Genomic DNA, 57671 nt, shown 5'->3' on the forward strand with positions numbered 1-57671 from the left:
AAATTATTGGAATAGAGTTTTATCAAATACAGCCATGTATTTGGCCTTAACAGGCCGCACTAAAGTGCGATAAACTTTGTTCCTGACAAAGTTTTTGCCTGGTGGCAATAGCGCTGTGGAACCACCTGATCCCATTCCGAACTCAGAAGTGAAACGCAGCTGCGACGATGGTAGTGTAGCATTCGCTATGCGAGAGTAGTTCACCGCCAGGCGCCCAAATAAACAAGCCCTTCGTGAAAACGAAGGGTTTTTTTATTTGTATGTTGGCCGGTTATCTGCCCGAGCGGGCGAACGCTATGCGACAAAAATGTCAGGAACATTTTTGGACAGCCAACGGCTGGTCCCGAAGGGATGAGGCGCACGATGCGCCGAGCAATGTAGTTCACCGCCAGGCACCCAATACCAACCCCGCTCTCAGGAGCGGGGTTTTTGTTTTTTTATCTCGGTTAAATTTCACTCTGGCGAAATCGGCTAGTTAGCTGCTGTAAATCAGTTAGTATCAGACAATACCTATAACAAAAATGTCTGGATACCAAGATGAAACTAGCCCATATAACAAGTGCTGTGTGTTTAACCGCTGCGCTGCTGTTAAGTAGCCCGCTACTAGCTGCTAAACCCTTGCAATATGACGATGTGTTTGAGCTGGAGTTTGTCTCTGATCCTCAGCCTGATAGCAGTGGCAAAAACATCGTATTTGTACGTAATTGGATGGATCGAAGTACTGACAGACGCCGCACATCCCTGTGGTTAAGCACTGCCGATGGTAAGTCGCTGCAAGCGTTGACCGACAAAAATACTGATGCCAGTTCGCCGCGGTGGGGGCCTGATAACAATCGCATAGCCTTTATTGCTGACGGACAAATTCATCTTAAGTGGCTCGATAGCGGCCGCACTTCTCAGCTAGGTCAATTGCAGCAGCGCCCGGCTAATTTAAGCTGGTCGCCTGATGGTAACTGGCTGGCTTTCACTATGTTTACTCCCAAGTCGGTTAAGCCGCCGGTAGCCTTACCCGGCAAACCTGAGAAAGCTGACTGGGCTAAAGCGCCGGTTTACATTGATAGTAAGCAGTACCGCGCCGATGGAGCCGGTTACTTAAAAGCTGGCTATCAGCATATATACTTGATGCCTGCCAATGGTGGTTCAGCTATTCAGCTGACTGATGGTGATTTTAATCATGGCGGTGCAGTTAGCTGGGCCCGGGATAGCAAAGCCATTTATTTCTCGGCTAATCGCCATGCTGACTGGCAGGCCAAACCGTTGAACAGTGAAATATTCCAACTGACTCTGGCTGATCGCATCTTAACGCAGCTGACCGACCGTAACGGCCCGGATGCTCAGCCTCAGCTATCGCCCGACGGTAAACTCATTGCTTATGTCGGTTTTGACGATCGTAAACTGGCACATCAGGCGAACCGGCTTTATGTGATGAATGCCGACGGCAGTAATATCCGTAACCTTACGGAAGATCTGGACCGTGCTATTGATGATTTCCAGTGGCAAGCGAATAGCAAAGCACTTTATATTGCCTACGACAACGAGGGTAAAGGTGTGCTGGCGGAGCAGGCTGTCAGCGGTAAGCGTACAGTGCTTGCTGAAGATTTTGGCGGCAGCTCTTACAGCCGGCCTTACAGCGGTGGTCAGTTTGCTGCGGCCGACAATGGCCTGATAGCCTATACCCAGATGCATACACAGCGGCCAGCTGAGTTAGCGGTGATCAACAAGCGTAAAAAGCAAACCCTGACCAGCTTGAACGACGATCTGCTGTTTGCCCGTGATATTGGTGAAGTGGAAGAGTTCTGGTATGGATCATCGGTTGATCAGCGTAAGTTGCAAGGCTGGTTCATTTACCCGCCCAAGTTCGACGCCAGTAAAAAGTATCCGCTGATCTTAGAAATTCATGGTGGCCCGCACACTGCCTACGGCCCGCATTTTGCCATGGAGTTGCAGCTGATGGCCGCTCAAGGCTATGTGGTGCTTTATACCAACCCGCGTGGCAGCACCAGCTATGGCGAAGATTTTGCGAATCTTATTCATCATAATTACCCCAGCCAGGATTTTAACGATCTGATGGATGGCGTCGATGCTGTATTGGCCAGAGGCTTTATTAACGACAAAGAACTGTTTATTACCGGTGGCAGTGGTGGCGGTGTACTTACAACATGGAGCATTGCCCATACTGATCGTTTTGCCGCAGCGGTGGCGGTAAACCCGGTTATAAACTGGTTTAGTTTTGTGTTAAATGCCGATATGTACAGTTACTTTAGCCAATATTGGTTTCCGGCATTGCCGTGGGAGATGCCGGAGCATTATTTAAAGCATTCTCCCATCGCCCATGTTGGCAAAGTTAACACCCCCACCATGCTGTTTACCGGTGAGAGTGATCACCGTACGCCAATATCGGAAACTGAGCAGTATTATCAGGCATTGCAATTGCGTGGCGTGGAAACGGCAATGGTACGGGTGCCTGGCGCATCGCATGCGCTACATACCCGACCTAGTAATTTGATGGCCAAACCGGCTTATATAGTGTACTGGTTTAATAAATACCGGCAGAAAACGACGCCTTAACGTTTTGTTTGCCCGGTAGGCAGACTACCGGGCTTATGTTAGGCTGCACTTATTATCAGGTCGCAATGTTCGTTTTCTATGCAGTTGATTCTAATTTCACAGCTTTTTGCTTTACCTTTAAGTTCGCTTTTGTATAATGGCGCAACCAGCTACAGGGGCATAGTTCCAATTGGTAGAACAGCGGTCTCCAAAACCGATGGTTGGGGGTTCGAATCCCTCTGCCCCTGCCACTTCTATTTATGACAACATTCACTCCTTCTCAGCAGCAGCTGTTAAAAGTACTACAGATAACGCCACTGCAACTAAATGCTGCGTATGAAGACAGTACTGCTGATTGTTCCGGCTTGCACGGACCCGACCTTACACTGCAATTGGCACAAGATATTACCGCCGCTTTGCCGGATAGTTACCGTTGGTTGATTCGGCCTGATGCTGTCAGTTCTGAGTTGCAACAGCAATTGCTATACACTCCATCGCTTAAGTTATTGCAAACCGCGACGCAGAAAAGAGCTCTTTGGGCATTGCTGAGCCATACCGATGAAAATTGAATTACTCAGCCAGCACGATATAACGCGGTTGCTGCAGATTGAGCAGCAGGCAAATCCTTATCCCTGGCAATTAAGTGCTTTTGAAAGTAGTTTTGGGGACAGTTATTTTGGTTACAAATTGCTGGACGATAACGCTGTATTACAAGGCTTCTACATTGCGCAACTCATACTGGAGCAGTTAGAGCTGTTTAATATTTGTGTTGCTCCGGATATGCAGGGTAAAGGCTATGGTAAAGCCTTGCTGCAGCACTTTCTGTGTGAAGGAGCCAGCCGTGGTGCTACTGAAGCTTTCTTAGAAGTGCGCAGCAGCAACGACAGTGCAATAGCGCTGTATGAGAAATGCGGATTTAGCATTAACGGCATTCGCAAAAATTACTATGTGTATGGTGAAAATAAAGCCGATGCGATTCTAATGGCTGTCATTCTGTAACACAAACACCACCATCACCATCACCTTCAACTTATATATCTGTATCTACACAGCTAACATTCAATTAGATTATCTGCAATAACGCTTCCAGAATAAATACTGGCCGCACCTGGCTGATACACAAAGCTTTTGGCTTTTTACTGTTTGTTCCGCACAAATATCATTGCTCAAAACGTTTCTACAACGACAAATTCTTCATAAACAGTTTGCTAATTTTAACGGTTCTAAAAACGCAAAAGCAAACTAACTACAGAGAGGAATTAACCTATGGGAAACGATACAAATAAACAACGTCTTGCAATAGCGGTGCTGCTGGTTTCATTGACATTGGTAGCCTGTAATGTAATTTCTAAAGAGTCTTCTAAAGTTGTGGGACAAATCATTACCGCGACATGGTATGAGATAAATTCGGAAATCATGGATAAGACTCGGCGATACGCTGTGTCGTTACCACGTTCATATCATCAGAACCCAACAAAACACTACCCAGTGCTTTATGTGTTAGACGGGCACGAGATCAGAATCAAGGGAATTGTTGGGATGCTTGAGTCTTTGGCGCACTTCGATCTAAATCAACAATTACCAGAGTTCATCATCGTTGCAATTGCGAGTGACAATCGAAACTATGATATGACACCAACACGCAGTGACCTGGCATTTAAAGGACAAGTTCTGCAAGAGATGAAAGACAATAGTGGCGGTGCCAGTGAGTTCGCAGATTTTATAAGATTGGAGTTGTTTCGCGAAATTGATGCTCAATTTCGTACCAATGACTCAAAAGGCCTTGTAGGAATGTCGCTAGGAGGACTGTTGGCTGCTGATATTTTATTGAAAAAGCCGACGATGTTTAGTCACTATTTAATTGCTGATGCGACCTACATTTGGGACGACAATTACCTGAATAAAACCCTGTTAAAGTCGCAGTCGCTGCTCAGCAAAGTAAAAGGGAATGTTTTTATTGGTCTTGCAAATAACGACCATCTTGGGGAGGTTGGTATAAGTAACCGCAAATGGGGAAATGATTTCATCGCTAATCTAATTGCTGTGAACAACAAGCAACTCAATATTTCATCTAAATACTTCCCCACGGAACAGCATGGTACCGTTATGTATCTGGCCTTTTATTATGGGCTTATCGAGTTGTACTCTGGAAATGATGCATGACGGTGTATCCGAAGGTGCCACTGCGTTGCTCAATAGTTTTGTTGATTGGCGCGCTCCACTGCCGCTAGCAGTTCGTGCAACAGCTTAAACAAGGTAGATTTGTTACCGTCATTCGACATTAAGATGAATACGGTGTCACGGACAAAATCATGATGTTTAACAGTGTGGTGTGACGGGTTGGAGCCATCATGCTGCCATGACAGCAAGTTGCCGCTATCGTCAATGGCGTATTCACCAAAGTCAAAGTAGGCACGATTTGCTTTGCCTGATAGTTTGTCTCCTGGTAAAGCCTGTTTTAGCGCTTCAGCGCTCAGCAAAGTGCCGTTCCACAGGGCTTTTTCAAATTTAAACAGCTCTGACGGGGTGACATAGATAGTTAAACCGGCAATGTTGGTAGGATAGTCACCTGCAGCGATATCGCGGTGAGGCTCGTCGCTTTTAGTTTGATGAAAAGAAGCCGTCATGCCAGCTGCTTTAAAAATCGTAGCGGCGATATAGTCTGCATAACGCTGACCAGTGATACTTTCAACAATTAATGCCCGGATAACAACATTCAGATTAGTGTATTTGTAACCACTGCCGGGCGTGAAAAGTAATGTAGCCTGTTTAATCTGTTGTACAGCATCTTCAGTTGTGATGGCCTTTTTCCACTGTACAGCAGGTAAACCGGAGGTATGCGTAAGGACATGTTCAATGGTGATCTGTTGCGCCCAAGTTGGCAGCCCATCAACATATTTTGTTATTTTATCTTTGTAGTCCAATTGCTTATTGGCAGCCAATTGCATAATCGAAACGGTGGTGAATTCTTTGCCCACAGAACCCGGGCTGAATAAATGTTTAGCGGTGAGGGCTGTTTGCTGCTTGGCATCGGCATAACCGATACTTTTTTCCAGCACGATGCTATCACCTTGAGCGACCACGATAGTGCCGTTAAATCCGCTTTGCTGAACGGTTTGTTCAATACTCTGCCAGTAGGCGTTGTCCCTGGTTTGTGTTGCATTTACAGAAAAACATAAAACCAGAATACTCAACAACGTTACAATCAATTTCATCGTGTTTTCCTTGGTTGGTAAGGCAATGCCTGTTGGCACCTTTAGCCAGTGCCTAATTGTCTGGTCGGCATTTACACTGCTTTAGTGGGACTTTCGCGATTTTGTCGGCTGTCTTTACCGACGTGTTGCATCGCAGCAAAATCAATCGTCAGATAAAACCAGTTGTCGCGGATACAAGAATTTAGCTGCCAATGGTAGCCCTGACAGATCCGGTTAACCAGGTGCAGGCCCTGGCCAATGCCTGAACTGCTGGCGCTTTTTACGCCGGGGCTGAGTAGATCTGTCGGGCTATCAGCTGCAACGGGGTTGGCTATGCACAGGGTGTCGTCTTGGAGACTAATGTTCAGTTGGCTGGCGCTGGCATGGTTTAGCGCATTGTCGATAATGTTGTGCAATAAGATGTGCAGTAAGTTTTTGTTGGCATTGATGCGATACTCCGCGTCCACCTGCAGCTGCAACTGCAGTTCATACTGGCGCATTAATCTTGGGTTATTCACCAGGCAGTGTTCAATTTCTTCCAGCAGACACAACGGCTGCAGTTGCATGGATTCTGCTCTGGCCAGCGCCAGTAACACATGGATAGTATGCTCCATTTGCGAGGCGGCTTGTTTTAATTGCGTCAGTGTTTGCTCATCGGGTGCCTGGTTGGGGCTTAGCCGGCTCAGTACCATTTTTATTACGGTGGCCGGCGTGCGCAGTTCATGGCTGATATCGCGGGTGAAATCTGTTTCACGCGCCAACGCTGCTTGAAATTGGGCAATATTGTGTTGGATGGTCTGGCCCAGATAGCCAATCTCATTGTCCGGTAACACATCAGTTAAATTAAGCTCGGTACCCGGCTGGTGCTGCTTGACCGAGCTGCTGATAGCATGCAGTGGCCGGATAATTTTTAAGCTTAAATAGCGGGATAACGCAAAGGCAAGCGCCAAGATCACCAGCAGTACCAACCCAAAATACGGCAGAAGTTTTGGCAGGTAATCCCGGGTCACTTCAAACGCCGTAACATCGGCGGCCAATACCCATTCCTGATTACCCAGCGTCAGCGCGAGCAGGTGCAGGCTGCCGTTATCACCCTGTGGAAACTCTATTCGCTGCGGTGATTGCTGATGTAGTTGCTGTATTTGGGCGGGCATAGCCTGCCAGCCGGGATACAGTGTCATAAAAGGCTGGCTTGGTGTGATAACTTCCCCTGTTTGCTGATATTGCAGGCTAATATGCTGAGCCTCTGCTGCCACCAAGCGGTTAAACACGTTGTCTTCAACCACCCAGGCATACGCAAGCAGCAGCAGTATTAGTCCCGATGCTAACAGCAGGCTGAACACGGTGATACTGCGTTGTAAGGTGGCTTTTAAACTGGCATGTTTAGCCATGGCTAGTCCTTTGCTTCCAGTTTAAAACCAATGCCATGTAGGGTGGTGAGCATGGCGTGACAAAATGGTTTATCCAGAGCCTGACGCAGGGTGTAAATGTGTGAGCGGATAACGTCGCTGTCTGGGGTATCATCGCCCCAGATCCGGTTAATCAGTTGCTGGCGGCTGACTGCATTGGGGTAGGCCTGCACCAGCATTAGCAAAATGCTAAAGTCGGTACTGCTAAGTTTTATCACCTGCCCCTGTCGTTTAGCCCATTGCTGCTGCTCGTTGATTTGCAGCTCGCCGATACAAATTGTTTGTGACTGGTGTAGCCGGTGCCGTCTTGCCAGCGCCTGACAGCGCAGCAGCAATTCGGTAACGTCGAACGGCTTTGTCAGATAATCATCAGCGCCGGCCTCAAAGCCAAGGCTTTTATCGGCGATGCTGTCGCGTGCTGTCAGCATTAACACTGCCGGCACCGGATCGCAGCTTTGCTTCAGTGTTTTACACACAGCAACGCCATTGATATCGGGTAGCATCACATCCAGCACAATCACATCGTAGTGTTGCTGCTGTGCAAGTGACAACCCCAAAGCACCATTGGCGGCGTAGTCTACCTGCATACCCTGCGCAGTAAGAAAGTCGCACACTTCGCGACCAATCTCCAACGTGTCTTCAATAACTAGTACCGACAATATTGTCATTACGCTTGCTCTCTGTAATCTTTAGGTGGTGTAGGGTCTATTGCAGCTTAGCATGGTTCTCGGCCGTGCCCAGATGGTGTAATACCTGCTGCAAGGTGGTGTCGATGGCGTTTTGTTGATCTTGCAGGTTGTCTGTTACAACCAGATCGGGTATTACTGCACTGACCGCGCTACTGCCATTTGGCCTTACCAGTAAACGGGTTGCGACATAAGCCCTTAGCTGCGAGTGTGGCAAGTTAAACAGGTTGCCCTGAGCAGTTTGATTAGCAAATCCCCCGGTGGCTTTTCCTGCCAGTAGGCCAAACTGGTTATCCTGCACAGTAGTGGCAAACACGATGGCCGCCGAATAGGTTACCGGCCCGATAAGCACCACCACCTTGCCGTCGAAATGCTGTGGCGAGCTGTTTGGTTTAACATAGTCATCCCATGAGGTGCTTATCATGTCGCCAGCCTGACCTTTGTAGCCAAATACGCCACGATTTTCAGCATTCAGCTTCTCTGTCATCTGCGACACCAGACGAAATGGCTTGTCGGCAATATAGCTTGCCAGCTCTGTCGCGGTATCGGTATTGCCGCCGGTGTTATGACGAATATCAATCACTAGTGCGGTTAGGTTATCTTCCGCAATATTACTGAAAGTGGTGTTTAACTGGGTAGAAAATTCATCTGGATCGACATCAAAACTTGTCACGTCTAAATAACCGGTAGTGGCATTTAAACGTCGGTATGACACCTCTGTCTTCTGCGGTTTTGCCGTTGCCTCTGCTACCTGCCAGCTTTGCTGGTTATCGATATGCAGGCGTTGTGTTTTACCCTGATGCCTATATTCGATATCAAATTGATTGATAAAGTCGTATAGCGCCCACAGCAAAAAGGGTAGCCGTTCTGCGACAAACGCCTGGCGTAACGCCTCGGTTTCGCCGCCAACATAGCGATGAGCGTTAGCAAAAATATCTGCCACTGCCACGCCGTTTATCCGCATAAGCTGACTGCCAGCCGGTAACTGTTGCCCGGCATACTGGTATTGTTTTGCAACAAAGACGCCGTTGCTACTTAGCTTAACTAAAAACGGAAAAGGCTTGGCGCCTTGTTCGCGCAGCGCATTTAGCTCCTGATAGGGCCAGATTAAGAAGCTATGGCCATCCTGAAACAGATGCGACAGCTGGCCGATATGACGAAAAAACTCAACACGGGTCATCGGTGCCGTAATCTGCGCTTTAAGCGCTGCCACCTGCTGAAACAGTTTTACTTCATCGGCATAGCCGGCGAAATTCGGATGGCGCATTTTCACACCTGTCACTAAGGCATCAATATCCTCGCGCAATAGTTCAGGCGCAATTTTTTCCTGCATCAGCGCAGGGTTCTCCAGCTCAGGAAAAATATCCAGATGCGCACCTGTGCAACCATTTAACAGCAAAGTCGCACCTAAAACGATACATATAATAGCTTTCATAACATCTACTCCATGGTCGATGTTATTAGCCTATCAAACAGCTTGTGAAGGAATTGTCGGTGAACGATTAAGGTAACAAAAACGTGAGTTTACAGTCGGCATTGTTCGTATAGCCCGCAATGATTTGTTGATAATGAGTATCTTTGTGCATCCGGTTTGAAAGTGTCTTTAGCTCCGGCAGGCGATAATTATCAATCTCAACATTGTGTGCCTGAGTGCGACAAGCCAGGATGGTGGAAAACGCCAGTATCACTCCAACATTGATCTCAATGTCTTTTATATTGTTTGCCAGCTGAGGTAGCAAGTGGTCAAACAGCATATCAACACTACTGCAATAGCGCTGTCGTCCGGCCTCAAACAGCAGCGCACTTTGTTCACCAGCGCCAAACTTGTCTGCCAGCAGGTTTGCCCGAAAGAAAAAGATAATTGCTTTTTCAAAGTCGGCATCCCCCAGCCGGAAAATTTTTGCATCCGTTGTTTGATGCCATTGAAAAGGCAAGATTTGTTGTGCAATTAACAATGAGTCGTAGCTGACAGTATCTTGTTGAATTAGCGTGGGCACTTGTTGTTTCGGGTTACACTGGTGCAATGCCGGATCTGTCTTCAGCGTCTGCCAGGTCAACAGATAATCGTCATGGGCGATGTCATGGCGTAACAACAACCACTTTATCGCCCGTGAGTAGGGGGAGTCGATAACCCAGAATAGTTGCCTCATTGTGTAATCCTTCTTTGCGTTAGCCACAACGCCTGAATATCTTTCATGCTTTTCTTGATGCATAAAACTAATCTACCCAGTGTGAAGATTATGTCAGCGTTAGACGACTTTCTGAGATTTCACAATTTCACGACATTGGCTTTGTTAGCCTGCCGAGACTGCATAACAGGAAATTGTTTATGAAAGTAATAACCTATTTAGCACGAGGCTGTCTGGTATTCGGACTAGCTACTTTCTCTGCTTTCACGTCTGAAAACAATATAGCGGCTGACACTGCGTTGAACGGTAACGTATCGTCAATCATTGATAAAATGATTACAGCCTATGGTGGTGCTGCGCTACTGCAGGCGAATAGCATCAAAGTCGTCGACTACAACAAAGGGCCCTGGCCCGGTGAGGGAGAATCGCCTGATGTGCCTGAATTTTGGCGTATCAATGAAGAGCTAACCATCGACTATAAAAATCAGCGCAAGAGCTTACTATCGTATCGGGTGCCGCGCAGCACGCTGGATTTGGAAAAATGGGTGCAGCAGGGCGATAGCACCATCATGTACGACATTCTGCACGAAAAGTACTCTGAAGAAAGTTGGGCAAACTTTGACCGTCTAGGCGCATCGTTAGAGCGCAGCAGCGATACACTGCAAGCCCGGCGTTTGGCCAGCCTGACGACAGAGCTGGAGTACCTGGGCGATGAGTATTTCCGTGGCCGGGTGCAGCAAAAGTTAATGTTGCAGCATGCATCCGGTGAGCGCTACACCTACTTTATCGATAACACGTCAGGCCTTATCCATAAAATATTGCGCCAGCACCCGCGGGCAGGTGACATGCTGTACGTGTTTTCCAATCATAACACCGCAGCTAAAGTGGCGTTTGCCCGTGATATGAATTTTTTCGTCAATGGCCAGCTGCGGCTAAGCTCAGTGCACCGTGATTTGAGGCTTGAACCGGATTTAACCGCGGCATTTAGCGGTTATACGCATTTTACACCCTGGGGTGAAACGATTGATGGCTCTGCATTTACTGCGAAAAAACTCAGCACTGGCGTTTATCAGGCTGGTAAAGGCCGGGCATTGACGGTCTTTATTGAGCAAGCCGATCATTACATCGCTATGGGCGCGGCAGAGGCGCTGGCTGATAATTTTGCCGAAATTAAAAAGCTGTCGCTGCAGGATAAACCGCTAAAGTACTTCGTGGTAACTCATCATCATAATGCTAACGTGCGTGGGCTGGACAATGCTTTGGCATTGGGGGCAACCCTGGTCGTTGCCAAGCAGCACCAGGCTACCATTTTAAAACATGCCGCGGCGGCACAGCCGGATAACCTGCTGTTAATCCCTGAACGTGCGGCATTCACGCTGGGCGATCTGATGCTGTTTGATATCGCTACCGCCCATGCGCAACATTATTTGCTGGCGTATTTGCCCTCTGCCGGCATGGTGCTGGCAGAAGATCATTATGTTACCGAGTTAAAAACGGCTAAGCCTCGTATTTACCACGATATGGTGCGCTTTGCTCAGGCATTAGATGAGTTAAAACTCGATGTAAATACCCTGGTAGATATCCGCGGCTGGCGCCAGTTCAGCATGAAAGAGTTCAGGCAATGGACGGGCGAATTTACGCCGAAAACCTGTCCGGCGGGTTATGAAATTTGCGTAAATGGCTAACAGTAACCCGCTATGTAAGGGCGGCCATTGTGTCGATAAGGCCAGGTTTTTCTATTGCACTGGCTATTGCTGTGCTAATGCCTGTCGCAGCCTTTGCCCAGTTGCCGCTTACTCGTGACGACGCTGTTACACCGATAGAACCCGTGCTGGTGCCAGTGGTTGCAAACGAACAAACCGTGTCGACCTATATGGGCAAATACGAAGTTACTGTTGCTGAGTTTCAGCGGTTTGTGAATGCCACTGGCTATAAGGTGCCGCAGCACTGTTTGGTGTTTAGTGCAGCACGTTGGCCTTCGCCGGATAACCCGGGTAACTGGAATGACGCTGATGTAGCACAAGACCCTTTTCAGCCTGTGGTTTGCATAGGCGTAAAAGGGGCTATGGCGTATGCCGCCTGGCTTAGTGCAGAAACCGGCAAAACATATCGCTTACCCAGCGCCAGTGAGTGGCGCTATGCCGCAGCAGCTGGACGGAAAGGCCATTATTACTTTGGCGATGACGCTGCAAGCAGCCAAATCTGTAAGTACGAGAATACCGAGGATGAAGCCAGCACTCTAGGCATACAACGAGATCATAATCACCGCTATCGGCATCAGGCTAACTGCAATGACGGCGCAACCTATCACACTGTGGTGGGCATGTATCGGCCTAATGGCTTTGGTTTGCATGATATGTTGGGTAATGTCAGAGAAATCATGCAAAGCTGCGCCACCAAAGCTTCTACCGGTAATGGCTGTCAGCACTATGATATCAGCGGTGGCGCCTGGCACTGGCAAGCGTTGGCTCAGCAGGCAGAGGATACTATTGCTGCGGACTTTTATGGCAGCCTGGAAGGTTTTCGCTTGCTACTTGAACACAAGGGGCCGGTAACGCCATCGGCTGCAACCGTCTCGTTTCAGCGCAGCCTTAAACGCGCTCAGCGTAACGCCCGTCAACAGCATCAGCTAATGCAGGCTACGCCGGTTGCGCCAAAGCAGGTAGTGCTCAGACCGTTACCGGATAACCGTATCGAACTTACCTGGCAGCCGTTGGCTGCTGCTGATATCAGCTATTCGGTTTACCGGCAAATAATTGACCCGACAAACCAGCAAGGCCGGATAACAGAGCTAATCGCCAGCGGTGTTACTGCTAATAGCTATACCGATACCTTATCTGATGCCACTTTGGTGGGGTATCGGGTTGATGCTAATAGTGCCACCGCAGACAGCTTGCCGGGAGCTATGGTTTGGTATGGCCAGCATAAAGTGTACGCTGTGCAGGAGCGTATTCAGGCTGAGCATTACATTGACGCTCAATTCGCTTATAGCAACCAAAAAGGTAACAGCATGCACTTTAGTGCCAATCCTTATCATCTCTACAGCGCACAGTTGCCGTTTCTGCCTGCCTGGCTCAGTTTTGGCTTTAACAGCGCGAGCGATGAGTGTCGTCAGTTAACACTGAAAGTAAGAGGGGAAGCCGGCGCGCAGTTTCACGTCTGGCAAGGCAATCATCTGGTGGCAAGTGTCAACCTGTCAGGCTTCGATGATTTTAGCTTACTTACCGTCGATGCCACGTTAGTTGCCTCAGCACAACGTTTAGAGATTAAAGCGGCTAACCAAAAATGGTTTGAGCTGGACTGGTTTGAGTTTAGTTAACACAGAGTGCTGACAAGTGAATTTCTTCACAGATGCTTGATGTTTAACCTGTTAGGTTACAACTCGGATCTCGTGCATTTTATTGAGGTGTAATTTAATGAAGTTATTTTTAATGGCTATTGCAGTTTGCACTATCGCTACGTCAACGCTTAGCAAAGCAGAATCAGTAACCGGTAAAGAATACCAAGCAGTTGTCGAAACGGCTTATAGTTATTTTAATGGGGCAGCAAAGGGTGATCAAACACTTCTATCCAAAGCATTTGATCAAGAATTTGGTCATGTGAAAATGATTTCGCACAGTAACGAAACTGGAAAAGAAGTCATCAAAACAGTGCCGTTAAAAGAATTCTCAGGTTATTTCAAGCAAGCAACCAAAGATAAATGGGAAGCTAACATATTATCCGTTGATATCGTTGACGATAAAATGGCTATGGTAAAGCTTGATTTTCATACCCCAAAAACGCATTACATCGACTATTTAGTGATGTATAAGCGTCAAAATGAATGGCGTATTATCAATAAAACTTTTATTGCAAAGAACAAGTTGGAGTAAATATAAACGCAACAGAGCGTTAGTGTGTATGTTCAACAACTAAAGGAAATAAAATGGACGATTGTGTTGCGGTAGTTCAGCAGCAACTGGACTTTTACAACCGCAAGGACATTGATGGTTGGTTAAGCACCTATGCCAAAGATGCCAGGCAGTTCAACCTGCATGGTGAGCAGATAGCCTATGGCCACGAAGAAATGCGCCGGCGTATTGCGATTCGCTTTGCCGAGCCGGATTTGCATGCGCAACTGCTTAGCCGCATCGTTATGGGGCATGTTGTGGTTGATCATGAGCTGATCACTCGCAATTTTCCTGAAGGCAAAGGCCAGGTTGAGATGCTGTGTGTCTACGAGATAAAGCAGGGGCTAATAAGTATGGCGTCGTTCTCTGTTGGTAAACCAACGCTATTTGCAGCAGAGCTCGCTAAAGGTTGAAGGGTCGTTTTATGCAAAATCGGCTGATGCTAATCATGATACTTGTTGGGGTCTTGCTATCCGGCAAGATACAAGCGTTTACTGCAGAAGCGCTAACAATAGGTGAGGTGATAACGCTGCAATACCCGTCAGCGGTGTTGCAGCAAAACCGCACCATTAAGGTGTATTTACCACAAGACTATGACAAATCTATACAGACCTATCCGACACTGTATTTATTAGACGGAGAACGGCACCTGGCCCATGCGGTGCTGGCAAGCCGTTTACATCAGGAGCTGGGCAATATTCCCAGGCAGATTATTGTGGCCATTAATAATCTTGAGCAGGACGGTGCCAGAGAAAACGATTTTTACCATCAAAAAGACAAATTTGCTCAGTTTATCGGCACTGAATTGCAGCCGTTTATAGATAAAACCTTTCGTTCCAGCAAAAGCGCTACTTTATATGGCCACTCACTGGCCGCTTATTTTGCCGTTGATTTGCTTGCAAAACAACCGGCGCTATTTGACAGATATATCGCGGCCAGTCCACCGTTGCAGCGTCATGTCAATGAGCTTTACCAGCAGCTTGTCAGTAGTAGAACACCAACTGCAGTAAAGAGGCTGTACATCAGCTTGGCACCGCTAGGCGAGGAAGGCGAAGCGGTATTTTCGGCCTATCAGCAGTTTATCGGGTTGTTATCGGCTAAAACACCGGATAACGTGCGTTGGCACGAACAAGTGATGGCTGAACAGAGTCACATCAGTAACTATTACATCAGCTTCTTCAACGGTATTTCTGCGGTATTTGCGGACTGAAAAAAACTGTTTAAAGCGTCCAGGTTGGAGCTTTATAGTTGGCTTAATCATCACTCGCCAAAGACAGCATTATTAGTGGCAAACTGTTTAGGCGTCAATCCTGTCTTCATTTTGAATGCTTTGTAGAAAGAAGACTTAGCATTAAAGCCTGATTCTAAAGCAACATCTAAGATAGCGAGTTTGTTCTGCTTAATCAGTTGCTTGCTGTGCTCAATCCGATAGCTATTCACATAGTCAAAAAAAGCACTGTTGAGTTTTTGATTCAGCACTTGCGAGACATAGTTAGGTTTTTCTGCTACCTCTGCAGCTAATAGTTTGAGTGATAAATCAGGGTTTAAATACAATGATTTAGCTTTCATTGCCTGTTCTATTTTTTCTGCAATTTTTGCTGAGCGAGCGTCATCAAGCCCGGAGCGGTTATATTTTGCCACCGTGTCTTCCGCTGTTGTTAACGCGGCAATAGCATCAAGATCCTCGTGTTGCAGATAGCGCTCACTAAACCCCGGCTTTTGCCGTAAGCCCCAAAACGACATTAACCAAAGCAGGGCATAGTAAGCCAGCAGCAGCGAGTTAGTTAGTGCATTATTAGCTTCGCCGGAGAAGCTCAATAAAAGTGTGCAGAAAGCCAGCAGCCAGGCAACAGAGATTGCTGAAATAATGAAAAACAACCAGCTCATTTCCCGCTGGTCATTGGAAGCAAACAACTGCTTAAGCTCGCGGCGATAAGCCAGTAAACGTTTTATTATCAGATAAATATAAATTGATGACTGCATTAGCCAAATCAGCATAAAGGCGAAAGTGAACATGGCCAGCAATTCGGTGGTTTGCGAAAGCGGTTGTTTCTGCCCTTGCATAAGTTCAACAAGGTATGGCGAGGGTGTACATAACAGCGCCAAAGCGTATAGCAACGACAACACTGGCAATACGTAGTGTAAATTCCGGTTTTGTTTTATATGCCACAACGTAGGGGAGCACAGGGCTTTGACATAAAGCCACAGCCACAATGGCAGACAAATGTAACTGGGAATAACGATGGCGAGACTATAAAGTTCAAGACTTGGGAAAGCTTGGATAAACATCGGTAAGGCATTTGCTACTGATGTGAATATCAGAAATAGCGCTAACATCACATAGGCCTGGCTGACTTCTCTTCTGGCCATCAGCATAGGGACGACAAGGCTAACCAGTCCGAGGCTGCCAGCCAATACGTAGTTTGCAAAATCGGTTTGCATCTAGGGTTTACCCTGGTAATTGACTGGTCAAAAGAGTCCTAGCCGTCACGCCCGGTCGATAGAAAGACAAAAACACGCCATTGTTCTGTCTTGCACCACTTAATGTTAAAGGAAGAGTTAATAAAAATGAAGTCAGCTAATCGTGTTACTGGAATAGCAGCGTTAGTGCTGTCGTTGATTTATATCAGTGCATTCGTGTACTACGGCGCGTTTTGGCGCTTCCCCATTGACGGTGATGCTCAAACCAAGATGACGTTTATTGCCGAGCATCAAACTATTACCGCGGTGTTTTTGTTTATTACCTACATACTGTTTGGTTTGGTGTTATCGATACTCGTCGCCGGTACATCGCGCTTACTGGGCAATGCCAGCGAGCAGCTAAAGTCGGTTACAAACGCTTTTGGCTATCTTTGGGTCGGGTTGGTGATCGCCAGCGGTATGATAGCCATTGGTGGCGTCAGCTATGCCATAGGTATAGCCCAGACGGATGCGCAAAAAGCATTAGATGCCTGGACTCTGCTAATGACTATTGCACAAAGTATTGGCGGCGATAACGAAATTGTTGGCGCGGTATGGGTCATTCTGGTCAGCGTCCTCGCGCTAAAAGCAGATGTTCTTTCTAAAAAGCTGAATTACTTGGGTATCGCAGTGGGTTTGGCTGGCGTCGCCACTATTACTTCTGTTGTTATTTTTAAAGAGCTGTTCGGCGTGTTACAAATTATTTGGTTTTTCTGGCTGGGACTTTGCTTTATGCGGCTGCCTTCAAATGAAGCGAAGGTGTAATTGCAAGCTCATGGCAGATAAGTTCAGCTGCTTGCGCTAGCCATGTTACGGCTAAATGCTGAGACTCAAACGATAAAGGCGGAAAAATTGAGTCTCAGCCTTCATGCACGGACGAAAATACCCGCTGACTCTGCAAAAGTTGACGCACTTTAACCAAGTCAGTTAAAACATGCGCAGTCTTATTATTCCACTATCCGTTTTGCTCTCCCCACTTGCAGTGGCTGAGGGCACACTTGTCCATGCAGATGATAAACAGCGTGTAAGTTTAAAGCTCGATTACGACATTCACCTTACAAACGGCAGCGCTAACGTCAATCTCAAGCAGTATGTCACTGTAACTCGAGCTGGTCTGAAGTTAAAGCTCAGCAAGACTGACTTTAACCTGTTGATGATTTTAGCAAACGCCTGTCCAAACGCGGTAAGCCGCCAGCAGTTAGCAAATAAAATTTGGTGCGCTATGCAGTGTGACAGTGATGTTATTCGCTCGCATATTTACACCTTGCGCCAGGCATTAGATAAGCCTTTTGCGACGCCAATGCTTAGAACATTACATAAGCAAGGTTACCGGCTCGAAGCAACCTCTTCACATTTTAACGACAACTACGTTGCTAATTTGCCGTTGGCAAAGTAGCGCATTAATGAATGATAACGCGATGACATCTCCGCACTGTCCGCTGGATAAGGCGCAACGAATTAAGCGCTAAAGCCAGTAAAACGTTTGTAAGCACTACCAACCGGTTGCTCGTCTTTTTTTGACGGGCGTTAAACAAAAGGTACCGACATCTTGGAAACGACTCGAAATCATATAGTTTCAGCTTTCGCCGTAACATTTCTGTTTAGTCATCATTGTGTTGTGGCTAAAGACGCGGGCAAGGATTACCTGGACCAGCAAATCAGCAAAGTTGCTCTCGCAGAAATCAACAGCACTGCTACGCCGTCAATCCAGATAGCTATTGGGTTGGGTGATAAAGTTATCTATGAAAGTGCATTTGGCATGGCAGATGTTGAAAACAACGTGGCTGCGACTTCTGCTTCAAAATACCGGACAGCATCCGTAGCGAAATGGTTTACTGCCACTGCTGCCATGAAGCTGGCTAATAATAACATTTTGAATTTGGACGAGCCTATCCAAACTTACTGTCCGCAATACCCGAAGAAGCAATGGGATATCACCGTCAGGCAGCTGATAACGCATACATCAGGCATTCGGCATTACCGTGATTATGACAAAGAACTCGCGGAATTAAGCAATCCTGAAGACAAGCGGAACCTTAAAATCAAGGCATTAGAAGAGTCTGTAAGCTCTTATACCCGCTACAGTGATGTCATATCACCGCTTCAAACCTTCAGGGAAGATGATTTGTTGTTTAAACCCGGCACCGATTGGCAGTACTCATCCTATGGCTATCGTGTTCTGGCCTGTGTATTACAGGGTGCCTTGGGAAAAAGCTACGTGGACACAATGAAAAGTGTTGTATTTGAACCTGCAAACATGAGTCATACGCTGCCAGATGATGCATGGGCAATCATTCCTGACCGGGTTAGCGGATATCAAATTAATAAAGGTGAGCTGCGAAGAGCCGATTTGCGGGATGTCAGTGAAAACCTGCCTGCCGGAGGCTATCTGTCGACAGCCTCTGATCTTGTAAGGTTTGCTATGGCGTTTGATACGAATATGTTACCTGAAGCGACAAAGCAGCTTATGACATCGACTGTTTTGGTGGAATTGGATGACGATAGCGAACCTTCATGGCGAGACGCTATGCCGCAACAGGATAAATACGGCTATGGCGTGATGTTATTGTCGAAATATGCCAATGGCATGATCGGTCACAGCGGCCGTCAGGCTGGTGGCTCAGCGCTTTTGGTGTTGTTTCCGCAAGAAGACCTCTCGATCGCGGTAATGAGCAACGCGAAGGGATGGAACGGATACCTGAACTTTGTCATGAAGATAAAAGCAATCACAGATCAGAAAATCCAAGCAGCTAAATCGTCTCATGCACAATAACGTTATGACAACTGTGTTGTGCGTAGTTTACCTGTCGTCATTGCCGCTGGCACTGCGCCAGCAGCAAATCCGGATAAAAACGTTTTGGAGCCATATATGAACTTAACGCCGCTTCTGGTTGGCTCAGTATTTTTGCTACTGGGTGTCTACATGCTGTGTGACTACTTCTGGTATTTGCACAATGCTGAAAAAACACAAGGCAGGATAAGCCGGGTCGATGAATATCAGCGCAAAGACAGCCAACGTAGAGTAAGAACCCTGTACCGGCCCTACTTTGAATTTAGCGTGCACAACGTGTGTTACGAGGTGAAATCCAACACCTCTTATTACCGCAAAATAATGAAAGAAGGTGACCAGGTGGACATATTGTTTATACCGGGAAATGAGGATAAAGCCAGGCTGGCAAAAGCGAATAACCCTGTGATGGCTTGTATGTTTATTGTTCTGGGGCTACCAGCACTGTATTTGGGAGTAGCGTCATGAGTGTTAAATGTATACCCGCAATAGTCGTGGTGATGTTGTTGTGTCTGGCAACCGGCTATTTTTATCTGCAAGAGTCCTCTTTTACTCAAGGCTTAACCCTAACGCCTGCCACTGTGGTCGGCTTTGGTAGTAAGGCCCGTTTAAGTACCTCCGTTAATGGTCAGGCGTCATCAACTGATTTGCAGCCGGTAGCCGAGTTTCAGTATGCGAGCACCAGCTATAGGGTAGAAGGCCGGGCCCTCGGCTATCCGCGTTGGCAGCTTGGTGAGGTTGTTGAAGTGTACTTCGCCGAGCAAAACCCGCATCAGGCCAGAATAAAGCGTTGGGATGAGTTGTACTTTTACACCCTGCTCAGTGGTGCATTTCTTATTCTGACGCTGCTTTGCCCGCTGCTAAATATTTTTATAAGAAAACTAATAAAGACAAAGGCTTAAATCGCTAAGGTTGACTAGCCGCTTTGTCGATGTGTCGCAGTTAATAATCAGAAAAGGTAATTTTTATATGACGCTAACGTCTGGTATTTTCAACACGCCCACTGTCTTACTGGTGTCACTTGGTGCCAGTTTTATTACGGTAGCGGCAGAGCATATCGTGCCGCCGATGGTCAATATTCCTGCCGGCGACTTCATCATGGGCACCACAGGCGGAGAAAAGCAGGCACAGCCGGCACACAAGGTCAGCCTGAGCGCCTTTCAGCTGGGAAAATACGCGGTAACCGTGGCGGAGTTTAGCAAATTTGCCGCTGCGACCGGCTACAGCCCTGATAGTAGCTGTAACGACTTTATTGATGCAGAAGGTTTGCGCGGCCCGGAGCACAAAGGCAGTGGGCGCTGGGATAAGCACCGTTTCAGCTATAGTGAGTACCAGCCGGTGACCTGTATCTCCTGGCAAGATGCTAATAACTATGCTGCCTGGTTGTCTGAACAAACCGGCCAACAGTACCGCTTACCCACTGAGCAGGAATGGGAGTATGCCACCAAAGCCAATACCACCAGCCGCTATTTCTGGGGTGATGATCTACTGCAAACGCAAGCCTGTCAGTATGGTAACTTTGCTGATCTTAGCGGTGAGCAAGTCAACAACCAGCTGTATGGTTACAGCAACAAAGGCTTTATTGAGCATCTTAATTGTGATGATGGCGAGGCCTACAATGCCATAGTGGGTTTATACCGGCCTAATCCGTTTGGTTTGTATGACATGGTAGGCAATGTCAGCCAGTATCTGAATAGCTGTTTTAACCCGCAGGGCTATGTGTCTGACGCTGCCGCGGATACGGCTTCGTGCGACTTTATCGCTACCCGCGGCGGCAATTGGCATTATCCGGCTCAGCCGCACAGCAACCGTGGCCGCTTTAAGCGTGAAGGTTGGAATGTCGCGGCCGGTATCGGTTTTCGTCTGGCGATGGATGGGCACTCAGATGCAGTGTTGCCTGCCAGTCAAAAGTTTGAACTGCAATTGCACCAAGCGCAACAAGCCCATCTGGCAACGCGGGCACCTTTGCTGGCTGCCGTGGAAAAGCCGAGACTGACAGAGCGCGCTAATGGCAAGTTGCTGCTTAGCTGGTTGCCATCAGCGGATAAACGGGTAACCGGCTATGACATTTATCGCTCAAGGATAAAGCTGGCGCACTTGCTGGGTGGTTATTACCAGAAGCACTATGAAAAAGCTTATACAATTGGCGCAGATAGCACAGAGCTGGAAGTAAGTTTGCCGGATAGCGGTGGCAGTTTTATTGTGGTTGCCCGCTCAGGTCAGCTGTCGGGGCTGCCATCAGAAAAGGCGGTGAAGCTTGCGCCTGCTGCAGTGGCAGCTATTCCGGGACGTATCGAAATGCAACAGCTGGCGCATTTGCATAATGCGCCTTTGTATTACTTCGCTGCCAGCGAAGATAAACCTGAGCGCTACCTGGTGTTTAAAACCAATAAAGCCACAGAGCAGAATAGGGTGACGCTGCGGTTTGACACCGAAGTGGCAAAAACTGGCTGGTACCGGCTGAATTACAAAGGCAGCAGCTTCCAAAACGGTGAGTTTTTTCAGCTCTGGCAGGGCAGAAAGCTTGCTGGCAGTATTAGCTATCAGCGCGGCATCGATGACTCGGTATCAAACCGGCACAAAGTGTACTTAGAGGCGGGGCGTCATGCATTAGAGCTGACGATACTGCGGGAAGATTTTGACCGCTGGGGCTTAAGCTGGCTGGAGCTGACAGCAGCAGATAGTTAGCCATTGGCTGTTAACCTGTGGTGGCGCAGTGGCTTCACAATATCGCGACGAGCGCTTTGCTACTCTGCTGCTGTTATTTAACAGGAGCAGAAGAATGAAGTGGTTAAGTTATGTATTTGGCGGCGTGTTATTGATAAGCCAGGCCGTGTTGGCGGATGAGAAACGGGTGCTAATGTTGATTTCAAGCAACGGCACTCCGGCTAATCCAGAGCTGAGTTACGATTTGGAGGAGCTGGCCCAGTCATATCTGGTGCTGCATGATAACGGCGTAAAACTGGATATAGCCAGCCCGAAAGGCGGTGCTGTACTGGTCAAAAACAATAAAGATTCTCTGGAATATATTCAGCGTTTTAAAGCGCTGGCGTCCAAGCAATTAGCAGACACACTGGCGACAAAAGATACTGATATCAGCCAGTATGATGGTGTCTTTGTTGTCGGCGGTGCTGGTGCCATGCTGGATTTACCTGCAGATCAGGCAACACAGAGCTTACTAACCAAAGCTGCAGTAAAAGACAAAGTGATAACTGCTGTATGTCACGGCCCGGCGGCGATAGCCGATATTAAATTGCCAGATGGCCGCTACTTTGTGGCGGGTAAAAGGGTAAACGGTTTTACCAATATTGAAGAGCAGGCGTTTAGCAGCGAGCACATAGCGATGTTTCCGTTTTTACTGCAAGATCGGTTAGTAAAAAACGGTGCTCAGTTTGTCCATAATGCGCCAATGCTGCCTTATGTTGCTGTTGACGGTAATCTGATCACGGCACAAAACCCGGGTTCAGTCGCCAAAGCAGCTGAAGCTATGGTGTTAGCTCTGGGTTTGCCAGTTAAAGCCAGGCAGCCATTTAGCGATGAAAACACAATGCAACTATTGTCACAAGCGCGCCAGAATGGCCCTGTAGTGATTGACCTTGCGTTGCAAAACAGCAATCACAATATCGATATCAACTACCTGGCGTTATATGGCTTTTACGCTTACCGTTTGGCAGATGAAGCAGATAAAGCCCGTGAGCTGGCGATTATGCACACGATAAGCAAGCACTTTTCGCATCCGGAATTTGATGCGCAGCTTATTGTTCAGTCGTCAGAGCAAGGTCTTACTGCACAGGCTAAAATGGCGTATCAGGAGTTTGTAAAACGCTACCCTGAGCATAAATATGTGGCTGAGCTAAAAGCAAAGCTATCGTTGTAAGCCGAAATTCGGCACGTCAGTTGGCAGCTGACGTGCATATCCGATATTGTAATACATCCACTCTGTGCCCTTGTCTTCCAAGCTGCTATAATCGCGCGCATTATTATTTACTCCCGGGTTTTAAGCCCGACACCGCAGCCGGATGCCTGCGGTAACAGACTATTGGATATTATGAACACAGACAACTTTTTAGCCGAAGTAAACAACCACACTTTATGAATATTACTTATGTGCCATTAGCGGACACTCAATCTTGACACCAAGTGATCAAAAACCAATCGAATACGTTGTGGTACTGGACCACGTTGAGGGCGATAAATATATAAATCCCAAGGCACAGGCTCGATCTCTTCTAACACTCTCACCAGTTTCTCTTGGCGTAATAAGTCTTGGGCCGAAAAGTCAGGAATTTGAGCAAACCCCAGTCCATTTTGTACACCCATTAATTCAGCTTCGGCGTCGGCACTTCGAAAACGTGTTATGGATGGCGTCCACTGTCTGTCCATGGAAAAAACCCATGGCCAAAGCTTTCCCGTATTGCGATCGACTAACCCTGTAACCGGCAAGTGGTTTAGATCTTCAATAGACGCAGGCCTTCCCACTCTATTTATTAAGTCAGGCGAAGCCACGACATGCATATTAATTTTGGTGAGCTGGCGGGCAATAAATCGACTATCCCTCATGAAGCCGATACGAATCCCAATATCTATTTTTTCGTCAACTACATCAACGCGCTCGTCACTAAGTGTCAGGTCTATATCCAGTTGAGGATGTCTTGTTGAGAGTTCCAGTAATACTGGCATTAAGCATTTGTGACCAAAACCAACAGGCGCTGCGATACGAACCCGCCCTTGTAATTCATTACCCGAGTTAGGGGCGCTTGTTTGAAACAATTCATCTACAGCGCGCAGGCGTTCTTTTGCTATCAAAGCAAATTTTTCTCCAACTAAGGTCACTTGTATGTGTCGAGTATTTCGATGAAATAAAAGCTCCCCTTGCAATTGCTCTAACTCCTTCACTGCTCGTGTCACTGCCTGAGGAGAAATTCCTAGACGGTTAGCCGCTTCTTTAAAGCTGCGAGACTCAGCAGCAGTACAAAATATCCGGAGCATTTCCAATCTGTTAAGCATCACAGTCACATTCAGGTTTGATATGAATACATAAATATTATTCCAAATTATGGAATTGTGAAATTAAAACATTTCCATTTATCGGTTTTTGAAGATAAGAGATACTTTGCTTGTTATTTATACAACGTCATTCAACTTATTTGAGGATATTAACTATGAGCAGTGTTTTAGCAAATAACATCAGCGGTAAGGTCGTTGTTATCACTGGTGGTAGCAGCGGTTTAGGCGAGACCACGGCAAGACATTTAGCCAGCCTTGGCGCATCTGTTGTTTTAGGTGCCCGACGCATCGACAAGCTTGAAGCTATTGCTGCTGACATACGCACAGCGGGCGGAGAAGTTGCGGTTCAAGCGACAGATGTGACTCGCCCGGACGAAGTGAAGGCCCTTGTAAATCTTGCACAAGAGCGCTTCGGTAAAGTTGATGTGGTTATCAATAATGCAGGGTTAATGGCGATTGCACCGTTAGCTGAGACTCGAGTTGACGAATGGGATCGCATGATTGACATCAACATTAAAGGTTTGCTGTATGGCGTAGCCGCAGCGCTTCCGATCTTTCAGGCTCAGGGAACAGGCCACTTTATCAATATTTCTTCCGTAGCGGGTATCAAAGTATTCAGTCCCGGCGGCACGGTTTATAGCGGAACCAAATTCGCTGTTCGCGCTATTGCCGAAGGCTTACGCCATGAAGTTGGGGGTAAAATTCGTTCAACAATCATTTCACCGGGGGCAATCGAATCTGAATTAAAACATGGAAGTTCAGATACTCAGGGTGCAGCCTTTGTAAAAGATTTTTATCAGCAAAATGAAATTCCATCTGAATCTGTTGCTCGTGCTATCGCATACGCAATTGAGCAGCCTGCGGATGTGGATATCAACGAGATTGTTCTGCGCCCAACTGTTCAAGAGTTTTAATTCGTTTAATAAAAGACCTATTAGGGCCTGTTGATCTTTTCTGTATGAATTTTGTTCTAATTAAACGCTTTTTAATCGAGGCGCAGCGTTGAAGGCCTAATGGATTAAGTCGAAATGCTGCAACAATGAGTAAAAAGCGTTTAAGACGAATCCGAAGGACAGCGTTTGTGCGGCATTTCTACTGCCTCAGCACTCTTTCATGTAGAGCAACTACACTACAATCGTGCTTCATTGTATAAATACCGCACAACTCGCTGCAAAAGCATACAGCAAAGATCAACAGGCCCTAACCAGCGGGTGATTTAACCACCCGCTGAATATTCAGTTTGTGAGGTTATTGATGACAGCGTTAAACAGACAAATGCGTGCTTTGGTATTAGATAGCTATGAAGAGGGTACAGTATTCCGGGATGCCCTGATTAACTTACCCTCTCCATCAGCAGGTCAGGTGCAAGTAAAAATATTTGCAAGTGGCGTCAATCCTATTGATTACAAGATCCGCCGCGGTATCGCGCCTTATGCCATGCCGGAATTACCCGCAGTACTTGGCACCGATTTAGCTGGAGAAATTGTTGCTATCGGCGACGGCGTCACCGACTTTGCAGTAGGCGATGCAGTTTATGGTCTGACTGGCGGAGTGCGAGGATTGCAAGGATCATTGGCTGAATATGCCAACGTAGATGCTGAGTTACTTGCTCTCAAACCGAAAAATTTGTCCATGCGTGAAGCTGCGGCTTTACCTCTGGTTACACTTACCGCTTGGGAAGGTTTGGTTGACAAGGCGAATGTTAAAGCGGGCCAGAAAGTCCTTATCCAAGGTGGAGCTGGCGGAGTTGGGCATGTAGCTGTGCAAATTGCTAAGGCCTTAGGTGCCGACGTTTATGCCACTGCATCGACTGGAAAACAACAACTGCTCAAGGCGCTTGGTGCCACGCCGATTGATTATCACACTACAAGCCCTGCTGACTACATGGACGCATACACCCAAGGCAAAGGATTCGATATCATTTACGACACTGTCGGTGGCTCTGTACTCGATGCCTCATTAGATATCATTGCACATTATGGACATATTTTAAGTTGTGCTGCATTCAGCTCACATAACTTGGCACCGTCGTCATTACGCTCTGCAACATTGTCAGCGATTTTTGTGTTACACCCACAGCTCAGCGGAGAGGGGCGCAAACATCATGGTGACATTCTGCGGAAAATTACGGCTCTAGTTGAAGCTGAACAAATTAAGCCAATACTCGATCCGTTACGCTTCTCCCTTAACACGGCAATGGATGCACATAATGCTGTAGAGTTGGGGTCCATGGGTAAAGTAGTTATTGATGTAATTGCTTAAAAAATCATTGTTGTAATTACTTAAAAAGTCATAGTTGAGGATGCATATGAGCCCAAGAAAACTAATTCGAACTGTTCGTTTCCATGAACTAGGTGGCCCCGAGGTATTAACTATTGACTCGCTGGCGAGTCCAAGTTTGCAGGCCACTGATGTACGTATTGCGGTCAAAGTTGTTGGGCTCAATCGTGCTGATGCCATGTTTAGGCGAGGCAGCTATATAGAAAAGGCTGACTTCCCTTCACGAATCGGCTATGAAGCATCCGGGATAGTTATTGAAGTCGGGGAAGAGGTAAATCATTTACGCCTTGGAGACGAGGTTTGTATTGTCCCTCAGATGGGGCTTTCTCAGAATGGCTGCTACGCAGAAGAGATTGTCGTACCAAGTGAATATGTGGCACTTAAACCAGCAGGGCTAACCTTTGCTGAAGGTGCAGCAGCTTGGATGCAGTACCTGACAGCTTATGGCGCTTTGGTCGAAATTGCTAAGGTGCAAAAAGGCGATGCAGTACTGATAACCGCCGCATCGAGCAGTGTTGGATTGGCTGCGATTCAAATTGTGAATGCTCTAGGGGGTATCCCTATCGTTACAACTCAAACACGAGCTAAAAAGGCTGCTGTGCTCAAGGCTGGCGCGGCCCATGTGATTGCAACCCAAGAAGAACCGCTGCTGGATAGCTTGATAAGCATCTTGGGAGCAAACAATTTAAAAGTCGCATTTGATGCTGTCGGTGGGCCGCAGATAGCTGAAATTGCTGAAGCAATGAGCCCTGAAGGAACAATAATAGTACACGGAGCATTAAGTCCCGAAACAACTCCTTTTCCCTTAAAAATAGCACTTCGTAAAAGCCTGACAGTTAGGGGGTATGTGTTTACTGAAGTTGTAAAAGACATCGAGCGTTTTCGCAGAGCAAAGCAATTTATCCACTCGGGTTTATCCAAGGGAACACTCAAGCCTGTCATTGATCGAAGCTTTAAATTTGAAGAGATAGTAGCAGCGCATCATTATCTGGAGTCAAATCAGCAGATTGGTAAAATAGTGGTCGAACTTGATTAACAGTTCGTAGCTTCCGCTAGTCTCTGGCCGGCGCATAATTCACCGCCAGAACAATAAGAAAAAGGGGTAGTGTATGGTAATTAGCGATCTTCTCTGGCGGCGACCACGCCATTACATGGATGTTGATGAAACCCACGATCACGTGCACTGGGTTGAACTTTTCTTCGATCTGGTCCATGTAGTGACAATTTTCATTCTGGGGAATTACCTGTCCCATCATCTGGGGTGGCAAGGATTCTGGGTGTTTACGGGACTGTTCCTGGCAATTTTCTATGCCTGGGCAGACAGTTCGGTCTATAACTCACTGTATATTTCCACGGACATGCCGCATCGCCTGGTGATGGCACTTAAGATTGTCACGATGATGACCATCGCGGCGGCGATTCCCGACGTGGGCGGTGAAGGCTGGACGTATTTCGCGCTGAGCTATGCGTTGAATCGGGCGCTGACGGCCTATCTTTACTGGCGGGCGCGCTGTACCGACAACGCGGCCAATAGGCTGGCGCAGGAACAGGGGCGGAATTTTTTCGTGTTGGCCGGGTTGTTTGCACTGTCGGCTTTTTTGCCCACACCGGTCGCCTACTGGGTCTTTGCCGCCGGCGTGGCAGCAATCCAACTGCAGTACATGCTGCCGCGCGTGGGCACGCTCCGCTTCGAACGCTTTGTGCCTCAACTCGGACACATCTCGGAGCGCTTCGGCCTTCTGATGTTGATCTTGCTGGGTGAAGGCTTCTTTAAGCTGGTGGTCACGCTGGCCGACAAGGGCGTCTACAAAGTCAGCGCGGGTACGCTGTTCAATGTGACCATGGGTGGCTTGTCCCTCTTCGCGCTGGCCTGGACTTATTTCGACTGCGCCGGCAATGAAAAACCGAAGAGCCGCACCAGTGCCGTGCTGCTGAGATACTGGTTTGCTCACATCGTGATTTTGTGGAGTGCGGTGACGATTGGCGTTGCGCTGGCCGGAGAAGTCTACGTCGGCCTGTGGGAGCCTTATCCGCCCGGCTACGCCGCGCTTGGCTCGGTCGGCCTTGCGGTGTTTTTAGCTTCGCTATGGGCGCTGCGTCGAACCGTGGCTGATGCCACCGACATCTACCATAGCACCGGTCTGAGGCTGTTCGGCATTGTCATGGCGCTGGTTGTGCTAGCCGTTCATCCCCTCGTACCGTCGATTGTCAGCAACGGCCTTTGGGCCCTGGCGCTGTTCTCGCAGATTGGTGTGCCGATTTTTCTGGCACTAAGAGATGGGCGCCGGTCTGATAAAATGCTGTGATGGAACATGGCTACGCCCATGGTGGTGAGGGCATCGCCATCTAAATAAGGGTTAAAAAACACTTCATAAGTATCATCAAGCTTGTCTTTTAGATGGTTTATCAGGCTCCACTCCCCAGGGGTTGAATGGAGGCGAAGCCACAATCAAAAGTCCGTCCGGCGGCCATCGGCCGCTCTGAGCGCAGCATTTCCATAAAAGGGCTTTGAGGCATGAGCAAACATCCGCTGTTATTGGCGACTTAAACGACTATAGATCAAAATCATAATAATTTTATGCTCAATTTGTTGCGTAATCGCGCATATTATCTGTTTGCTAATCGTCCTTAAGTAGGCTAAATTTGAACCATTAAACATAAAACGAGCGACAATAAAGTCGCTACCATAAGAATATTTAACAACAGGAGACATTCCATGGTCAAAGTAGCCTTGTTCGTTCGCCTTGAAGCGAAACCCGGAAAAGAGAAAGAGGTTGAGAGCTTCCTTATGAGTGGCCTTCCCATCGTCAATGAGGAGCCTGCCACCACTGCGTGGTTTGGCATTCGCCTTGGACCAAGCACTTTCGGAATCTTTGATGCTTTTCCAGATGAAGCGGGTCGGCAGGCCCATCTCTCCGGTAAGGTCGCAGCCGCGTTGATGGCAAAGGCAGGTGAGTTGTTATCCGAGCCCCCGTCCATCGAAAACGTTGATGTACTTGCGGCAAAGCTACCTGGCTAGCAAGCCTAAACCCTTATGTCATCAATCTTTTTGATTATCACGGCCTTTGCATGGCCGCGTGTCAGCGGAAATGAGATTAACTGCACCTTTGGTCGCAACGGCAGAGGAGAAGCGTTTCACGCTTGCAGTTTCTGGGCTCATTTATCGCTAAATGTGGTTGCTAAAAGGGCGCGCATGGTTTGCGCATTCAATGCTGGTGGTTTTGATGCTGTAACGATATTGGGTATACGTCAAACTATTACATAACTTGCCTTCATCAAGACATCCCCCGACCTTCCGCGCCTTCACAGCTTCAGGCTTGTGCAGGGCGGGTGATACCCCCTGTCTGGATTGATGCCACGCAGGACATCGATGACATTCAAGAACAAATTAACCATATGCTAGCCAGCAGCCCATAAGAGGATGCCGAAGAGCTGACCGATGGAGCCACACAGACCCCTGAGCATTTAGCCTTTTATATCGATTATGAAAAAATGGGGCGTGATATGGAGCTTGGCGTTGATGTATTCACCATCGAAACAGGTTATCAGGAAGTGCATATTTTCTGGAATCATTAAGCTACAGCTTGAGCCCTTGCCGTTAGGCGAGGGCCTAAATTCCGGCGCGCTTTTGTGGCTCAGCGGCCTTGCGGCCTAAATCACTCATGCTTCGCTTGTCTTGTCTCCTCTGTCGTCAAGCTGAGCCCCAAAAGTTTAAATAATGCTGGCTATCGGTATTGTTAATACCGATAGTGCCTTCTTTTAAACCCTGCGGTTTAAGAATGTGGTTGTTTACGGCGGTTAGCGCCGTAAAACGCAAAGTAGTTAAACCTGACCCTAATGCTAGGTTTATCTATTAAAACATATCAAGCGCTTTACTTTGATGTGTTAAAACGTATCAATCTTTAGTCTTTTGGTGGTTTATGATATAGTTTTATAGATATTAGTATCTTATTGATATAGAAAGGTGTATCAAATATGAGTTATATAACCGATCAAATATTGAAAAGCTTGCGAGAGGCGCGTGCGCGTAAGGGCTTTAGCCAACGGGAGTTAAGCGCCCGTTCTGGCGTGCCGCAAAGCCATATCTCTAAAATTGAGTCAGGCAACGTTGACCTGCGGGTATCCAGTTTGATCGCTTTGGCGCGTGTGCTTGATTTAGAGCTATTTGTTGCGCCTAAAAAGTCAGTGCCAGCCATCAAGTCTATTATTCGTAGCGCCCAAGGGCATGATGAAGATGGAGAGCAGGTCGCACCAGCCTACAGCTTAGATGCCGATTACATGGAGGATAGCGCCGATGAATAACGTTTCTACACTCAATGTGCTGCTCTATGGCGAACCTATTGCGACCATCACCAATGTCGGCAATGACAGAACGCTTTTTGCCTTTATGGATTCGTACATTCATGCCGAATCGCGTCCTGTATTAGGACTTGGATTTAAAGATTCGCTAGGAGGCTTGCTGACTAGCTTCAAACCGACCCAATCTAAGTTAACCCCGTTTTTCTCTAACCTTTTGCCAGAAGAAACCATGCGAAATTACCTGGCAGAGCGTGCCGGTGTTAATCCATCGCGGGAATTTTTTCTATTGTGGGTACTGGGACAGGATTTGGCAGGCGCGATCACGGTTGAGCCAGCAGATGGTGAAGCCTTACCACCTAATGTGCATCAAGACAGAGAAGATGAAACGAAAACAGATGGGCCAATGCGTTTTTCATTAGCGGGAGTGCAGTTGAAATTTTCAGCTGTGCGGCAGGCAAATGGCGGTTTGACTATCCCAGCAACCGGTCAAGGTGGCTCTTGGATTGTAAAATTACCGTCGTCTCGGTTTGAAGCTGTGCCAGAAAATGAATATTCGATGATGGAGCTGGCTCGAATGTTGGGAATGGACGTGCCAGAAACGCAGCTACTGCCTATTAATCGGATTGCTAATATCCCCAATGGCATTGGCAAATTTGGTGCCTCTTTTAAAAATGCTCAGGCTTTTGCGATTAAACGCTTTGACCGTGCAGATGGTCAAGCTGTTCACATTGAGGACTTTGCGCAAGTGTTTGGTGTTTATCCTCAAGATAAATACAAAAAAGCCAGTATGCGAAATATTGCTCAGGTTATCGGTATTGAAGGTCAAGACGAAGACATTGCTGAATTTACTCGCCGATTGGTGTTCAATACGCTAATTGGCAATGCAGATATGCATTTGAAGAATTGGTCTGTGATCTATAAGGATAAGCTCACAGCATCGATAGCACCTGCTTATGACTTTGTCTCGACCATTCCTTATATCCCCGATGATAGTGCTTCGTTGAAGGTGAGCCGTAGCAAGAAATTCAGTGATTTCACGCTAGATGAGTTATCACACCTAGCAGCCAAAGCCATGTTGCCAGAGAAGCTGGTGCTGGATACAGCTAAGCAAACCGTAGCAGGCTTCCATGAGGTATGGGCGAAAGAAAAAACGCATTTACCCCTTACAAAGTCAGTGATTGAAGCCATTGAAACGCACTTACGAAGCATACCGCTACGTTGAATTAATAGTAGCTAAAGCGTACTGGTAAGGCCTGAGATTTCCCGATACCCTTGCGGACATCCTCATTGAGCGAGGATTGGCCACTAAATCCGCCTCAAATGAGCGATATGAAAGCCTTGCCCCAGAAGTGCTGATCAAAGACGGCAAGCCAATCTGGCTACCCATGCTGCATAGTCAACAGTTAAAATTGTTGAATGGCTACAGTTTTATTTGTAGAATACGGGCTTATGAAAACTTTATCCGAACGACTAAACCATGCCTTGCAGCTTACTGGGGTGACCCAGTCTGAGTTGGCTCGTCGCATTGGTATTAAACAGCAGTCGATCAGCCAGATTTGCTCTGGTAAATCGGCTAGGTCTCGTTACACCATGCAGATCGCGGAGGCGCTTCGCGTGAATGCTCATTGGCTCGCCACTGGTGATGGCGAGATTGGCTTGGGGGTCGGTAATGTAGAAGTTGGGCCTGACATTAAGGGAAGAATTCCTCTCATTAACTGGGTTCAGGCCAGTGATTGGCCTGAAATAGCGGAGGGATTTGCCCATGAAGATGCTGAAGAGTGGCGTGAAGTCACTGGGAAAGCACATGAGGGTTGTTTCGCACTTCGCGTAAAAGGCGACAGTATGGAAAATCCAAGAGGGAAAAAATCCATACCTGAGGAGGCAGTGATCGTTGTTGATCCTGAAGTACCTTACTCTTCAGGTTCATTGGTTGTTGCGCGTTTGGATGATTCGAAAGAAGCAATCTTTAAGCAGTTGGTTATTGATGGTGAACAGAAGTACCTAAAACCTTTGAACCCCCAATACCCTGCAATACCGATCAACGGCAACTGCACCATCATTGGTGTAGTACGACAAGCTATCATCGATTTTTGGTAGCGAAGGAATTTGTGGTTTAGCCACAGTTGTTCATGAGCTGAAGAAGCAACGATTGCAAACAGCTACAACTGAGCATTGGCGCACGCTGAGAGTAAATGGTAACCAATTAAATAACCATTGATTGTTTATAAACTCAAGATCAGCGAAAATAGCGGCCAATTACGATTAACACGACGGATTTGACAAGCGAAGAACTGAAAGAAGGTACTTCCAAAAGTGTGTACAAATCCGTGTACAAACTAAAAGAATTTATTAATGGCAAACCAAAACTTTCTCCAGGAAATCAATAAGCGAAGAACCTTTGCTATCATTTCTCACCCTGATGCGGGTAAAACAACCATAACTGAAAAAGTCTTATTGTTTGGGCACTTATTACAAAAAGCCGGTACGGTTAAAGGTAAAAAGTCAGGTCAGTTTGCCACGTCAGACTGGATGCAAATGGAAAAAGAGCGGGGGATTTCTGTAACGACCTCTGTGATGCAGTTTCCTTACGATGATTGTTTAGTTAACCTACTTGATACCCCAGGCCATGCGGATTTCTCTGAAGATACTTATCGTACTTTAACCGCCGTTGACTCTTGTTTAATGGTTATCGATGGCGCTAAGGGTGTTGAAGAAAGAACCATTAAGTTAATGGAAGTCGCCCGTTTACGTGACACGCCCATTTTAACCTTTATGAATAAAATGGACCGCGACATACGTGATCCTATCGACTTATTAGACGAAGTAGAAAGCGTACTAAATATTGCCTGTGCCCCTATTTCTTGGCCTATCGGCTCAGGTAAAGGCTTTAAAGGTGTGTATCATATTCTGCGCGACGAAGTGATCTTATATAAATCGGGCTTTGGCCACACTATTCAAGATGTCGATATTATTAAAGGTATTGATAACCCTGAACTAGATAAACGTATAGGCAGTTATGCCGAACAACTACGTGAAGAAATGGAGCTAGTGCAAGGTGCTAGCCATGAATTTGATCACGAGTTGTTTTTAAAAGGTGAATTGACCCCTGTATTCTTTGGTACCGCCTTAGGTAACTTTGGTGTCGACCATATGCTAGATGGCTTAGTACAGTGGGCTCCTGTGCCGCAGTCTCGTGAAACTGAATCTGGTGCCATCACCGCGGATAATACTAATTTTAGTGGTTTTGTTTTTAAAATTCAGGCCAATATGGATCCCAAACACCGTGACCGCGTGGCCTTTTTACGTATTGTTTCTGGTAAGTATGAAAAAGGCATGAAGGTGCGTCATGTCCGGCTCGGCAAAGATATTCTAATCTCACAAGCCTTAACTTTTGTTGCCGGTGATCGTGAGCACTTAGACGTTGCTTACCCTGGCGATATTATTGGCCTGCATAACCATGGCACCATTAAAATTGGTGATACTTTTAGTCAAGGCGATGCTATTCAATTTACGGGTATCCCCAACTTTGCTCCTGAATTATTCCGTCGTATTCGTTTACGTGATCCGTTAAAGCAAAAGCAACTACTCAAAGGCTTAGTGCAACTTTCAGAAGAAGGGGCAGTGCAAGTATTCCGTCCGCTTGATAATAACGATCTTATTGTTGGGGCTGTGGGGGTGCTGCAGTTCGACGTTGTAGTAAGCCGATTAAAATTTGAATACAACGTAGACGCGCTTTATGAAAACGTCAATGTGGCTACCGCGCGTTGGGTATACTCAAATGATGGCAAAGCCTTAGATGAATTTACCAATAAAGCCAGTCAAAACTTAGCCTTAGATGGCGGTGATAACTTAACTTATATTGCCCCAACTATGGTTAACCTTAATTTAGCCATGGAGCGTTATCCGAAAATTCAGTTCCATAAGACACGTGAACATTAATAGGCAACGAACATGAATATTAAACAAATCTTAACTGAAAAAACTCAAGCTGCCTTTGTTGCCTTAGGTTTACCTGCCGATACCAATGCCGCTGTTGCTATAAGCAGCAAAGCCGCATTTGGTGATTACCAAATTAATGGTGCTATGGCGGCAGCAAAAATAGTAAAAACTAATCCTCGCCAATTAGCACAGCAGCTATTAAACCATTTGCAGCTAGATGATATGGCGGAAAAAGTTGAAATAGCAGGTCCAGGCTTTATTAATGTTACCTTAGCTAAAGCGTGGTTAGCTAAACAATTACAGGCTGCATCGACGGACCCGCGTTTGGGCGTAAACACTAACCCCGCACCGCAAACGGTAGTTGTTGATTATTCCGCGCCCAACCTTGCCAAAGAAATGCATGTTGGTCATTTACGTTCAACTATTATTGGTGATGCCGTTGTTCGCAGCCTAGAGTTTTGGGGAGATAAGGTTATCCGACAAAACCATATGGGCGATTGGGGCACCCAATTTGGTATGCTGATTGCTCATTTAGAAGATAAGCTTGAAGCCGGAACAGACTTAGCCCAAGTGGCTTTAGCCGACTTAGAAGACTTTTATCGTCAAGCTAAAAAGCGTTTTGACGACGAAGAGGGCTTTGCTGACAAATCACGTGATTATGTGGTTAAACTACAATCTGGCGATAGCCATTGCCTAACTTTATGGCAGCTGTTTATTGATACCTCAGTTAAACACAGCCGCGATGTTTACGAAACGCTTAATGTTACCCTAACCGATGCAGATATTAAGCCAGAAAGTGCTTATAACAGTATGTTACAAGGCATCGTTGATGACTTAAAAGCTCAACAACTAGCCGTGTCTGATCAAGGCGCTGAAGTCGTATTTTTACAAGAGCTAGCAGATAAAGAAGGTAATCCATCGCCCTTTATTGTGCAAAAAACCGGTGGTGGCTTTTTATACGCCACAACAGATTTAGCCGCTTGCCAATACCGCAGCCACGACTTAGGCGCAGATAGAGTCATTATTTTCACTGATGCCCGGCAAAGCTTACACTTTAAACAAGTAGAGCTAGTTGCTCGCAAGGCGGGCTACTTACGCCAAGAAACGGCGTATCAGCATTGTCCATTTGGCACTATGATGGGGGAAGATGGTAAACCATTTAAAACCCGTACTGGTGGCACGGTTAAGTTAGCAGAGTTATTAGATGAAGCCGTAGTTAGAGCTAAAGCGGTTGTTGCTGAAAAATCTACCGAGTTAAGCGCAGATGAAGTAGCTGAAATTGCCCGTAAAGTGGGTATTGGCGCGGTGAAATTTGCCGACTTATCAAAAAACCGGACGAGCGATTATATCTTTAGCTGGGACGCGATGCTTAGCTTTGAAGGCGCAACGGCACCTTATTTACAATATGCCTACACTCGCGTGCGTAGCATTTTACGTCGCGCCGAGATTGACGATAGCTTTAATGCCGAACTAAGCTTAGTTGAAGAGCAAGAAAAACAGCTAGCGGTGAAGCTTCTGCGTTTTGAAGAAACCCTTCAACAAGTGATGAAAGACGCTCAGCCTAATTTACTGTGTAATTATTTATACGAATTAGCTAGCCTATATATGACCTTCTATGAAGCCTGTGCCATCTTAAAGCCAGGTATAGAGCCAGCCTTGCGCGACAGCCGTTTAATGCTGAGCATTTTAGCTTCTAGAATGTTAAAGCAAGGTTTGTCATTGCTAGGTATTGAGGTAATGGAGCGCATGTAATGAAAGTAGACGCTATTCGTCGTAGTTACAGTCTAAATAAGTTAGATTATGATCAACTAGATAAAAATCCTATTATCCAGTTTGAGCATTGGTTAAAAGACGCTATTGCCGCTGAATTAACCGATCCTACGGCGATGTGTGTCGCCAGTGTTGATGAGCACGGTCAGCCATCGCAGCGTATTGTTTTATTAAAAGACGTAAATGCAGACGGCTTTGTGTTCTACACCAATTTAGGTAGCCGTAAAGCAACTGAGCTTATGGCTAACCCTAAAGTGTGTTTACACTTTCCGTGGCATCCGCTAGAGCGGCAAGTGATTGTTTATGGTGTTGCCGAGCGGGTTTCATCCGCGCAAGTGGCTAAATATTTTTTATCACGGCCTAAAGAAAGCCAGTTAGCAGCTTGGGCATCAGAGCAAAGTCGGCCTATTTCAACTCGGCAAGCATTAATGCAAAAATTTGCCGAAGTAAAACATAAGTTTCAGCAAGGTGAAGTGCCATTACCTTCATTTTGGGGCGGATTTTTAGTTCGGCCAACTAAAATTGAATTTTGGCAAGGCGGTGATTATCGTTTACATGATCGCTTTATGTATTCGTTACAGCCAAGCGGCGACTGGCAAATTGAACGGTTATGTCCATAACGGCCTCTACAGCGAAGAAAGCTTCTAACTTATATAATTTATTTGATACCCATTGTCATTTAAATCTGCCTGAACTTGCCGGTACTGAGCCTAACCAAAAGCAGTTACAGCAGCACTGGCAAGATGCCCAGCAAGTCGGGGTAACACAGTTGCTTATTCCAGCAACCGAGCCCGCAGCATGGCCAACTTTACTCAAGTTACAGCAACAACAAGCAGCTTGTTGGCATATCGCCTTAGGTGTTCATCCTTGGTGGGCTAAAACTAGTCCATTAGCGGCTATTGAGCAACTAAGTGCGCTGTATCAATCGCATAGCAAACAAATTGTCGCAGTAGGCGAGATAGGCTTAGACTTTGCGTTAGCTAGCGATACTTTTTTGGCACAACAAGCGTGGTTTGAGCAGCAATTAGCCTTAGCCAAGCAATTAGCAAAGCCTGTGATCTTGCATCATCGCAAAAGTCAGCCACAATTGCTGGAGGAAATTAAACGGCAACACTTTACTGCAGGCGGCATTCTGCATGCCTTTTCTGGCAGTGTGCAACAAGCACAATCCTTTATTGAACAAGGGTTTAAGTTAGGTATAGGCGGCACTATAACTTATCAGCGCGCTGCTAAAACACATAAAGTGGTACAGCAGTTGCCATTATCTAGTTTTGTGCTTGAAACCGACGCGCCGTCGATGCCGTTAGCGGGATATCAAGGCCAAATAAATACACCTGCAAGGTTAGCCGAGGTTTTTGCTTGTTTTTGTCAGTTAAGATCAGAGCCTGCTGCAGAAATAGCGCACGCCTTGTGGCAAAATAGCATTGATATTTTAGGCTTGGGGCGGCTTTAAGCGCATCGACTGCCGAGAAAAGCGCGAAAAACCTCGACGTAATAAGAAACCAATAGCGCCGGCGAAAAGTAGCATTAATAAGATCCGCTGCATTAAGTTTTGCCAAGGTTCGGCAATAGGGCTTAAAGCCGCATCTAAACGCAAACTAAACTTAATATAGCCTAACAACTGTTGTTGTTTAGTAATCGGCTGGATCATCGGTTTTAGCTGCTCAGTATAATCGGGTTTATATAGCTGAAAAGCCGGTGCGCTATTATCAGAGCTGCTCATCCGTACGCCATTAGCATCATAAACCGTCACTTCATATAAATAGTTACTTGAAGCCACGTTTTGGGTTAGTTGCTCTAAGCCGTCGAGTTGATCATTTTCAATTAAATAAGCCGCAGTATCCGCTAGCGTAACTAAGGTTTCACGCATCAATTGGCTACTTTGCTGCTGGAATAAGTACTGGCCTTGCTGTTGAATCATCACCCAAGCTTGCAATAATAACCAAACACCCAGTACCGCAAAAGCGACTTGGATAAGCTTGATATAACTTGATGTTGTACGTGCAGTTACGCTATGGTTCGGCATATTCCTCACAGACTAAATGCTATGTTTATTTAATAGGGCATAATGATGTAGCATGCCACGTCATGGTTTTTAAGTATAGGTAACCGAGTGTCCTTTTTATATCAAATAACCGCTCAATCCCAAGCCGAAAATACAGCACCACCTTTGCAGTTTGTGCTTCAGCCTGGCCAGTATTATCGCTTAAGCTGGCAAGATAACCAATTATTATTACAAAGCCAAACAGTGTTAACTAATTTAACTGCTGTGCAGCAGGGGCCAGAGTTAACGGCTAACCAGCCTAACACTAAGCTCAATAATACTCCTAACAGCAGTATCAATGGCAATAATACGGCAATTACCCTTGTTTTGTTTGGCGATAACTTAAGCTGGCAGCTGTTGCAACAAGTATTAAGGTTAGTGGCTCAACCAGGCCAGTTTTTAGCTATGCGCTGTTCTCAGCCCCATGCCGATTTAGCGCTAGGGTTAGAACTAAGCTTAAGCGAACAGTTAGCAAATAGGGTGCAACAGCAGATTGCAAAATTAGCTGACTTATATGCAATAGAGCGATTATATCTGCCCAGCCGGCCTAGTTTAAGTCAGCCGGGGTTGTTAGTAATGGATATGGACTCAACCGCCATTGAAATAGAATGCATTGATGAGATTGCACGGTTAGCAGGGGTAGGCGAGCAGGTTGCTAAAGTAACAGCACAAGCTATGAATGGTGAGTTAGATTTTAGCCAAAGTTTAGTCGCTCGAGTAGCTGCATTACAAGGGGCCGATAATTCGATACTAGAGCAGGTTCTAGTAACGATGCCAATTATGCCCGGGCTAGAAGCACTTGTTCGTTACCTTAAACAACATCAATGGCATATTGCTATAGCATCTGGAGGTTTTACTTATTTTACTCAAGCCCTACAGCAACGCTTTGGCTTAACGGCTACTTTTGCTAATCAACTAGACATTGTTAATGGAAAATTAACCGGCGCGGTGCTAGGTGATATTGTTGATGCTCAAGCTAAAGCTGAAGTGGTACAAAACTTAGCTAAGCAATATCAAGTCGCAAGTGAGCAAACGGTGGCTATTGGTGATGGCGCTAATGATATTCCAATGCTAAATAAAGCCCATTATGGGGTCGCTTTTCATGCTAAAGCCGCAGTGCAAGCGCAAGCTAAATATGCAATTAAACAAGGCTCTTTGTTGCAGTTGCTATACTTATTCAGCAGTTAAAAAAGCCAGCTTAGCTTTATCAATTGTCGCTGCGTTGGCGTTAATAGCATAACGCAGCAAAATTTCTTCAGAAATATCTACTACATCTATAATGCCCACTATGCTCCAAAGCTCTTCTTCAAGCTGCTTTGCCTTATGAATGGCATAAGCACTTATATAAGTTAACTCCTGCTCAAAATAGTCAATATCAGGTCTATTAGTGCGCATTAAGCTTAAGCGATAACAAAACAGCAAACCTTGCTGCAACGCTTTTAGAATATACTCTTTTATCGCTTGCTCATTAGCAAAATCATAATGGTATTTAAATTCAATATCACTGCTGCTTTTCGCTTTATGACTTACATAGGCGAATAGTAGGTACTCACTCCCTAGCTCAAACCGTTTCATTTTCTTTAACTGTTGGGAAAACTGAATGCAAGCTGCGCCATTATTAACCACTTGATTAACATCGAGTTGAGTAAGGCTGTTGTCTTGACGCTCAGTTTTACTCGCGGCTTTGTTATAACGCATCAAGTAATGCAGGGTATGCAAAGCCTTACCTTTAGCAACCGTATTTATTTCATAACGGATCCCTTGACGCTGAACAAAGAGTTGTAAGTTATTTTGTGACTGTAAATACATATTTCTTAGCGCGGCAGAAAGTCCAGGATAACGAGGTGTTTCTTGCGCTTGAGTCAATTTGCTGCGGTTATTCTGGATCAGTTGACTAAAAAACTGCTGACCAATATGCTTTTCATCATTACCCGCTACTTTTAAATTAATAATAGTGCGGCTTTTACTTACAGCCATCACTTCATAAGGTAAGGCGGACAATAGGTGCTTTTGGCTAATCTTTTGTAATTCTGGCAAGTCTAGCAAAACAATATCGCCTTTAACAAAATCAACCGGCTGTAATACTTCAACCTGTAAGCCTTTGGCTGAAAAATCACGGCTAAAGCCAATAAGGTTTTCTTGTTCGTCCCCTTGTTGGATCTCAATAGCTGTTTTGTATAAATAGCGTGATTCAGAGCGTAAATTAACATAATGAACGGGTACAGCTTCGCATGGCGGGGTTTCAGCCCGCTTTTTATGGCCAAATTGTGCCAGTTGCTTAAGTTGGCTTTGTTGGTAGCTATAACTTTGATAGCTATCCGTACTGTGATCAGAGGTGATATCCGTTAAGCTAATCATAAAGCGGATATCTTGGATAAAACCTTTAACTAAAGCTGATACTGATTCTGTATTGTCTTGTTGCGCCTTCGGGATAATGGAAACCGATTCAGCAAGTTGAGCCGAGGTGGCCGCAAAACTTAAATGAAACACACGCCAGCTTGGTTTGGAGGCACCAAAGCCAAAGAAGACACTGCGTATATCTGGGCTATTCGCGAGTTCTTCATTAGTTGCAGAGTAAAAAAACAATTTGCCTTTAACGGCATGAGTAAAACAATACAAAATACAGCTATTAGTTGGCGCTTTATTATCAATACGGGCCTTAATGCGCTTGGCATTTAAAATGCTAATTAGCACCGACTTATATTGTTCATCTAAGAAATATTGCCAGCAGCCTTTATTATGATCTGTGGTTAATACACTCACTGGAATGGCAATATTGTCACGTACTGAAATAAAAATAGGTAAAGCGGTAATTTTAGGTAGGTGAAACTGCTCATAGCCTTTAGTCAGTAAGCAAGCACTCACATTGTCTAGGTTTACTTTATAACGACGCTTATTGCCATTAATAAAATTTTGCAAAAACTGGCTAAACTTCTTCTCATCTTCTGCTGGTTGGCGCTTCATTCGCCAGTAATTATTTTGATTATGCTGTTCAATATCAACAATAGTATATGGCACGCCGTTAGATAGCTCTAAAACAAATTCTTGCTCTAGTTGGGTAAAAAACAAGCTAACTTCATCACCAATTTTAGCAGTTTGTTGCTTACGCACTTTTAATTTACAGCCAGATACCGATAAATCCGAGGTACTAGCCTTAAAGCGATGGGTCGCCGTGCGAACTTCAACATCAATACTGAAGTTCATTCGCTCATCGCGGCGGCGAATGTAGTTACCAAATTCAATAACTTGTGGCTGTTCAGAGCTTTCTATGGCTTCAGCGCTTAATGCGGGATCGGTTTCACCGCTAGCAACCCGAGTGAGTGTTTCACGCACCCGCTTTTCGGTTTCTTTTCGATGCATAACCCTAAAGTTATTTTCAGTGTTGCGCACCTCTTCATACAAACCAACGGTATAAGCGCCATATTGTTCTAAACCTTTTTCAAACACTTCTATGGCGTTATCATCCATATAATGGGTTTTGCCCTGATAAGGGTAAGGTTTCACTTCACCATCGACTAAGCCCCGTAAATCAATAAAAAACTGACAGCGCTGATTTAAGCGTTTTAGCTCCATTTTTAAAATAAATTGCTTTGACTTAGGCAGGTCAGCAGTTAGCAGACTAAACATTTGTTCAAAGTTGCTAGTATTTAAGCTACTTTTTAATTGTTCAATGATGCCAATATAGGCTTGTAGGTCTGGTGCTGTCATAATTCGTCTATGTGTGAGCCAAAAAGTCGGCGCAATAACATGTTAATATGTAGTACGCTACGTGGTTATAAATTGAAAAGCAATATCTATGCCTTTCATTTGGTTCAGGAAAAAAAATGGCAAAAGTAAAAACAGCTTATGTATGTACAGACTGTGGCGCAGATTTTATGCGTTGGCAAGGCCAGTGTACAGCATGTGGAGCTTGGAACACGATAAGTGAAGTGCGTTTAGGATCTACAACGACAAAGTCTAACCGTAGTTCTGGCTATGCAGGTGCTACAGTTGCAAAGGTTATTCCGTTAGATCAAGTAGACTTACAAGCCGTGCCGCGCTTTAGCAGCGGCTTTGCCGAGTTTGACCGTGTATTAGGTGGCGGCATTGTACCAGGCTCCGCCATACTTATTGGTGGCCATCCAGGGGCGGGTAAAAGTACCTTACTACTGCAAATGGTCTGTGGCTTAGCCAGTGGTGGCGGTGTCTTGTATGTTACGGGTGAAGAATCGTTGCAACAAGTTGCCATGCGAGCACAACGGCTGAATTTGCCTACGGCGAATGTCAAAATGTTGGCTGAAACCAATATAGAAACTATTTGCCATTTAGCCGAGCAAGAAAAACCACGCATTATGATTATCGACTCTATTCAGGTAATGCAATTAGCTGATATTCAGTCAGCACCAGGCAGTGTGTCTCAGGTACGCGAAAGCGCTGCATATTTAACCCGTTTTGCTAAACAAAATAATATCGCTATTATTTTAGTGGGCCATGTTACCAAAGACGGCTCGTTAGCCGGACCTAAAGTATTAGAGCACTGTATCGACTGCTCGGTTATGTTAGATGGCGACAGCGATAACCGCTATCGTACTTTACGTGGTCATAAAAACCGCTTTGGCGCTATTAATGAACTCGGTGTCTTTGCTATGACAGAGCAAGGCATGAAAGAAGTGAAAAATCCTTCTGCTATCTTCCTAACCCGAGGTAAAGAAGACCAGTCGGGGAGTATCGTTATGGTGCTATGGGAAGGCACTCGGCCATTATTAGTTGAGATCCAAGGTTTAGTCGATCACTCGCCATTAAATAACCCGCGTCGAGTTACCCTAGGCATGGAGCAAAATAGGATCTCCATGTTATTAGCGGTTATGCATCGTCATGCGGGCATTCAAATGGCCGATCAAGATGTGTTTGTCAACGTAGTTGGTGGCGTTAAAGTAAATGAAACCAGTGCTGATTTAGCCACTTTGCTGGCGCTTGTTTCTAGTTTTAGAGACAAACCGCTACCTAATGATTTAGTGGTATTTGGAGAAGTGGGCTTAGCAGGCGAAATTAGGCCAGTACCCAGTGGTCAAGAGCGCTTACGCGAAGCGGCGAAACATGGTTTTAAGCGAGCTATAGTGCCTTTTGCTAATAAGCCAAAAGACGGCATACCCGGCATGGAAGTCATAGCCGTAACTAAATTATCTGAAGCCTTAGAAGCGATATAGGTAGCGCAGAAAGTGAGAGAAGAGCAGTGGTGAGTTATGAATTGTGAGTTATGAGTGTTGAGTTGTGAGTGACTAGTTCGTATAACGAACAGTGACTCGCTGGCAGGGCCAGCGGTAACTCGTCACTGCTCACGAAGTGAGCTAGTCACCGCTTCCGCAGGAAGCTCGTCACCGCGGCAAAGCCGCAACTAAACACTCAACACTAAAAATTCACCACTCACCACTAAACATTCATGTTTACCGTGTTGTGTTCTCTGGGAAGTTTAACTTCAACACCGCTAATGTATCTTGCTTCAGTTTAGTTAAACCTAACTTACCGTAGGCTTCAACCATCACTTCTAGAGCTTGTTCCACTAAAGGTGAATCGCGGTAATATTCTACAATGTATTTACCCCGGTTAGCGGCGGCTAAAAATGCACCACGGCGCATATAGTAATCAGCAATTAATAGCTCATGCTGCGCTAAAGTGCTTTTTATCGTTAACATACGATTTTTGGCTTCTGCTGCATACTGGCTGTCAGGGAAATTAGTAACTAATAGTTTAAAGTCATCAAAAGCTTGGCGAGTGCTGGCTAAATCGCGATCTGAACGATCAACACCTAACATACTATGTAAAGCGTTTTCATCCGCTTTCAAATTACTTAAGCCACGCATATAGTAAGCGTAATCTAACTCAGTATGGTTAGGGTTTAAGCGAATAAAACGGTCAATAGTGGCTATTGCTTTATCTACATTACCCGCCTTGTAATACGCGTAGATTAAATCTAATTGTACTTGACGCGCTAAAGGGCCAAAAGGGTAACGTGAATCTAAAGCCTGTAATAATTCAATTGCTCGGTTATATAAACCATTATCAAGCACTGTTTTGGCTTCTTGATATAAAGTTTGTGGTGTTGCCGTGCTGGCTACATCTGGCTCTTTAGGCTTGCTAGAACAAGCGCTAAGGGTAAGCGCTAGCAGAGAAATCAGTAAAATTTTTGCTTTCATTTAAAAAATCCGTAACTACTTAAGCTAAATGGCTGTCTAGTATGGTGTATAATCGTTAAAATACTATGTATTGCGATAATACTCCAGACTCGCTGGGGTTGCACACAGGATAACTGCTTCCGTTATGACAAAACAGCTAAAACTTTCAGAAATTGTGCCTGATCATTTATTTGGTAACCGCTTAGATCAGGTTTTGGCCGAAATGTTCCCCGATTATTCACGTTCTCGGATAAAAGAATGGATCCTAGCCGGCGCCGTCAAGGTGAATGGCGAAGTCCAAACTAAACCTAAAGAAAAAGTGTTCGGTGAAGAACAAATTGATATTTTGGCAGAAATTCCACAAGAAGTGGAATATGTTGCCGAAGCTATCGAATTAAATATTGTGTATGAAGACGACCATATTCTGGTTATCAATAAACCTGCCGGTTTAGTGGTACACCCAGGAGCGGGTAATGCTAGAGGCACCTTGCTTAACGCCTTATTACATCATATTCCGTCTATAAATGAAGTGCCACGTGCGGGTATTGTGCACCGCTTAGACAAAGATACCACAGGCCTAATGGTGGTAGCCAAAACCTTAGAAGCGCAAATTCAGCTTGTAGAGGCGATGAAAGCCCGTGAAGTAGTGCGTGAATATGAAGCGGTTTGTCATGGCACTATGACCAGCGGCGGCACTATTGATGAGCCTATTGGTCGTCATCCTACTAAGCGCACCCATATGGCGGTAACACAGTCAGGAAAGCCAGCCACTACCCATTTTAGAGTAATGGAAAAATATCGTGCCCATACTCGGTTACGTTTACGCTTAGAAACCGGCCGTACTCACCAAATTCGGGTGCATTTAAGTTTTAATAACTATCCACTTGTTGGTGATCCAGTTTATGCCGGCAGACCAAGGCCACCTCGCAAAGCTAGTGAAGAGTTACTTACCGTCTTGCGTACCTTTAAACGTCAAGCATTACACGCAGTAATGTTACGTTTAGCTCATCCTATTACCAGTGAAATTTTAGAGTGGCAAGTGCCTATCCCTGACGACATGGTAAAATTAAACCAAGTGTTACGAGCCGATACGCTTGAACATGGTTTAGACTTTGCTTAAATTAAAAGCACAAAGATTAAAAATGTCATGCTAATTTACCCCGACTGGCCAGCCCCCGCTAATGTTCATGCTGTTAGTAGCAGCCGACTGGGTGGGGTATCTAGCACAATATATGACAGTCTAAACCTAGGACTGCATGTGAATGATAATCCTGAGCTAGTGGCTAAAAACAGGCTTATCTATCAACAGATGGCGCAGATGCCCGCTGTGCCTACCTGGTTAAATCAAGTTCATGGCACTCATGTAGCGGTGCTGCCATTAACTAGCAATAAGATAATTAGTAATAAGGTAACTAGCCAAGAGCCCATTACTGCCGATGCCAGCTTTAGCCAAACTAGGCAACAAATTTGTACTGTAATGACAGCCGACTGTTTACCTTTACTTATTTGCGACAGCGAAGGTCAGCAAGTTGCAGCCGTTCATGCCGGTTGGCGTGGCCTTTGTGCCGGTATTATTGAGAAAACCATTGCTCATTTTAGCCAGCCGCAGCAGGTTTTAGTCTGGTTAGGGCCTGCCATTAGCCAAGCTAAGTTTGAAGTAGGCCCAGAAGTGCGGGCTCAGTTTATGCAACATAACTCTAATGCTGCACAAGCCTTTGTATTACATAGGAATGGTAAATATCTTGCTGATATCTATCAATTAGCGCGTCAACGTTTACAAGCACTGGGTGTCAGCGCTATCTATGGCGGTGACTATTGCACCTATCAGCAGGCAGAATTATTTTATTCTTATCGTCGTGATGGCCAAACCGGCCGTATGGCTAGCGCAATCTGGCTAGACTAAAGCCTGCCAAAGTGTACAGGCTAAATATTTGTCAAATATTTGACGTCTCTACTTGAAATTCCAACAGCCATACCCAATCTATAGTACATATCAATTGTCGTTATTAATTCTAGCTTTTAAGACTAATACCAACCAAGCTTAAGTTTGTATTAGCATGCTTTAAGGCTATTAGGAGCACATATGCGCTTAGATAAATTTACCAGTAAATTTCAAGAAGCTATTGCTGATGCACAGTCATTAGCCATAGGCCGTGATCAACAATATATAGAGCCAAGTCACTTAATGTTTGCCTTATTAAATCAAGAAGGGGGCACAGTACGTGACTTATTAAATAAGTTAGCTATTAACTTTAACGAGTTAAGAGCTAAAGTCAGTAAAACAATCGATAACTTTCCGCGAGTAGAAGGCGAGAATGCTAACCTACAACTTGCTTCTGCTACTGCACATTTATTACAGCAGTGCGATAAGCTGGCGCAAAAACGCAAAGATCAGTTTATCTCAAGCGAGTTATTTGTCTTAGCAGCAACTGAAGATAAATCAGAGCTAGGTAAAACACTGCGTTCACTAGGTATCGAAAAAGACAAAGTAGAGCAAGCCATTGAACAAATGCGCGGGGGCCAAAAAGTCGAAGATGCCAATGCCGAAGACACGCGCCAAGCATTAACTAAATACACTATAGACTTAACCGCACGGGCCGAGTCGGGCAAGTTAGATCCCGTTATTGGCCGCGATGAGGAAATTCGTCGTTGTATTCAAGTGTTACAGCGCAGAACTAAAAATAACCCAGTGTTAATTGGTGAGCCAGGTGTGGGTAAAACCGCTATTGTGGAAGGCTTAGCACTGCGCATTATTAATAAAGAAGTACCAGAAGGTTTAAAAAATAAGCGGGTACTTTCACTAGATTTAGGCTCGCTATTAGCTGGCGCTAAATACCGTGGTGAATTTGAAGAGCGCTTAAAAGCGGTGCTAAGTGAACTGGCCAAAGAAGAAGGCCAAGTTATTTTATTTATTGATGAAATTCATACCATGGTCGGCGCGGGTAAAGCTGAAGGCGCTATGGATGCCGGTAATATGTTAAAGCCTGCCTTAGCAAGGGGCGAGCTACACTGCTTAGGCGCAACAACGCTAGACGAATACCGCCAATATATTGAAAAAGATGCAGCCCTAGAGCGCCGATTCCAAAAAGTTTTAGTAGAAGAGCCCAGCGTTGAAGACACTATTGCCATATTACGTGGCTTAAAAGAGCGCTACGAAATTCACCATGCAGTAGAAATTACCGATCCGGCAATTATCGCAGCGGCCACCTTATCGCACCGTTATGTTGCCGATCGCCAGCTACCGGATAAAGCCATCGACTTAATCGACGAGGCAGCATCTAGCATACGGATGCAAATGGACTCTAAGCCCGAGCAATTAGATCGGCTAGAGCGGCGTATTATTCAATTAAAATTAGAAGATAACGCCTTAGCCAAAGAATCAGACGACAGCAGTAAAAAGCATCGGGACATTATTCAGCAAGAAATTGCCGAATTAGATAAAAACTATCAAGAACTTGATGAAATTTGGTCGTCAGAAAAAGCAGCACTACAAGGCACTCAAAATATTAAAACCGAGCTTGAACAAGCCAGGCTAGATCTTGAAGTTGCCCGCCGTGCCAGCGACTTACAACGGATGTCAGAGTTGCAATATGGCCGAATTCCCGAACTAGAGAAAAAGCTCGACTTAGCCAGCCAAGCCGATATGAACGACAATACGCTATTACGTAATAAAGTAACCGAACACGAAATAGCCGATGTATTATCAAAAGCAACGGGGATCCCGGTTAGCAAAATGCTTGAAGGCGAACGCGATAAATTATTGCAAATGGAATCTGCCTTACACAGCACCGTTATTGGTCAAGGCGAAGCGGTTACGGCTATCTCGCATGCCATTCGTCGCTCAAGAGCCGGTTTATCTGATCCGAATAAACCAATAGGATCATTCCTATTCTTAGGGCCAACAGGTGTGGGTAAAACTGAACTGACAAAATCTTTAGCGCGGTTCTTATTCGACAGCCCAGATGCCATGGTGCGTATTGATATGTCCGAGTTTATGGAAAAACATGCTGTATCGCGCTTAGTGGGTGCACCACCGGGATATGTAGGCTATGAAGAAGGCGGTTACTTAACTGAAGCGGTGCGCCGTAAGCCGTACTCAGTCATTTTGCTTGACGAAGTAGAAAAAGCCCATCCAGATGTGTTTAATATTCTACTGCAAGTATTAGACGATGGCCGCTTAACAGATGGTCAAGGCCGCACAGTAGACTTTAAAAATACCGTTATAATTATGACCTCAAACCTAGGCTCTGATCTGATTCAAGAGCACTATAAAGAGCATAGCTATCAGCAAATGAAAGATATGCTAATGGGCGTATTAGTGCAGCAGTTTAGACCGGAATTTTTAAACAGGTTAGACGAAACCGTGGTGTTCCATCCATTAGATACCACGCAAATTCGTAGTATTGCTAAAATTCAATTAGCTCGCCTAGAGCAACGGTTACATGAAAGGCAATATAAGTTTGCCATTACCGACGCCGCACTAGATAAGCTCGCTGAAGTCGGTTTTGACCCCTTATACGGTGCAAGGCCATTAAAACGGGCTATACAGCAACACTTAGAAAATCCATTGGCACAAGCGTTAATACAAGGTGACGTCTTGCCAGGAAGCACAGTAACGCTAGATCACAATGGGGAAAAATTTATTGTCACTAGTGAATAACTGAAAAAAAGTGCAATACTTAGACTAAATAAGCCTATTTAGCCTTATTAAAGAAGTGACTGCAGTGCAGTCACTTCTGCATTTTAGCTATTCGTGTTATGTTAGCTGCATTATAATGAGTAATCAGTCTTTAGTAGAAATTTTATATGACCGAGTCAAATATGAGTGACACTAGCCCGCGTAAGGGAATTTATTTACTGCCAAACCTATTAACAACAGGTGGCTTGTTTTCAGGTTTTTACGCCATTGTATCTTCAATGAATGGCCATTTTGAAGCCGCAGCTGTCGCTATTTTTATCGCGATGATCTTTGACGGCTTAGATGGCAGGGTGGCCAGATTAACTAATACCCAAAGTGAGTTTGGCGCCCAATACGATAGTATGGCCGATATGATCTCCTTTGGTGTAGCACCAGCGTTAGTTGCCTATAACTGGGGGTTATCTGACTTAGGTAAATTTGGCTGGTTAGCCGCCTTTGTGTTTGTGGCTTGTGCTGCACTTCGTTTAGCTCGCTTCAATGCCAACCTCAGCGTAACTGATGGTCGTTTCTTCCAAGGCTTAGCCAGTCCAGCTGCAGCAGCTTTAGTGGCCGGAATGGTTTGGACCGGGACTAATTATGAAATTGATGGTCAGAATATTGGTTATATCGTAGGTATTATTACCATTATATCTGGCTTATTAATGGTGAGTAATTTCCGTTATAACTCTTTTAAAGACGTTAATTGGCGTGACCGAGTCTCCTTCTTAACTATCTTATTAGTGGTATTTATCTTTGTTGTTATTGCTGCGCGCCCAGCTGAAATGTTATTTGGTATCTTTTTAATCTATGCCTGCTCAGGCCCAGTAACCACTTTTCGTAGTGTGCGAGAATTAAAGCTAGAGCACGTAGTGGGTGACTCAGATGATGCCGACTTTGCTGACGACATAAGTGAATCAGCAGCAAACGCAGATAAAAAACACGCTAACAGCGAAACGCCTAAAGCGGATAGTTAACCTGCTAAGTTACAACAGCACTAATAATGGCTAACAAAAACGGTGTGCTAAAAGTGCACCGTTTTTTTACTTTAAGTTTAAGGTTAAAAGTATAAAATGTCAGAGCGATGGCTTAGCGGTTAATCGCAGTTGCTAGTGAATTTAGCAAAAATATTTGTTCTTAAGTGATTTGCCAGCTAAATTGGTGGTGATACTTGAGTTTATATAGCACTATCCCCAAATTTAGCTAGATGCTTACCGATTAAGGAAATAACTTGTCTACACAAATCCAACAACGTCTCGATGCACTCAATACCAGCAAATTTAAGCAAGCAGTAACCGGTATTAAACGCGGTATCGAGCGTGAGTCTTTGCGCGTCTGCCCAGACGGAAAGTTAGCATTAACACCTCATCAGCAAGCTCTAGGTTCTGCCTTAACACATCCATTAATTACAACCGATTTTTCTGAATCACTACTAGAATTTATTACGCCTGCAACAGATAACATAGACACTACCTTAGCCCAGCTAAGCGATATTCATCATTTTGTTAGTAAGCAAATTGGCCAAGAGCAGTTTTGGCCAGCCAGTATGCCTTGTTTTATTAGTGATCAAGATACTATCCCGCTGGCGCAATATGGCAGCTCTAATGTTGGTAAAATGAAAACCTTGTATCGCAAAGGCTTACATAACCGTTATGGCAGCATGATGCAGGCCATTAGTGGCGTTCATTTTAATTTTTCTTTCTCACAAAGCTTTTGGCAAGAATACCAACAATTAAAAGGCGATAAAGGTGACTTACAGGCCTTTATTTCTGCAGAATATTTAGGGCTAATTCGTAACTACAAACGCTATGTTTGGTTAATGGTGTATTTATTCGGCGCCTCACCGGCCATGTGTAAATCCTTTATTGCTGGGCGCGAAACCAAGTACGACTTTAAACCCTTAGGTAAAGGCAGCTTATATTTACCTTATGCCACTTCATTACGCATGAGTGATCTAGGCTATACCAGCAGCGCACAATCAAGCTTAAATATCAGCTACAACAGCTTACCCGAATATGTTTTAGGCCTGCAAGACGCCATTAGCAAGCCATCAGAGCAATACAGTAAAATTGGCGTTAAGTTCGATAATCAATATCAGCAACTTAACACCCATGTTTTACAAATAGAAAACGAGTTTTACTCAACTATCCGGCCAAAGCGCACTGCCGAATCAGGCGAGCGGCCAACCTGTGCCTTAGCTAAGCGTGGTGTTGAATACGTTGAAGTACGGGCGCTAGATGTAAACCCATTTAGCCCGATAGGCATAAATAGCGAGCAAATGCATTTCTTAGATATTTTTATGCTGTACTGCCTATTGCAAGACAGCCCAGAAATGTCGATAGCCGAACAAAATATCGCTGATGCCAACTTAAGAAAAGTAGTAACAGAAGGCCGGCGGTTAAACCTAGACTTACAAGACGGCCAGCACCCGCGCTTAATGCAAGACTGGGCAGAGCAACTATTTGCAGAAATGATGCCCGTAGCCAAATACCTAGATAGTGCCTATAACAAACAGCAATACCAAAGCGTGTTAACCCAGTTTTATAAGGCGCTGCTAAACCCAAGCCTAACCTATTCAGGCCAAATACTCGATAAGCTATTACCACAACAGCAAGACAACGGCAGCTTTATGCTACAGCTCGCCGCAGAGTATAAGCAGCACTTCTTACAGCAGCCATACCAAGTGTATTCAGAGCAACTGTTTTTAGACAAAGCGCTAGAATCACAGCAGCAACAAAAACTAATAGAGCAACAAGATGATATTAGTTTTAGCGAATACCTTAAGCAGTATTACGCAGAAATGCCTGATTGTGATGAGGCCTAATAGCTATTGACTAGCAGCTAATGCTAAAAATAATGTTAAACCGGCTAAAAAGGTCGAATTTTTAGCAAAAAAATGGGCTACCAAGGGTAGCCCTAATAATAATCCAGGGAGAATTGGAATTTAAACCTTGTAGCATTGCTACACCTTGTTAGAATCACACTAATGAGAAAAGTTCATAAAAAAATTCAAAAGCGAAATGTAGCGCAATCAGCCAATACAAACGGCAAGCTAAATTTTCGTCTTTTACGATCTACAATACAGCTTGTAATAGCCGCAACACTGGTTGCTAGCCTTACAAGTTGCAGCACAGCCCCGCCTAAAAATAGCGCTAATATCTGTGATATTTTTAACGAACACCGCAACTGGTATGACGAAGCCGTAAAAGTACGCGATAAATGGGGCGTGCCTATTCATATTCCCATGAGCATTATGTACCAAGAAAGCAGCTTCAAACATAATGCTAGGCCACCCATGCGCTGGTTCCTAGGCTTTATACCTTACGGCCGAGCCAGCTCCGCCTATGGTTACTCCCAAGCCAAAACCATCACCTGGAACGACTACGTAAAAGAAACCAACAGATTTTGGGTAAGCAGAGACAACTTTGGCGACGCCATCGACTTTATGGGCTGGTATATCAGCAAAAGCCACCGCATCAACAAAGTATCCAAATGGGACGGCTACAACCAATACCTAAACTACCACGAAGGCTGGGGCGGCTATCAACGCGGCACCTACAAGAAAAAAGCCTGGCTAATAAACACCGCCAAAAAAGTAGACAGCAGAGCCAAAACCTACGCCAGTCAACTAAACAAATGCGAAGACGACCTAAACCGCAGCTGGCTATGGCGCCTATTTTGGGGCTAAAACAATATGGGGTCGGAGTACATTAATTTTTTGTTAATGTAATCTGAGTACCTTACTCATCAACTTAGTTAACATTTTATTAATTAGCTCCGACCCCATATTCAGATGCTCAAGTTTCTGTCGTAGAGGGTAATATCTACGCCATCTTTTAGCTTATATAGCTGTGCTTGTCTGCCGCCTGAGGCAATTTTTTGCTCTGTTAGCGTAAACATATCACTGGCTTCAATTCGGCGCATAAGGCTTTTGCGTTGGATTTCTTTACCTATAATGGTTTCTATTACGCTTTTAAGTTGGCTAACGGTAAAGGCATTAGGTAGGCAAAATACTGGCAACATACTGTATAGCGCTTTTTGTTTTAACCGCTGATAGGCTTTATCAATAATTTGTTTATGATCAAAAGCTAAATCAATATTAGCTAAGTCGGCAAGGGGCCACCAGCGGGCTTGTTCAACAGTATTTATATGGCTTGCTACTTGTTCAAAGGCCACTAAAGCAAAAAATGCCAAGCTAATGCTATAACCTCTAGGATCACGATCTTTACCAGAAAACACTTCTAGCTGCTCTAAATAACTTGGTGTAAGGCCAGTTTTTTGTTGTAACTTGCGCATGGCGGCTGCTTGCACATTGCTATCTAATTTCACATCAATAAAGCCACCAGGTAAACTCCAGCAGCCATTAAAAGGCGGGGCTGCTCGCTTAACTAATAGTACATTTAAAATATTATCTTCTACCGTAAATAAAACATTATCTATAGTAAACATGGGTTTAGATATATCAGCTAAGGGGGTATCAACTAAGCCCATAGTTATATTTGACGCTGCCATAAAGTTACTCTTCTTTTAGTGTCACTAAGACACTATATGCCATTTTAAACACTAACTCAAAGTCGTTATGTTTTTTTAATCTAAATAATAAACTTGCCTTTAATGTCTTAAGGACCTAATCTGTATGTGTCGTTAAGACATTAACTGAGATATGCATTAAATGTTACTAGTATGTATGTTTAAGTGATATTATCCGCCGCGATTTAGGAGAGCCAATGAAAAATAATGACAGTACAACTAACAGCTATAAATCCGACTTTTACCAACTGCCTGCAGTTGAAAACTGCGGTTATAAGTTATTCTGCTTTGGTGGCGGTGAGAATCATATTTGTTTAACAACAGAGCCTAAGCAACAGGTTCGGGTATTGTTTCATTATCAAGGTGATGAATCACTAATCCAATTATTGCTATTAACCGACGCCTTAAAACGCGCTGGGGCAACTTGCATTGAATTGCTAGTGCCTTATTTCCCAGGGGCCAGACAAGACAGAGTATGCAACCCAGGTGAAGCGCTCTCGGTTAAAGTGTATGCCAGCTTAATTAATAGCCAAAACTATTCTAGCGTTAGCGTATTCGACCCGCACAGTGATGTAACCGCAGCCTTACTTAACCAAGTTAAGGTGGTTAAAAACCATGCATTTATTCAGCAAGTGCTTACTAATCAATTACAAAATAACCCACTATTAAATAATCAAAGTGGCGATATTACTTTAGTGTCACCAGATGCGGGCGCAAATAAAAAAATATTCGAGTTATCAGCAACACTCGGTGGTTTGCCTATTATCCGCGCCGACAAAGTACGTGATGTCACTAACGGCAAAATAATTGCGACAGAAGTCTATGCCGACGACCTAAGCGGTAAAACCTGCGTCATTGTGGATGATATCTGTGCCGGTGGCCGCACCTTTATCGAACTAGCTAAAAAACTAAAAGCTAAAGGGGCAGAAAGAATAGTGCTTATCGTATCGCATTACGAAGGTAAAGCCGATGAAACCTTATTGCAGCAAAGTGGTATAGATCAACTGTACTGCACCGACAGCTTACTGCCTAAGGGCTCCAGCTTTGTCACAGTTAGCCCCGTTGCCAGCTATTTATTATCACAAGGAGAGTTAAAATGAGATTAAACCCAATTATTGCTATTGATGGTTATAAAGTGGATCACCGCCGTCAATACCCAGATAACACGCAAATTATTTTTAGTAATCTAACAGCACGCTCAACCCGTCGTGCTTATACCGACAAAATGGTTTTCTTTGGCTTACAGTACTTTATAAAAGATATTTTAATCGATAACTGGAATAAAGACTTTTTTGAACAACCTAAAGAGCAAGTAATTCGCGCCTTTGAACGACGTATTAATAATTACCTAGGCCCAAATAATGTTGGCACCGAACACATTAGCCAATTACACGATTTAGGTTATTTACCTATTAAAATTAAAGCTTTACCAGAAGGTACCTTATACCCAATCAAAGTGCCGTGCTTAGTTATCTATAACACCGACGAGCGCTTCTTTTGGTTAACGAATTACCTAGAAACCATATTATCTGCCAATGTGTGGGGCATGTGTACCAGTGCCACTACAGCACATCAGTATAAAAAAATACTCACACAATACGCCCTTGAAACAGACGGCAGCACTGACTTTGTTAACTGGCAGGGCCACGACTTTAGCTTCCGCGGCATGTACGGAGTGCAAGCAGCATTAATGAGCGGTGCCGCTCACCTATTAAGCTTTACCGGTACCGACACAATTCCAGCCATCGACTTTTTAGAGCAATACTATGAAGCCAATAGCGATAACGAACTCGTCGGCGGCAGTGTTGCAGCGACAGAGCACTCAGTAATGTGTGCTGGCGGCATGGAAAACGAATTAGAAACCTTCCGCCGCTTAATTGAAGATATCTACCCAACCGGCATAGTTAGCATAGTGTCAGACTCTTGGGATTTCTGGCAGGTGATGACCGACTTCACCGTGAAACTAAAAGATAAAATTTTAGCTCGCGACGGTAAAGTCGTGTTTCGTCCAGATACCGGCTGCCCAGTAAAAGTGATCTGCGGTGATCCAGAAGCCGAACCAGGCAGCCCAGAATACCAAGGTGCCATTGAATGTTTATGGCAAGTATTTGGCGGCAACACAACTAGCCAAGGCTACAAACTGCTTGATCCACGCGTTGGCCTTATCTATGGCGACTCAATCACCATCGAACGCGCAGAAGCAATATGCGCAGGCCTTAAAGCCAAAGGCTTCGCCTCAACCAACGTCGTATTTGGCATAGGCAGCTACACCTATCAATATGTCACCCGCGACACAGACGGCTTTGCCGTTAAAGCAACCTTTGCCAAAGTAGCCGGTGTAGACAGAGAAATCTTTAAAGCACCAAAAACCGACGACGGCACCAAACGCTCCGCAAAAGGCTTAGTCGCCGTATTTAAAGATGAAAACAACAACTACTATCTAAAAGACCAAGCCAGCTGGAACGACGTAGAAAACTGTGAATTCAACACCGTATTCGAAAACGGCAAACTAGTTAACACGCAAAGCCTAGCTCAAATAAGAGCCCGCCTAGCAAGCCACCTATAACAACAATATGGGGTCGTAGCACATTAATTTTTTGTTAATGCAATCTGACCCCTTACTCTTTAATTCAGTTAACATTTTATTAATTAGCTCCGACCCCATATTAAGCTAGCTGATACAAATCCAACAAAAAGTCGATACTAATGCTCTTGGCTTGCTTGGCAAATTGATGCTTCTGCTCTGGTGTAAACTTCCATGCTAATGGCACCATTTGAATTAAAGCTAGCACATCAGACGCTTGTTCGAAGTTCAAATTAAAGCTTAAGCTTTGTCTTTTTATATGCTTAAAGCCAGCAATGGCTTCAATGGCATCATCATGTAATCTAGGATTGGCATAAACAGCTTGTTTAATTTCAAATAAATGCTGAGGGCCGGGTGTTACTGTTAACAAATAACCGTCTTGTTGCAATACTCTGGCTAGTTCAGTCGCTTCAGACGGGGCGTAGATACGCACTATGCTATCAAATGCATTATCAATAAAAGGCAGCTTATAAGCACTGGCTACGCAAAAGGAAATCTGCTTATTGGCTTTAGCGGCAAATTTAATTGCCGTTTTAGATATATCAAGGCCATGCAGTTGGCAATCGGGCAGGGCTTGCTGAATGCGGCCACTGTAATAGCCTTCGCCACAGCCTAAGTCTAATAACTGCTTAACATTATACTGCTGCAATAGCTTAGCTACGGCATCTGCTAAGGGCTGATACCAACCCGCATGCAAAAAGTCACGTCTGGCCTGCATCATTTCTTTATTATCACCCGGCGCCTTAGAGTTTTTCTGTTGCACCGGCAAAAGATTAACATAGCCCTCTTTGGCAATATCAAAACAATGATTTTGCGCACAGCGATAAAGCTTATTATCAAGAACAAGAGGGTTTTGGCACAGCGGACATTGGTACATAATACAATCTAAGCAGAATAAATAGCTGTTAAGTGTATCAGCAGCGCAGTGTTTTAAGCAAAGCCTTGCTATACTCTGCAGCCAAAATAGCGCTATAAAAACACCGATTTATTGCCACAGTGGAGCCACAATGCAAGATCTAGAACTTTGGACCTTAGACGAACTATGCGATCACGCCTTTGATATCTTCGAAGAGCTAGCCGCAGAAAACTTATCGGCAATCGACTATTCCATGTACCAACAACATGCAGATACCCGCGGTTTTGTAGATCTAGTACCGCCAACAGAAGACTGGGTAGAAATAATGATGCAAGACCTAGAGCCAGAGCTACAACTAGAAGCCAGAATAGGTCTAACCGGCATCGATGGCGAGGCAGATGTAGTGCTAGCGCGCATTTTACTTAGCAAAGA

The 57671-nt window shown here is 45.2% G+C and carries 52 protein-coding genes, 1 tRNA gene and 1 rRNA gene (1 of these 54 running past the window's edge); 42 read left to right on the forward strand and 12 right to left on the reverse strand.

All coding sequences use genetic code 11. The features are described from left to right. Positions 1–97: 97 nt before the first annotated feature. The 6 genes from rrf to ACRCA4_RS03835 all read left to right on the forward strand — a co-directional run bounded on the left by rrf (position 98) and on the right by ACRCA4_RS03835 (position 4710). Positions 98–212: ribosomal RNA gene (gene rrf / locus ACRCA4_RS03810) — 5S ribosomal RNA — on the forward strand. A gap of 325 nt (positions 213–537) precedes the next feature. Beyond that, positions 538–2568, forward strand: a complete 2031-nt coding sequence (locus tag ACRCA4_RS03815; RefSeq protein ID WP_433184412.1) for a S9 family peptidase — start codon at positions 538–540, stop codon at positions 2566–2568. A 153-nt stretch (positions 2569–2721) separates the two neighbouring features. Then, positions 2722–2798 (forward strand) — tRNA-Trp (locus ACRCA4_RS03820). Between the two features lie 9 nt (positions 2799–2807). Further along, positions 2808–3116 carry a hypothetical protein gene (locus ACRCA4_RS03825; RefSeq protein ID WP_433184415.1) on the forward strand — a complete coding sequence of 103 codons (309 nt, stop codon included), beginning with the start codon at positions 2808–2810 and terminating at the stop codon, positions 3114–3116. Further along, positions 3106–3546 (forward strand): ribosomal protein S18-alanine N-acetyltransferase, encoded by a 441-nt coding sequence (gene rimI / locus ACRCA4_RS03830; RefSeq protein WP_433184418.1) that lies wholly within the window; start codon positions 3106–3108, stop codon positions 3544–3546. The genes ACRCA4_RS03825 and rimI overlap by 11 nt, the downstream gene beginning before the upstream one ends. Positions 3547–3813: 267 nt before the next feature. Then, a complete protein-coding gene (locus ACRCA4_RS03835) occupies positions 3814–4710 on the forward strand; it encodes an alpha/beta hydrolase (protein ID WP_433184421.1) in 897 nt (298 codons plus the stop codon). A gap of 29 nt (positions 4711–4739) precedes the next feature. On the opposite strand, the gene ACRCA4_RS03840 is transcribed toward ACRCA4_RS03835, so the two are convergent. From ACRCA4_RS03840 to ACRCA4_RS03860, 5 genes are all read right to left on the reverse strand, one after another. After that, the gene (locus ACRCA4_RS03840; protein ID WP_433184424.1) at positions 4740–5762 is read right to left on the reverse strand and encodes a serine hydrolase domain-containing protein; all 1023 of its coding nucleotides are present in this window, start codon (positions 5760–5762) and stop codon (positions 4740–4742) included. 71 nt (positions 5763–5833) lie between these two features. Next, positions 5834–7132 (reverse strand): sensor histidine kinase, encoded by a 1299-nt coding sequence (locus ACRCA4_RS03845; protein ID WP_433184427.1) that lies wholly within the window; start codon positions 7130–7132, stop codon positions 5834–5836. Positions 7133–7134: 2 nt separating this feature from the next. Beyond that, the gene (locus tag ACRCA4_RS03850; protein ID WP_433184429.1) at positions 7135–7818 is read right to left on the reverse strand and encodes a response regulator transcription factor; all 684 of its coding nucleotides are present in this window, start codon (positions 7816–7818) and stop codon (positions 7135–7137) included. Positions 7819–7855: 37 nt separating this feature from the next. Beyond that, positions 7856–9271, reverse strand: coding sequence for a S41 family peptidase (locus ACRCA4_RS03855; protein ID WP_433184432.1), 1416 nt, complete (start codon positions 9269–9271; stop codon positions 7856–7858). Between the two features lie 67 nt (positions 9272–9338). After that, positions 9339–10049 carry a glutathione S-transferase N-terminal domain-containing protein gene (locus tag ACRCA4_RS03860; protein ID WP_433184435.1) on the reverse strand — a complete coding sequence of 237 codons (711 nt, stop codon included), beginning with the start codon at positions 10047–10049 and terminating at the stop codon, positions 9339–9341. Positions 10050–10165: 116 nt separating this feature from the next. Here ACRCA4_RS03860 and ACRCA4_RS03865 point away from each other — a divergent pair, with 116 nt between their 5' ends. The 5 genes from ACRCA4_RS03865 (at position 10166) to ACRCA4_RS03885 (ending at position 15065) form a co-directional block, all read left to right on the forward strand. Beyond that, positions 10166–11650 (forward strand): hypothetical protein, encoded by a 1485-nt coding sequence (locus ACRCA4_RS03865; RefSeq protein WP_433184437.1) that lies wholly within the window; start codon positions 10166–10168, stop codon positions 11648–11650. Continuing rightward, positions 11635–13284 (forward strand): SUMF1/EgtB/PvdO family nonheme iron enzyme, encoded by a 1650-nt coding sequence (locus tag ACRCA4_RS03870; protein ID WP_433184440.1) that lies wholly within the window; start codon positions 11635–11637, stop codon positions 13282–13284. The genes ACRCA4_RS03865 and ACRCA4_RS03870 overlap by 16 nt, the downstream gene beginning before the upstream one ends. A 97-nt stretch (positions 13285–13381) precedes the next feature. Continuing rightward, positions 13382–13837, forward strand: a complete 456-nt coding sequence (locus ACRCA4_RS03875) for a nuclear transport factor 2 family protein (protein WP_433184442.1) — start codon at positions 13382–13384, stop codon at positions 13835–13837. A gap of 53 nt (positions 13838–13890) precedes the next feature. Further along, positions 13891–14268 carry a nuclear transport factor 2 family protein gene (locus tag ACRCA4_RS03880; protein WP_433184445.1) on the forward strand — a complete coding sequence of 126 codons (378 nt, stop codon included), beginning with the start codon at positions 13891–13893 and terminating at the stop codon, positions 14266–14268. An 11-nt stretch (positions 14269–14279) separates the two neighbouring features. Further along, positions 14280–15065, forward strand: a complete 786-nt coding sequence (locus tag ACRCA4_RS03885) for an alpha/beta hydrolase (RefSeq protein WP_433184447.1) — start codon at positions 14280–14282, stop codon at positions 15063–15065. Between the two features lie 50 nt (positions 15066–15115). Here ACRCA4_RS03885 and ACRCA4_RS03890 read toward each other — a convergent pair whose 3' ends face one another. After that, on the reverse strand, positions 15116–16297 hold the full coding sequence (locus tag ACRCA4_RS03890; RefSeq protein WP_433184450.1) for a helix-turn-helix domain-containing protein: 1182 nt from the start codon (positions 16295–16297) through the stop codon (positions 15116–15118). Between the two features lie 126 nt (positions 16298–16423). On the opposite strand from ACRCA4_RS03890, the gene ACRCA4_RS03895 reads away from it, so the two are divergent. The 7 genes from ACRCA4_RS03895 (at position 16424) to ACRCA4_RS03925 (ending at position 22980) form a co-directional block, all read left to right on the forward strand. Then, positions 16424–17080 carry a hypothetical protein gene (locus ACRCA4_RS03895; protein WP_433184452.1) on the forward strand — a complete coding sequence of 219 codons (657 nt, stop codon included), beginning with the start codon at positions 16424–16426 and terminating at the stop codon, positions 17078–17080. A gap of 169 nt (positions 17081–17249) precedes the next feature. Next, positions 17250–17711, forward strand: coding sequence for a winged helix-turn-helix domain-containing protein (locus ACRCA4_RS03900; protein ID WP_433184454.1), 462 nt, complete (start codon positions 17250–17252; stop codon positions 17709–17711). Between the two features lie 153 nt (positions 17712–17864). Then, the gene (locus ACRCA4_RS03905) at positions 17865–19088 is read left to right on the forward strand and encodes a serine hydrolase domain-containing protein (protein WP_433184456.1); all 1224 of its coding nucleotides are present in this window, start codon (positions 17865–17867) and stop codon (positions 19086–19088) included. Positions 19089–19106: 18 nt separating this feature from the next. Continuing rightward, a complete protein-coding gene (locus ACRCA4_RS03910; RefSeq protein ID WP_433184459.1) occupies positions 19107–19571 on the forward strand; it encodes a hypothetical protein in 465 nt (154 codons plus the stop codon). Next, positions 19568–20005, forward strand: a complete 438-nt coding sequence (locus tag ACRCA4_RS03915; RefSeq protein ID WP_433184461.1) for a DUF3592 domain-containing protein — start codon at positions 19568–19570, stop codon at positions 20003–20005. The genes ACRCA4_RS03910 and ACRCA4_RS03915 overlap by 4 nt, the downstream gene beginning before the upstream one ends. Before the next feature lie 67 nt (positions 20006–20072). After that, positions 20073–21791 (forward strand): formylglycine-generating enzyme family protein, encoded by a 1719-nt coding sequence (locus ACRCA4_RS03920; protein WP_433184463.1) that lies wholly within the window; start codon positions 20073–20075, stop codon positions 21789–21791. Between the two features lie 94 nt (positions 21792–21885). After that, the gene (locus tag ACRCA4_RS03925; protein WP_433184466.1) at positions 21886–22980 is read left to right on the forward strand and encodes a DJ-1/PfpI family protein; all 1095 of its coding nucleotides are present in this window, start codon (positions 21886–21888) and stop codon (positions 22978–22980) included. A 236-nt stretch (positions 22981–23216) separates the two neighbouring features. Here ACRCA4_RS03925 and ACRCA4_RS03930 read toward each other — a convergent pair whose 3' ends face one another. Next, positions 23217–24110: a LysR family transcriptional regulator gene (locus tag ACRCA4_RS03930; RefSeq protein WP_433184468.1), complete on the reverse strand. Its 894-nt coding sequence runs from the start codon at positions 24108–24110 to the stop codon at positions 23217–23219. Between the two features lie 155 nt (positions 24111–24265). On the opposite strand from ACRCA4_RS03930, the gene ACRCA4_RS03935 reads away from it, so the two are divergent. From ACRCA4_RS03935 to ACRCA4_RS03995, 13 genes are all read left to right on the forward strand, one after another. After that, entirely contained in the window at positions 24266–25024 is a 759-nt protein-coding gene (locus ACRCA4_RS03935; protein ID WP_433184471.1) for an SDR family oxidoreductase, read from the forward strand. 328 nt (positions 25025–25352) lie between these two features. Next, positions 25353–26372 carry a zinc-dependent alcohol dehydrogenase family protein gene (locus ACRCA4_RS03940; RefSeq protein ID WP_433184474.1) on the forward strand — a complete coding sequence of 340 codons (1020 nt, stop codon included), beginning with the start codon at positions 25353–25355 and terminating at the stop codon, positions 26370–26372. Between the two features lie 46 nt (positions 26373–26418). Then, positions 26419–27426 (forward strand): zinc-dependent alcohol dehydrogenase family protein, encoded by a 1008-nt coding sequence (locus ACRCA4_RS03945; RefSeq protein WP_433184476.1) that lies wholly within the window; start codon positions 26419–26421, stop codon positions 27424–27426. A gap of 73 nt (positions 27427–27499) precedes the next feature. Continuing rightward, positions 27500–28696: a low temperature requirement protein A gene (locus ACRCA4_RS03950; RefSeq protein ID WP_433184479.1), complete on the forward strand. Its 1197-nt coding sequence runs from the start codon at positions 27500–27502 to the stop codon at positions 28694–28696. A 410-nt stretch (positions 28697–29106) separates the two neighbouring features. Next, positions 29107–29409, forward strand: coding sequence for a putative quinol monooxygenase (locus ACRCA4_RS03955; RefSeq protein ID WP_248532944.1), 303 nt, complete (start codon positions 29107–29109; stop codon positions 29407–29409). A 413-nt stretch (positions 29410–29822) separates the two neighbouring features. Then, the gene (locus ACRCA4_RS03960) at positions 29823–29966 is read left to right on the forward strand and encodes an antirestriction protein ArdA (protein WP_433185277.1); all 144 of its coding nucleotides are present in this window, start codon (positions 29823–29825) and stop codon (positions 29964–29966) included. Between the two features lie 399 nt (positions 29967–30365). After that, complete coding sequence (locus ACRCA4_RS03965) at positions 30366–30692, forward strand: helix-turn-helix domain-containing protein (RefSeq protein WP_433184483.1); 327 nt, start codon at positions 30366–30368, stop codon at positions 30690–30692. Next, on the forward strand, positions 30685–31911 hold the full coding sequence (locus ACRCA4_RS03970; protein WP_433184485.1) for a type II toxin-antitoxin system HipA family toxin: 1227 nt from the start codon (positions 30685–30687) through the stop codon (positions 31909–31911). Before ACRCA4_RS03965 ends, ACRCA4_RS03970 begins: the two co-directional genes overlap by 8 nt. 194 nt (positions 31912–32105) lie before the next feature. Continuing rightward, on the forward strand, positions 32106–32786 hold the full coding sequence (locus tag ACRCA4_RS03975; RefSeq protein ID WP_433184488.1) for a LexA family protein: 681 nt from the start codon (positions 32106–32108) through the stop codon (positions 32784–32786). Between the two features lie 255 nt (positions 32787–33041). Further along, entirely contained in the window at positions 33042–34628 is a 1587-nt protein-coding gene (gene prfC, locus ACRCA4_RS03980; protein ID WP_433184491.1) for a peptide chain release factor 3, read from the forward strand. Positions 34629–34640: 12 nt separating this feature from the next. Then, positions 34641–36380, forward strand: a complete 1740-nt coding sequence (argS, locus tag ACRCA4_RS03985) for an arginine--tRNA ligase (RefSeq protein ID WP_433184494.1) — start codon at positions 34641–34643, stop codon at positions 36378–36380. Beyond that, positions 36380–37018 carry a pyridoxamine 5'-phosphate oxidase gene (gene pdxH / locus ACRCA4_RS03990; RefSeq protein ID WP_433184496.1) on the forward strand — a complete coding sequence of 213 codons (639 nt, stop codon included), beginning with the start codon at positions 36380–36382 and terminating at the stop codon, positions 37016–37018. The genes argS and pdxH overlap by 1 nt, the downstream gene beginning before the upstream one ends. Further along, positions 37009–37851, forward strand: coding sequence for a TatD family hydrolase (locus tag ACRCA4_RS03995; RefSeq protein ID WP_433184499.1), 843 nt, complete (start codon positions 37009–37011; stop codon positions 37849–37851). The genes pdxH and ACRCA4_RS03995 overlap by 10 nt, the downstream gene beginning before the upstream one ends. Here ACRCA4_RS03995 and ACRCA4_RS04000 read toward each other — a convergent pair. Next, positions 37831–38424: an AhpA/YtjB family protein gene (locus tag ACRCA4_RS04000; RefSeq protein ID WP_433184502.1), complete on the reverse strand. Its 594-nt coding sequence runs from the start codon at positions 38422–38424 to the stop codon at positions 37831–37833. The two genes, ACRCA4_RS03995 and ACRCA4_RS04000, sit on opposite strands and share 21 nt — an antisense overlap. Positions 38425–38511: 87 nt before the next feature. Between ACRCA4_RS04000 and serB the strand changes: the two genes are divergently transcribed. Further along, on the forward strand, positions 38512–39630 hold the full coding sequence (gene serB / locus ACRCA4_RS04005; RefSeq protein ID WP_433184504.1) for a phosphoserine phosphatase SerB: 1119 nt from the start codon (positions 38512–38514) through the stop codon (positions 39628–39630). On the opposite strand, the gene ACRCA4_RS04010 is transcribed toward serB, so the two are convergent. Next, positions 39616–42150 carry a PilZ domain-containing protein gene (locus tag ACRCA4_RS04010; RefSeq protein ID WP_433184507.1) on the reverse strand — a complete coding sequence of 845 codons (2535 nt, stop codon included), beginning with the start codon at positions 42148–42150 and terminating at the stop codon, positions 39616–39618. The two genes, serB and ACRCA4_RS04010, sit on opposite strands and share 15 nt — an antisense overlap. Before the next feature lie 116 nt (positions 42151–42266). Between ACRCA4_RS04010 and radA the strand changes: the two genes are divergently transcribed. Then, complete coding sequence (gene radA / locus ACRCA4_RS04015; protein ID WP_433184510.1) at positions 42267–43628, forward strand: DNA repair protein RadA; 1362 nt, start codon at positions 42267–42269, stop codon at positions 43626–43628. A gap of 237 nt (positions 43629–43865) precedes the next feature. On the opposite strand, the gene ACRCA4_RS04020 is transcribed toward radA, so the two are convergent. Next, positions 43866–44615, reverse strand: coding sequence for an outer membrane protein assembly factor BamD (locus tag ACRCA4_RS04020; RefSeq protein ID WP_433184513.1), 750 nt, complete (start codon positions 44613–44615; stop codon positions 43866–43868). Positions 44616–44739: 124 nt separating this feature from the next. Between ACRCA4_RS04020 and rluD the strand changes: the two genes are divergently transcribed. The 6 genes from rluD (at position 44740) to ACRCA4_RS04050 (ending at position 52957) form a co-directional block, all read left to right on the forward strand. Beyond that, on the forward strand, positions 44740–45714 hold the full coding sequence (gene rluD, locus ACRCA4_RS04025; RefSeq protein WP_433184515.1) for a 23S rRNA pseudouridine(1911/1915/1917) synthase RluD: 975 nt from the start codon (positions 44740–44742) through the stop codon (positions 45712–45714). A 27-nt stretch (positions 45715–45741) separates the two neighbouring features. After that, positions 45742–46497 carry a peptidoglycan editing factor PgeF gene (pgeF, locus tag ACRCA4_RS04030; RefSeq protein WP_433184518.1) on the forward strand — a complete coding sequence of 252 codons (756 nt, stop codon included), beginning with the start codon at positions 45742–45744 and terminating at the stop codon, positions 46495–46497. 180 nt (positions 46498–46677) lie between these two features. After that, a complete protein-coding gene (clpB, locus tag ACRCA4_RS04035) occupies positions 46678–49254 on the forward strand; it encodes an ATP-dependent chaperone ClpB (protein WP_433184521.1) in 2577 nt (858 codons plus the stop codon). A 146-nt stretch (positions 49255–49400) separates the two neighbouring features. Then, positions 49401–50246, forward strand: a complete 846-nt coding sequence (pssA, locus tag ACRCA4_RS04040) for a CDP-diacylglycerol--serine O-phosphatidyltransferase (protein WP_433184524.1) — start codon at positions 49401–49403, stop codon at positions 50244–50246. Between the two features lie 254 nt (positions 50247–50500). After that, entirely contained in the window at positions 50501–52093 is a 1593-nt protein-coding gene (gene gshA / locus ACRCA4_RS04045; RefSeq protein WP_433184527.1) for a glutamate--cysteine ligase, read from the forward strand. A gap of 162 nt (positions 52094–52255) precedes the next feature. Beyond that, complete coding sequence (locus tag ACRCA4_RS04050; protein ID WP_433184530.1) at positions 52256–52957, forward strand: hypothetical protein; 702 nt, start codon at positions 52256–52258, stop codon at positions 52955–52957. Between the two features lie 101 nt (positions 52958–53058). Here the strand turns inward: ACRCA4_RS04050 and ACRCA4_RS04055 are convergent, their stop codons facing one another. Continuing rightward, entirely contained in the window at positions 53059–53781 is a 723-nt protein-coding gene (locus tag ACRCA4_RS04055; protein WP_433184533.1) for an NUDIX hydrolase, read from the reverse strand. Between the two features lie 215 nt (positions 53782–53996). Here ACRCA4_RS04055 and prs point away from each other — a divergent pair, with 215 nt between their 5' ends. Beyond that, positions 53997–54899: a ribose-phosphate diphosphokinase gene (gene prs, locus ACRCA4_RS04060; protein ID WP_433184536.1), complete on the forward strand. Its 903-nt coding sequence runs from the start codon at positions 53997–53999 to the stop codon at positions 54897–54899. Then, positions 54896–56365 carry a nicotinate phosphoribosyltransferase gene (locus ACRCA4_RS04065; protein WP_433184538.1) on the forward strand — a complete coding sequence of 490 codons (1470 nt, stop codon included), beginning with the start codon at positions 54896–54898 and terminating at the stop codon, positions 56363–56365. The genes prs and ACRCA4_RS04065 overlap by 4 nt, the downstream gene beginning before the upstream one ends. A gap of 100 nt (positions 56366–56465) precedes the next feature. On the opposite strand, the gene rlmA is transcribed toward ACRCA4_RS04065, so the two are convergent. Continuing rightward, on the reverse strand, positions 56466–57260 hold the full coding sequence (gene rlmA, locus ACRCA4_RS04070; RefSeq protein ID WP_433184541.1) for a 23S rRNA (guanine(745)-N(1))-methyltransferase: 795 nt from the start codon (positions 57258–57260) through the stop codon (positions 56466–56468). A gap of 130 nt (positions 57261–57390) precedes the next feature. On the opposite strand from rlmA, the gene ACRCA4_RS04075 reads away from it, so the two are divergent. Next, on the forward strand, positions 57391–57671 hold the 5' portion of the coding sequence (locus ACRCA4_RS04075; protein ID WP_433184544.1) for a DUF440 family protein. 43 nt of this gene lie beyond the right edge of the window; 281 of the gene's 324 nt are visible here — the first part of the coding sequence; it begins with the start codon at positions 57391–57393; the stop codon falls past the right edge of the window.

The organism is Rheinheimera sp. WS51 (assembly GCF_050936095.1).
In the GTDB taxonomy this organism is placed as follows: Bacteria; Pseudomonadota; Gammaproteobacteria; order Enterobacterales; family Alteromonadaceae; genus Alishewanella.

What these genes read in the sequence shown, in the direction of transcription:
- ACRCA4_RS03975 (WP_433184488.1), top strand. Translation starts at nt 32,106, where the DNA reads ATGGCTACAGTTTTATTTGTAGAATACGGGCTTATGAAAACTTTATCC.
- ACRCA4_RS03875 (WP_433184442.1), top strand. Translation starts at nt 13,382, where the DNA reads ATGAAGTTATTTTTAATGGCTATTGCAGTTTGCACTATCGCTACGTCA.
- ACRCA4_RS03945 (WP_433184476.1), top strand. Translation starts at nt 26,419, where the DNA reads ATGAGCCCAAGAAAACTAATTCGAACTGTTCGTTTCCATGAACTAGGT.
- pgeF (WP_433184518.1), top strand. Translation starts at nt 45,742, where the DNA reads ATGCTAATTTACCCCGACTGGCCAGCCCCCGCTAATGTTCATGCTGTT.
- ACRCA4_RS03855 (WP_433184432.1), bottom strand. Translation starts at nt 9,271, where the DNA reads ATGAAAGCTATTATATGTATCGTTTTAGGTGCGACTTTGCTGTTAAAT.
- ACRCA4_RS04050 (WP_433184530.1), top strand. Translation starts at nt 52,256, where the DNA reads ATGAGAAAAGTTCATAAAAAAATTCAAAAGCGAAATGTAGCGCAATCA.
- ACRCA4_RS03880 (WP_433184445.1), top strand. Translation starts at nt 13,891, where the DNA reads ATGGACGATTGTGTTGCGGTAGTTCAGCAGCAACTGGACTTTTACAAC.
- ACRCA4_RS03845 (WP_433184427.1), bottom strand. Translation starts at nt 7,132, where the DNA reads ATGGCTAAACATGCCAGTTTAAAAGCCACCTTACAACGCAGTATCACC.
- ACRCA4_RS04065 (WP_433184538.1), top strand. Translation starts at nt 54,896, where the DNA reads ATGAGATTAAACCCAATTATTGCTATTGATGGTTATAAAGTGGATCAC.
- pdxH (WP_433184496.1), top strand. Translation starts at nt 36,380, where the DNA reads ATGAAAGTAGACGCTATTCGTCGTAGTTACAGTCTAAATAAGTTAGAT.
- rluD (WP_433184515.1), top strand. Translation starts at nt 44,740, where the DNA reads ATGACAAAACAGCTAAAACTTTCAGAAATTGTGCCTGATCATTTATTT.
- pssA (WP_433184524.1), top strand. Translation starts at nt 49,401, where the DNA reads ATGACCGAGTCAAATATGAGTGACACTAGCCCGCGTAAGGGAATTTAT.
- ACRCA4_RS03895 (WP_433184452.1), top strand. Translation starts at nt 16,424, where the DNA reads ATGAAGTCAGCTAATCGTGTTACTGGAATAGCAGCGTTAGTGCTGTCG.
- clpB (WP_433184521.1), top strand. Translation starts at nt 46,678, where the DNA reads ATGCGCTTAGATAAATTTACCAGTAAATTTCAAGAAGCTATTGCTGAT.
- ACRCA4_RS03925 (WP_433184466.1), top strand. Translation starts at nt 21,886, where the DNA reads ATGAAGTGGTTAAGTTATGTATTTGGCGGCGTGTTATTGATAAGCCAG.
- ACRCA4_RS03850 (WP_433184429.1), bottom strand. Translation starts at nt 7,818, where the DNA reads ATGACAATATTGTCGGTACTAGTTATTGAAGACACGTTGGAGATTGGT.
- ACRCA4_RS03865 (WP_433184437.1), top strand. Translation starts at nt 10,166, where the DNA reads ATGAAAGTAATAACCTATTTAGCACGAGGCTGTCTGGTATTCGGACTA.
- ACRCA4_RS03935 (WP_433184471.1), top strand. Translation starts at nt 24,266, where the DNA reads ATGAGCAGTGTTTTAGCAAATAACATCAGCGGTAAGGTCGTTGTTATC.
- ACRCA4_RS03825 (WP_433184415.1), top strand. Translation starts at nt 2,808, where the DNA reads ATGACAACATTCACTCCTTCTCAGCAGCAGCTGTTAAAAGTACTACAG.
- ACRCA4_RS03815 (WP_433184412.1), top strand. Translation starts at nt 538, where the DNA reads ATGAAACTAGCCCATATAACAAGTGCTGTGTGTTTAACCGCTGCGCTG.
- ACRCA4_RS03860 (WP_433184435.1), bottom strand. Translation starts at nt 10,049, where the DNA reads ATGCATCAAGAAAAGCATGAAAGATATTCAGGCGTTGTGGCTAACGCA.
- ACRCA4_RS03970 (WP_433184485.1), top strand. Translation starts at nt 30,685, where the DNA reads ATGAATAACGTTTCTACACTCAATGTGCTGCTCTATGGCGAACCTATT.
- ACRCA4_RS04055 (WP_433184533.1), bottom strand. Translation starts at nt 53,781, where the DNA reads ATGGCAGCGTCAAATATAACTATGGGCTTAGTTGATACCCCCTTAGCT.
- prfC (WP_433184491.1), top strand. Translation starts at nt 33,042, where the DNA reads ATGGCAAACCAAAACTTTCTCCAGGAAATCAATAAGCGAAGAACCTTT.
- ACRCA4_RS04000 (WP_433184502.1), bottom strand. Translation starts at nt 38,424, where the DNA reads ATGCCGAACCATAGCGTAACTGCACGTACAACATCAAGTTATATCAAG.
- ACRCA4_RS03840 (WP_433184424.1), bottom strand. Translation starts at nt 5,762, where the DNA reads ATGAAATTGATTGTAACGTTGTTGAGTATTCTGGTTTTATGTTTTTCT.
- ACRCA4_RS03835 (WP_433184421.1), top strand. Translation starts at nt 3,814, where the DNA reads ATGGGAAACGATACAAATAAACAACGTCTTGCAATAGCGGTGCTGCTG.
- ACRCA4_RS04010 (WP_433184507.1), bottom strand. Translation starts at nt 42,150, where the DNA reads ATGACAGCACCAGACCTACAAGCCTATATTGGCATCATTGAACAATTA.
- ACRCA4_RS03930 (WP_433184468.1), bottom strand. Translation starts at nt 24,110, where the DNA reads ATGCTTAACAGATTGGAAATGCTCCGGATATTTTGTACTGCTGCTGAG.
- rimI (WP_433184418.1), top strand. Translation starts at nt 3,106, where the DNA reads ATGAAAATTGAATTACTCAGCCAGCACGATATAACGCGGTTGCTGCAG.
- ACRCA4_RS03890 (WP_433184450.1), bottom strand. Translation starts at nt 16,297, where the DNA reads ATGCAAACCGATTTTGCAAACTACGTATTGGCTGGCAGCCTCGGACTG.
- ACRCA4_RS04020 (WP_433184513.1), bottom strand. Translation starts at nt 44,615, where the DNA reads ATGAAAGCAAAAATTTTACTGATTTCTCTGCTAGCGCTTACCCTTAGC.
- radA (WP_433184510.1), top strand. Translation starts at nt 42,267, where the DNA reads ATGGCAAAAGTAAAAACAGCTTATGTATGTACAGACTGTGGCGCAGAT.
- rlmA (WP_433184541.1), bottom strand. Translation starts at nt 57,260, where the DNA reads ATGTACCAATGTCCGCTGTGCCAAAACCCTCTTGTTCTTGATAATAAG.
- ACRCA4_RS03950 (WP_433184479.1), top strand. Translation starts at nt 27,500, where the DNA reads ATGGTAATTAGCGATCTTCTCTGGCGGCGACCACGCCATTACATGGAT.
- ACRCA4_RS03965 (WP_433184483.1), top strand. Translation starts at nt 30,366, where the DNA reads ATGAGTTATATAACCGATCAAATATTGAAAAGCTTGCGAGAGGCGCGT.
- ACRCA4_RS03900 (WP_433184454.1), top strand. Translation starts at nt 17,250, where the DNA reads ATGCGCAGTCTTATTATTCCACTATCCGTTTTGCTCTCCCCACTTGCA.
- ACRCA4_RS03885 (WP_433184447.1), top strand. Translation starts at nt 14,280, where the DNA reads ATGCAAAATCGGCTGATGCTAATCATGATACTTGTTGGGGTCTTGCTA.
- prs (WP_433184536.1), top strand. Translation starts at nt 53,997, where the DNA reads ATGAAAAATAATGACAGTACAACTAACAGCTATAAATCCGACTTTTAC.
- argS (WP_433184494.1), top strand. Translation starts at nt 34,641, where the DNA reads ATGAATATTAAACAAATCTTAACTGAAAAAACTCAAGCTGCCTTTGTT.
- ACRCA4_RS03915 (WP_433184461.1), top strand. Translation starts at nt 19,568, where the DNA reads ATGAGTGTTAAATGTATACCCGCAATAGTCGTGGTGATGTTGTTGTGT.
- ACRCA4_RS03995 (WP_433184499.1), top strand. Translation starts at nt 37,009, where the DNA reads ATGTCCATAACGGCCTCTACAGCGAAGAAAGCTTCTAACTTATATAAT.
- ACRCA4_RS03955 (WP_248532944.1), top strand. Translation starts at nt 29,107, where the DNA reads ATGGTCAAAGTAGCCTTGTTCGTTCGCCTTGAAGCGAAACCCGGAAAA.
- ACRCA4_RS03920 (WP_433184463.1), top strand. Translation starts at nt 20,073, where the DNA reads ATGACGCTAACGTCTGGTATTTTCAACACGCCCACTGTCTTACTGGTG.